General features: G+C 48.0%; 54 protein-coding genes, 7 tRNA genes and 1 other annotated feature (1 of these 62 cut by a window edge). Of the genes, 18 read left to right on the top strand and 43 right to left on the bottom strand.

The features are described 5' to 3' along the window. Window positions 1-583, top strand: partial view of a carbohydrate kinase family protein gene (locus AWM72_RS04920; protein ID WP_067974124.1) — the 3' portion only. Its footprint begins 356 nt before the window's first position; only the last 583 of its 939 coding nucleotides appear in the window; the start codon falls outside the window, past its left edge; the stop codon is at window positions 581-583. A gap of 12 nt (window positions 584-595) precedes the next feature. Then, the gene (locus AWM72_RS04915) at window positions 596-1,801 is read left to right on the top strand and encodes a NupC/NupG family nucleoside CNT transporter (RefSeq protein ID WP_067974120.1); all 1,206 of its coding nucleotides are present in this window, start codon (window positions 596-598) and stop codon (window positions 1,799-1,801) included. Between the two features lie 188 nt (window positions 1,802-1,989). Here the strand turns inward: AWM72_RS04915 and AWM72_RS04910 are convergent. From AWM72_RS04910 to AWM72_RS04870, 9 genes are all read right to left on the bottom strand, one after another. Beyond that, a tRNA-Pro gene (locus AWM72_RS04910) sits at window positions 1,990-2,063 on the bottom strand. Window positions 2,064-2,066: 3 nt separating this feature from the next. Continuing rightward, a tRNA-Arg gene (locus AWM72_RS04905) sits at window positions 2,067-2,140 on the bottom strand. A gap of 14 nt (window positions 2,141-2,154) precedes the next feature. After that, a tRNA-Leu gene (locus tag AWM72_RS04900) sits at window positions 2,155-2,240 on the bottom strand. Between the two features lie 33 nt (window positions 2,241-2,273). Beyond that, window positions 2,274-2,345 (bottom strand) — tRNA-Gly (locus AWM72_RS04895). A gap of 10 nt (window positions 2,346-2,355) precedes the next feature. After that, window positions 2,356-2,428, bottom strand: a tRNA-Thr gene (locus AWM72_RS04890). Between the two features lie 25 nt (window positions 2,429-2,453). After that, a tRNA-Lys gene (locus AWM72_RS04885) sits at window positions 2,454-2,526 on the bottom strand. A gap of 7 nt (window positions 2,527-2,533) precedes the next feature. After that, window positions 2,534-2,606 (bottom strand) — tRNA-Val (locus AWM72_RS04880). 171 nt (window positions 2,607-2,777) lie between these two features. Beyond that, on the bottom strand, window positions 2,778-3,548 hold the full coding sequence (locus AWM72_RS04875) for an ABC transporter permease (protein WP_067974117.1): 771 nt from the start codon (window positions 3,546-3,548) through the stop codon (window positions 2,778-2,780). Beyond that, a complete protein-coding gene (locus tag AWM72_RS04870; protein WP_067974114.1) occupies window positions 3,545-4,201 on the bottom strand; it encodes an ABC transporter ATP-binding protein in 657 nt (218 codons plus the stop codon). The genes AWM72_RS04875 and AWM72_RS04870 overlap by 4 nt, the downstream gene beginning before the upstream one ends. Before the next feature lie 115 nt (window positions 4,202-4,316). Here AWM72_RS04870 and AWM72_RS04865 point away from each other — a divergent pair, with 115 nt between their 5' ends. Further along, window positions 4,317-4,997: a prepilin peptidase gene (locus tag AWM72_RS04865; protein ID WP_067974111.1), complete on the top strand. Its 681-nt coding sequence runs from the start codon at window positions 4,317-4,319 to the stop codon at window positions 4,995-4,997. A 116-nt stretch (window positions 4,998-5,113) separates the two neighbouring features. On the opposite strand, the gene rpoC is transcribed toward AWM72_RS04865, so the two are convergent. From rpoC to adhP, 6 genes are all read right to left on the bottom strand, one after another. After that, complete coding sequence (gene rpoC / locus AWM72_RS04860) at window positions 5,114-8,782, bottom strand: DNA-directed RNA polymerase subunit beta' (protein ID WP_067974108.1); 3,669 nt, start codon at window positions 8,780-8,782, stop codon at window positions 5,114-5,116. 565 nt (window positions 8,783-9,347) lie between these two features. Continuing rightward, window positions 9,348-12,935 carry a DNA-directed RNA polymerase subunit beta gene (gene rpoB, locus AWM72_RS04855; protein WP_067974105.1) on the bottom strand — a complete coding sequence of 1,196 codons (3,588 nt, stop codon included), beginning with the start codon at window positions 12,933-12,935 and terminating at the stop codon, window positions 9,348-9,350. Between the two features lie 358 nt (window positions 12,936-13,293). Further along, entirely contained in the window at window positions 13,294-14,064 is a 771-nt protein-coding gene (locus AWM72_RS04850; RefSeq protein WP_067974102.1) for a nitroreductase family protein, read from the bottom strand. Window positions 14,065-14,076: 12 nt separating this feature from the next. Beyond that, window positions 14,077-14,679: a class I SAM-dependent methyltransferase gene (locus AWM72_RS04845; RefSeq protein WP_067974099.1), complete on the bottom strand. Its 603-nt coding sequence runs from the start codon at window positions 14,677-14,679 to the stop codon at window positions 14,077-14,079. Between the two features lie 196 nt (window positions 14,680-14,875). Further along, window positions 14,876-15,310: a hypothetical protein gene (locus AWM72_RS04840; protein WP_067974096.1), complete on the bottom strand. Its 435-nt coding sequence runs from the start codon at window positions 15,308-15,310 to the stop codon at window positions 14,876-14,878. Window positions 15,311-15,537: 227 nt separating this feature from the next. After that, the gene (gene adhP, locus AWM72_RS04835; RefSeq protein WP_067974093.1) at window positions 15,538-16,548 is read right to left on the bottom strand and encodes an alcohol dehydrogenase AdhP; all 1,011 of its coding nucleotides are present in this window, start codon (window positions 16,546-16,548) and stop codon (window positions 15,538-15,540) included. Window positions 16,549-16,780: 232 nt separating this feature from the next. On the opposite strand from adhP, the gene AWM72_RS04830 reads away from it, so the two are divergent. The 7 genes from AWM72_RS04830 to trpA all read left to right on the top strand — a co-directional run bounded on the left by AWM72_RS04830 (window position 16,781) and on the right by trpA (window position 23,857). Then, the gene (locus AWM72_RS04830) at window positions 16,781-18,376 is read left to right on the top strand and encodes an Nramp family divalent metal transporter (RefSeq protein WP_101603568.1); all 1,596 of its coding nucleotides are present in this window, start codon (window positions 16,781-16,783) and stop codon (window positions 18,374-18,376) included. Next, entirely contained in the window at window positions 18,369-18,806 is a 438-nt protein-coding gene (locus tag AWM72_RS04825) for a universal stress protein (RefSeq protein WP_067974088.1), read from the top strand. Before AWM72_RS04830 ends, AWM72_RS04825 begins: the two co-directional genes overlap by 8 nt. A 597-nt stretch (window positions 18,807-19,403) precedes the next feature. Further along, entirely contained in the window at window positions 19,404-20,432 is a 1,029-nt protein-coding gene (gene trpD, locus AWM72_RS04820) for an anthranilate phosphoribosyltransferase (RefSeq protein ID WP_067974084.1), read from the top strand. A gap of 10 nt (window positions 20,433-20,442) precedes the next feature. After that, window positions 20,443-21,240 (top strand): indole-3-glycerol phosphate synthase TrpC, encoded by a 798-nt coding sequence (trpC, locus tag AWM72_RS04815; protein ID WP_067974080.1) that lies wholly within the window; start codon window positions 20,443-20,445, stop codon window positions 21,238-21,240. Further along, a complete protein-coding gene (locus AWM72_RS04810; protein WP_067974073.1) occupies window positions 21,233-21,859 on the top strand; it encodes a phosphoribosylanthranilate isomerase in 627 nt (208 codons plus the stop codon). The genes trpC and AWM72_RS04810 overlap by 8 nt, the downstream gene beginning before the upstream one ends. 29 nt (window positions 21,860-21,888) lie before the next feature. Beyond that, the gene (gene trpB / locus AWM72_RS04805) at window positions 21,889-23,079 is read left to right on the top strand and encodes a tryptophan synthase subunit beta (protein WP_067974070.1); all 1,191 of its coding nucleotides are present in this window, start codon (window positions 21,889-21,891) and stop codon (window positions 23,077-23,079) included. After that, window positions 23,069-23,857 carry a tryptophan synthase subunit alpha gene (gene trpA / locus AWM72_RS04800; protein WP_067974066.1) on the top strand — a complete coding sequence of 263 codons (789 nt, stop codon included), beginning with the start codon at window positions 23,069-23,071 and terminating at the stop codon, window positions 23,855-23,857. The genes trpB and trpA overlap by 11 nt, the downstream gene beginning before the upstream one ends. A 631-nt stretch (window positions 23,858-24,488) precedes the next feature. Here the strand turns inward: trpA and rplL are convergent. The 18 genes from rplL to AWM72_RS04705 all read right to left on the bottom strand — a co-directional run bounded on the left by rplL (window position 24,489) and on the right by AWM72_RS04705 (window position 41,065). Next, a complete protein-coding gene (rplL, locus tag AWM72_RS04790) occupies window positions 24,489-24,860 on the bottom strand; it encodes a 50S ribosomal protein L7/L12 (protein WP_067974059.1) in 372 nt (123 codons plus the stop codon). 53 nt (window positions 24,861-24,913) lie between these two features. Further along, window positions 24,914-25,423 carry a 50S ribosomal protein L10 gene (gene rplJ, locus AWM72_RS04785; protein WP_067974057.1) on the bottom strand — a complete coding sequence of 170 codons (510 nt, stop codon included), beginning with the start codon at window positions 25,421-25,423 and terminating at the stop codon, window positions 24,914-24,916. 38 nt (window positions 25,424-25,461) lie between these two features. Further along, window positions 25,462-25,597 (bottom strand) — a sequence feature (ribosomal protein L10 leader region). Window positions 25,598-25,664: 67 nt separating this feature from the next. Then, window positions 25,665-26,357, bottom strand: coding sequence for a DUF554 domain-containing protein (locus AWM72_RS04780; RefSeq protein WP_067974054.1), 693 nt, complete (start codon window positions 26,355-26,357; stop codon window positions 25,665-25,667). Between the two features lie 436 nt (window positions 26,358-26,793). Next, complete coding sequence (locus AWM72_RS04775; RefSeq protein WP_067974051.1) at window positions 26,794-27,573, bottom strand: formate/nitrite transporter family protein; 780 nt, start codon at window positions 27,571-27,573, stop codon at window positions 26,794-26,796. Continuing rightward, a complete protein-coding gene (locus tag AWM72_RS04770; protein WP_067974046.1) occupies window positions 27,563-27,925 on the bottom strand; it encodes a CHY zinc finger protein in 363 nt (120 codons plus the stop codon). Before AWM72_RS04770 ends, AWM72_RS04775 begins: the two co-directional genes overlap by 11 nt. An 81-nt stretch (window positions 27,926-28,006) precedes the next feature. Further along, window positions 28,007-28,696, bottom strand: a complete 690-nt coding sequence (gene rplA / locus AWM72_RS04765; protein WP_067974043.1) for a 50S ribosomal protein L1 — start codon at window positions 28,694-28,696, stop codon at window positions 28,007-28,009. 99 nt (window positions 28,697-28,795) lie between these two features. Then, on the bottom strand, window positions 28,796-29,221 hold the full coding sequence (gene rplK, locus AWM72_RS04760; protein WP_067974040.1) for a 50S ribosomal protein L11: 426 nt from the start codon (window positions 29,219-29,221) through the stop codon (window positions 28,796-28,798). A 153-nt stretch (window positions 29,222-29,374) separates the two neighbouring features. Beyond that, window positions 29,375-32,224, bottom strand: coding sequence for a pneumococcal-type histidine triad protein (locus AWM72_RS09640; protein ID WP_067974036.1), 2,850 nt, complete (start codon window positions 32,222-32,224; stop codon window positions 29,375-29,377). A gap of 11 nt (window positions 32,225-32,235) precedes the next feature. Then, window positions 32,236-33,150, bottom strand: a complete 915-nt coding sequence (locus AWM72_RS04750; protein WP_067974033.1) for a metal ABC transporter solute-binding protein, Zn/Mn family — start codon at window positions 33,148-33,150, stop codon at window positions 32,236-32,238. Window positions 33,151-33,318: 168 nt separating this feature from the next. Then, the gene (locus AWM72_RS04745) at window positions 33,319-33,744 is read right to left on the bottom strand and encodes a YrhK family protein (RefSeq protein WP_230080810.1); all 426 of its coding nucleotides are present in this window, start codon (window positions 33,742-33,744) and stop codon (window positions 33,319-33,321) included. A 767-nt stretch (window positions 33,745-34,511) separates the two neighbouring features. Next, window positions 34,512-35,063 carry a transcription termination/antitermination protein NusG gene (gene nusG, locus AWM72_RS04740; protein WP_067974026.1) on the bottom strand — a complete coding sequence of 184 codons (552 nt, stop codon included), beginning with the start codon at window positions 35,061-35,063 and terminating at the stop codon, window positions 34,512-34,514. Between the two features lie 107 nt (window positions 35,064-35,170). Next, the gene (locus AWM72_RS04735) at window positions 35,171-35,386 is read right to left on the bottom strand and encodes a hypothetical protein (RefSeq protein ID WP_067974023.1); all 216 of its coding nucleotides are present in this window, start codon (window positions 35,384-35,386) and stop codon (window positions 35,171-35,173) included. A 13-nt stretch (window positions 35,387-35,399) separates the two neighbouring features. Next, a complete protein-coding gene (locus AWM72_RS04730; RefSeq protein WP_067974019.1) occupies window positions 35,400-36,122 on the bottom strand; it encodes a hypothetical protein in 723 nt (240 codons plus the stop codon). Further along, the gene (locus tag AWM72_RS04725) at window positions 36,122-36,742 is read right to left on the bottom strand and encodes a DUF1700 domain-containing protein (RefSeq protein ID WP_067974016.1); all 621 of its coding nucleotides are present in this window, start codon (window positions 36,740-36,742) and stop codon (window positions 36,122-36,124) included. Before AWM72_RS04725 ends, AWM72_RS04730 begins: the two co-directional genes overlap by 1 nt. Then, window positions 36,739-37,056: a PadR family transcriptional regulator gene (locus AWM72_RS04720; RefSeq protein ID WP_067974013.1), complete on the bottom strand. Its 318-nt coding sequence runs from the start codon at window positions 37,054-37,056 to the stop codon at window positions 36,739-36,741. Before AWM72_RS04720 ends, AWM72_RS04725 begins: the two co-directional genes overlap by 4 nt. 224 nt (window positions 37,057-37,280) lie before the next feature. Continuing rightward, window positions 37,281-38,171: a LysM peptidoglycan-binding domain-containing protein gene (locus tag AWM72_RS04715; RefSeq protein ID WP_067974008.1), complete on the bottom strand. Its 891-nt coding sequence runs from the start codon at window positions 38,169-38,171 to the stop codon at window positions 37,281-37,283. A 95-nt stretch (window positions 38,172-38,266) separates the two neighbouring features. Beyond that, the gene (locus tag AWM72_RS04710; RefSeq protein ID WP_067974004.1) at window positions 38,267-40,180 is read right to left on the bottom strand and encodes a LysM peptidoglycan-binding domain-containing protein; all 1,914 of its coding nucleotides are present in this window, start codon (window positions 40,178-40,180) and stop codon (window positions 38,267-38,269) included. A gap of 153 nt (window positions 40,181-40,333) precedes the next feature. Continuing rightward, entirely contained in the window at window positions 40,334-41,065 is a 732-nt protein-coding gene (locus tag AWM72_RS04705) for a LytR/AlgR family response regulator transcription factor (RefSeq protein ID WP_067974001.1), read from the bottom strand. Between the two features lie 1,255 nt (window positions 41,066-42,320). Here AWM72_RS04705 and AWM72_RS04695 point away from each other — a divergent pair. Next, on the top strand, window positions 42,321-42,521 hold the full coding sequence (locus tag AWM72_RS04695; RefSeq protein WP_067973994.1) for a hypothetical protein: 201 nt from the start codon (window positions 42,321-42,323) through the stop codon (window positions 42,519-42,521). A 566-nt stretch (window positions 42,522-43,087) separates the two neighbouring features. Here the strand turns inward: AWM72_RS04695 and secE are convergent. From secE to cysS, 7 genes are all read right to left on the bottom strand, one after another. Beyond that, the gene (gene secE / locus AWM72_RS04690; RefSeq protein WP_067973991.1) at window positions 43,088-43,261 is read right to left on the bottom strand and encodes a preprotein translocase subunit SecE; all 174 of its coding nucleotides are present in this window, start codon (window positions 43,259-43,261) and stop codon (window positions 43,088-43,090) included. Window positions 43,262-43,415: 154 nt separating this feature from the next. After that, on the bottom strand, window positions 43,416-43,568 hold the full coding sequence (rpmG, locus tag AWM72_RS09205) for a 50S ribosomal protein L33 (RefSeq protein WP_083272431.1): 153 nt from the start codon (window positions 43,566-43,568) through the stop codon (window positions 43,416-43,418). Between the two features lie 85 nt (window positions 43,569-43,653). Next, on the bottom strand, window positions 43,654-44,256 hold the full coding sequence (locus AWM72_RS04685; RefSeq protein WP_067973989.1) for an RNA polymerase sigma factor: 603 nt from the start codon (window positions 44,254-44,256) through the stop codon (window positions 43,654-43,656). Window positions 44,257-44,299: 43 nt separating this feature from the next. Continuing rightward, window positions 44,300-44,821 (bottom strand): NYN domain-containing protein, encoded by a 522-nt coding sequence (locus AWM72_RS04680; RefSeq protein ID WP_067973986.1) that lies wholly within the window; start codon window positions 44,819-44,821, stop codon window positions 44,300-44,302. A 19-nt stretch (window positions 44,822-44,840) separates the two neighbouring features. Next, window positions 44,841-45,593 (bottom strand): 23S rRNA (guanosine(2251)-2'-O)-methyltransferase RlmB, encoded by a 753-nt coding sequence (rlmB, locus tag AWM72_RS04675; RefSeq protein ID WP_067973983.1) that lies wholly within the window; start codon window positions 45,591-45,593, stop codon window positions 44,841-44,843. Next, complete coding sequence (locus tag AWM72_RS04670; RefSeq protein WP_067973980.1) at window positions 45,580-45,993, bottom strand: Mini-ribonuclease 3; 414 nt, start codon at window positions 45,991-45,993, stop codon at window positions 45,580-45,582. Before AWM72_RS04670 ends, rlmB begins: the two co-directional genes overlap by 14 nt. Next, a complete protein-coding gene (gene cysS / locus AWM72_RS04665) occupies window positions 45,994-47,412 on the bottom strand; it encodes a cysteine--tRNA ligase (RefSeq protein ID WP_067973973.1) in 1,419 nt (472 codons plus the stop codon). It abuts the gene before it with no gap. 659 nt (window positions 47,413-48,071) lie between these two features. Here cysS and AWM72_RS04655 point away from each other — a divergent pair. After that, the gene (locus tag AWM72_RS04655; protein ID WP_067973965.1) at window positions 48,072-48,296 is read left to right on the top strand and encodes a hypothetical protein; all 225 of its coding nucleotides are present in this window, start codon (window positions 48,072-48,074) and stop codon (window positions 48,294-48,296) included. 65 nt (window positions 48,297-48,361) lie between these two features. Here AWM72_RS04655 and AWM72_RS04650 read toward each other — a convergent pair whose 3' ends face one another. Both AWM72_RS04650 and AWM72_RS09490 read right to left on the bottom strand, forming a co-directional pair. Further along, complete coding sequence (locus tag AWM72_RS04650) at window positions 48,362-48,877, bottom strand: DNA/RNA non-specific endonuclease (protein ID WP_067973962.1); 516 nt, start codon at window positions 48,875-48,877, stop codon at window positions 48,362-48,364. Further along, a complete protein-coding gene (locus AWM72_RS09490) occupies window positions 48,856-49,497 on the bottom strand; it encodes a hypothetical protein (protein ID WP_067973959.1) in 642 nt (213 codons plus the stop codon). The genes AWM72_RS04650 and AWM72_RS09490 overlap by 22 nt, the downstream gene beginning before the upstream one ends. 172 nt (window positions 49,498-49,669) lie before the next feature. Between AWM72_RS09490 and AWM72_RS04640 the strand changes: the two genes are divergently transcribed. Then, window positions 49,670-51,013 (top strand): C1 family peptidase, encoded by a 1,344-nt coding sequence (locus AWM72_RS04640; protein WP_067973955.1) that lies wholly within the window; start codon window positions 49,670-49,672, stop codon window positions 51,011-51,013. A 262-nt stretch (window positions 51,014-51,275) separates the two neighbouring features. Here the strand turns inward: AWM72_RS04640 and AWM72_RS04635 are convergent, their stop codons facing one another. Further along, window positions 51,276-52,484 carry an AI-2E family transporter gene (locus AWM72_RS04635; protein WP_067973952.1) on the bottom strand — a complete coding sequence of 403 codons (1,209 nt, stop codon included), beginning with the start codon at window positions 52,482-52,484 and terminating at the stop codon, window positions 51,276-51,278. 350 nt (window positions 52,485-52,834) lie between these two features. Between AWM72_RS04635 and AWM72_RS04630 the strand changes: the two genes are divergently transcribed. From AWM72_RS04630 to AWM72_RS04610, 5 genes are all read left to right on the top strand, one after another. Beyond that, window positions 52,835-53,842, top strand: coding sequence for an isocitrate/isopropylmalate dehydrogenase family protein (locus tag AWM72_RS04630; RefSeq protein ID WP_067973949.1), 1,008 nt, complete (start codon window positions 52,835-52,837; stop codon window positions 53,840-53,842). A gap of 306 nt (window positions 53,843-54,148) precedes the next feature. Beyond that, entirely contained in the window at window positions 54,149-55,213 is a 1,065-nt protein-coding gene (locus AWM72_RS04625) for a TRAP transporter substrate-binding protein (protein WP_067973947.1), read from the top strand. Further along, complete coding sequence (locus AWM72_RS04620) at window positions 55,200-55,703, top strand: TRAP transporter small permease (RefSeq protein WP_067973945.1); 504 nt, start codon at window positions 55,200-55,202, stop codon at window positions 55,701-55,703. Before AWM72_RS04625 ends, AWM72_RS04620 begins: the two co-directional genes overlap by 14 nt. Next, window positions 55,703-57,007 (top strand): TRAP transporter large permease, encoded by a 1,305-nt coding sequence (locus AWM72_RS04615; RefSeq protein ID WP_067973942.1) that lies wholly within the window; start codon window positions 55,703-55,705, stop codon window positions 57,005-57,007. The genes AWM72_RS04620 and AWM72_RS04615 overlap by 1 nt, the downstream gene beginning before the upstream one ends. A 203-nt stretch (window positions 57,008-57,210) precedes the next feature. After that, the gene (locus AWM72_RS04610) at window positions 57,211-57,573 is read left to right on the top strand and encodes a PTS glucitol/sorbitol transporter subunit IIA (protein ID WP_067973938.1); all 363 of its coding nucleotides are present in this window, start codon (window positions 57,211-57,213) and stop codon (window positions 57,571-57,573) included. Window positions 57,574-57,671: the final 98 nt, after the last annotated feature.

Here is a 57,671-nt window from a genome sequence, read left to right as displayed (position 1 = left end):
TATCACACCGGACTTCTTGGCCGGCCGCTTGGACTTCTTAAACCAAGCCAAGATTTGTGTCATTGACGCCAATGTCTCCCGGGAGACGATTGAGTGGATTGTTGACCATGTCGAGGCGCCCCTCTATGTGGAACCTGTATCGGTTGCCAAGGCGGCACGTTTCGAAGCGGTATTAGACCGGATTGATACCATCAAACCCAACCAATATGAAGCAGAACTCTACACCGGCATCAAGATCTTGGACGAAAAAACTGCCCGTCAAGCCGCTGAGAAGCTTATTGATATGGGGGTTAAGAATGCCTTCATTTCCCTAGGCGCCAAGGGAATGGTCTGCGCCAACTCAGAAGAAACCCACTATGTCCCAGTGCTAGAATCCGACGTGGTTAGCGCGAACGGCGCAGGTGACTGTGCTATGGCAACCATTGTCTGGGCCAACTACCACTACGGCCATGAACTGGACATTAAAGAAGTGACCCAACTCGCCCAAGCTGCAGCGAATTTAGCAACCAGCACCATGCACTCGGTCTACGAAGACCTGTCAATATCAGCTGTTGTTAACCGCGCCCAAGATTATAAGCAATAGGAGGAATATACTGTGGGAATTATTCGGAATCTAATTGGGATCCTGGTCATCTTGGCCCTGGCTGCCCTCTTATCCTACGATCGTTCAAAAATCAAAAACAAAGTTAAAAACATTGTCCTGATGTTTGTCGCTATGTTGGTCCTCACCTTCATCTGCCTCAGGACCTCAGCAGGGATCACTGCTCTGGAAGGCATCTCCAACTTCTTCAGCTGGCTGATTGCCCAAGCCCAAGGCGGGATTAGCTTCGTCTTCGGTGGCATCGTCATCGAAGAAGGCGCCTCAGTCTTCTTCTTCAACGTTCTCTTGCCCCTGGTCTTCATTTCAGCACTGATTGGGATCTTGAACTATATCAAAGTTCTCCCCTTCATCATGAAATGGGTCGGAAAAGGGATCAACTTCATTACCGGTATGGGAGAAGTCGAAAGTCAATTCGCTATTTCAACAGCCGTGCTAGGTAACACCTCAGCTTTTATTTCGATTAAAGAAATTATCCAAAACATGGACCCTCGCTCCCTCTTCACCATCTGCTTGTCTGGGATGTCTGCAGTCGGAGCTTCAACCCTAGCTGCTTATATGCAAATGATTCCTGGCGAATATGTCGTTGTAGCAGTCTTCTTAAACATCTTCGCTGCTCTAGTGATCGCCAGCGTCATGAACCCTTACGAAGCGGAAGAAGTCGAAACCGGCGAAGAATTTGAACTGCTAGAAGAAAGTGCCGAAGACAAAGGCAACTTCTTTGACATGCTTGGCTCATACATCACCGACGGCTTCAACCTTGCTATTATTATCGCTGCCATGGTGATTGGTTTCGTGTCCTTGATCACCTTCCTGAACTCCATTGTTGAAGGGATCTTCGGCATCACCTTCACCGAAACCATGGGCTATGTCTTCTCACCCCTGGCTTTCATTATCGGGATTCCAAGCGAAGACATTGTCAAAGCGGGGAGTCTCATGGCGACCAAGCTGTTGACCAACGAATTCGTTGCCATGGGTGAATTCCAAAGCCTCCTGGGTGGGGCTAGTGCCAAGACCCAGGCTATGGTAGCCACCTACCTGGTATCCTTCTCCAACTTCGGTACCATGGGGATCACCCTCGGCGCCATCAAGGGCATTAGCGAGAAGCAATCCAAGGTCCTTTCCCAATCTTTAGTTAAGGTCCTCTTGGGTTCCATCCTCTCTTCCCTACTCGTAGCCAGCGTAGTCGGTCTCTTCTTCTAAAAGTAAAATAAAGCACAGTAAAAGCGATCGCTCCAAAGCCAGCTTATGGCTCTCGAGCGATCGCTTTTTGCATGGTTCGATTAAAATCAAAGCATAAGGAATGATCACCAATACTATTTATTATACGCCCCTTTTTATCACATGCCACACACAAAAAAGACCTTACAGAGCGTAAGGCCTTAATCGAGTCGGGAAAACAGGATTCGAACCTGCGACCCCTTGGTCCCAAACCAAGTGCTCTACCAAGCTGAGCTATTTCCCGGTATGCACCCAGCAGGATTCGAACCTGCAACCGCCTGATTCGTAGTCAGGTACTCTATCCAGTTGAGCCATGGGTGCGTATAAAATTATAATGCCGAGGACCGGAATCGAACCGGTACGGTGTGTAACCACCGCAGGATTTTAAGTCCTGTGCGTCTGCCAGTTCCGCCACCCCGGCCTATTAACAAGCAGATCCATAAAAAATCAAATAAGCGGAATACGAGATTCGAACTCGCGACCCCCACCTTGGCAAGGTGATGTTCTACCACTGAACTAATTCCGCGTGATATACATGCCGGCTAAAGGACTTGAACCCTCGACCCTCTGATTACAAATCAGATGCTCTACCAACTGAGCTAAGCCGGCATCAAATTCATATTCGAATTTGTTATGATCCGTGGGAGGCTCGAACTCCCGACCCTCTGATTAAAAGTCAGATGCTCTACCGACTGAGCTAACGAATCAAAGTTATGGAGGATGAGGGGTTCGAACCCCCGACATCCTGCTTGTAAGGCAGACGCTCTCCCAGCTGAGCTAATCCTCCATGTCGGTAAGTTGTTTTGTAACAACTATTATATAATATCACAAGTTTTGACTTTCGTCAATAGCTTTTTTGAGATTTTTAAGCTCTCATTCCAAAGAACTGTTCCCTCGTGACGACTTGATAAGTATAGCACAGTTCTTTGGCTTTAGGCAAGAGCTTTTTTTGATTTTTCTAAAATTTTTCCTTCAATTGGCCGAATTCCGTGAAGTAGTGGGGATAGGCCAAATAAGTACAGAGGATACTGGCCACTGCCCCGCAGGACAAAATCATGAAGTAAACCATAATCTGGTACATGATCGCCTGAAGAGGCATGGACCCAGCCATCATCATCCCGGTCATCATGCCCGGTAAGGTGACCAAACCCAGGGTCCGCATCCCATCGATGGTCGGTTGGAGAGCCCCCTTGATGGTATCATGGATGATCGACCAGGAGGCCTGCTTGGTCGAGGCGCCGAGAGCCAGCTTCTCAAAGACTTCCTGGCGGCGGGCATCGAAGAGAGTGTGCATATTATTAAAGCATAGCCCAACAATCTTCATGCCGTTACCCGCCAGCATGCCGGTAATCGGGATCATCTGCTGGGGCACAAATTGCAGGGTGCCAGATAGGACCAAAATTAGCACCGATAGTCCAATCCCTGAAAAGATCGCTATTAGGGAAATCTTAAAGGCATTGCTTAGACCTTGGGCACGCTTCTTGGCGTTCCAGGCTGAATTAAAGATCATGATCCCCATCGCTACCAGGGTCACCCAGAAGCTATCGATCTGGAAGACATAGGTCAGGATGTAGCCAACCACAACTAATTGGACAATCATACGCACAACTGCAACCAACATATCTTTGTTGAGGACCAGCTTCTCCTTATAAGAAATCGCTAGCGCTACCAAGACGAGGACGAAGGATAGAGCTAGAGAAGTGGGACTAATGACGAGTTCATGGGTCATGACTTACTTCCTCCTTCCTGCAAGTGACCATCCACTAAGTAGAGGGAACGGTCGGCCATGTCTTGGTCTTCTGGCCGGTGGGAAACCCAAAGCAGGGCCATGTCCCAGCGGTCAGCTTCGGTCAAAATAAGCTGCCAGACAGCCTGGGCAGAAGCTTCATCCAAAGAAGAGACAACCTCATCCAATAAGAGGATCTTGGGTGGGAAGACCAGGTGGCGGATCAAGGCCAGACGCTGGCGTTCGCCGCCTGACAGGGTCTCCACCCCTTGGTCATCGGTCAGGTCAGCTAAGCCTAGAGCCGCTTTAAGCATTGTTAAGCGGTCCTGGTCCAGGGCCTTCTGATGGACCTCGGCGACAAAATCAAAGTTATCCTGGACGCTTTTGCCAAAGAGGACGGGATTTTGGACACAATAAGAAACGTCTTGGCGGTAGCTTTGATAGTCATAGCTTTGGGCTGCTTTGCCCTGGTAAGTGACTTGACCGCTATCTTGTCTAAGCAATTGGGCGATAATCTTCAGGATGGTCGATTTGCCACTGCCTGAGGGGCCATTAATAGACAGAGACTCTCCCGCTTGGACTTGGAGATTAATCTTGTCTAGGATCTGCCGGCCATCCCTAGCATAAGAGATATCCGTCAACGTTAGCATAGCCATCAACCTTTCTGGGTATTTTCTCCATTATAACGAAAGATTCGGCCAAATAAAAATAATAAATCCGACGTGAATTTTGCCTTTTTTCGTTTATATATGAGTAAGGAGGTTATACATCATGTTCATACTCAGTCAAATCTATTTATTCTTTGCCTTAGCCTGCCTAGCATCCTTTCTCATGCTCTGGGCCTACCGCACCATCCACTCCGGTGCCATTATTTGGGGACGGTCCCAGTGCGACCATTGCCAGACCAGACTCCCTTATTGGACCCTCTGCCCCATCCTCGGCTATCTGCTCTGCCGGGGCAGGTGCCAAGTCTGCCGAGCCCCTGTCCCTCTCTACTACCCTCTCATTGAGCTTCTCTTCGCTTGTACGGCCTTCTACCTGATCTCTCAAGAGGCTTACAGCGATCTGGTTATTCTCGCTATCCTAACTCTTATGACAGCCACAGACCTCACTGCCCTGGTCGTCCCTAACCGCTTCCAGATCCTCCTCTTCCTAGCCTGCCTAGCACGCGAAGAGACCTGGCAATTAGAGCGCTGGCTCCAGGCCCTGGCCCTTTGTCTGGCCCTCTACGCCCTCAACCAGATCATCAAGGAAGGTCTTGGCGGAGCGGATATTAAGCTCTTCACCAGCCTCTGCCTAGCATACGGCCTATCCGCCAGTCTGGAAATCATCTTCCTCAGCTCAGCCCTAGCCCTGGCCTATTTCTTCCTCAGCCACCAAGCCAAGCACCACCCCCTTCCCTTCGTCCCCTTCATCAGCCTGGCTGTGGTTATCCTTCTACTTTTCCCATAGAAAAAAGGCTGGAAGACAAGCTCCAGCCTCTACGTGTTCCAAAAGTCAGACCTAATCGACTTTTGTCACACTCTCTATAAAATTTGATTAATTTTCAATTTTTTAAACGACATGTTCTATGGGTGTCCCACATAGTTTTCAGGCTCAACAGGGTGTTCAACAATCACTTGTTCCCCATCTTCATTGGTCACATATTCTTCCGTTGTTGGCACTTCGCCTAATTTCTTAGGTTCCATGTAACGGTAGCGGGCCATCCCTGTACCTGCTGGGATGATCTTACCGATAATAACATTCTCTTTCAGGCCGAGCAGGTTATCCCGCTTGCCGCGAATCGACGCATCGGTAAGGACCTTGGTGGTTTCCTGGAAGGAAGCAGCTGATAAGAAGCTATTGGTTTCCAGAGCCGCCTTGGTAATCCCAAGAAGGACAGGTTGGGCAGTCGCTGGAATAGATCCCGTCTTAATAGCTTCCGCATTTTCCTTGCTGAAGTCTTCGAGGTCCATCAACTTACCTGGTAAGAGGTCAGTTGCCCCTGGATCGAGGACACGTACTTTACGGAGCATTTGACGGAGCATCACTTCCACGTGCTTGTCGTTGATGTCTACCCCTTGCATCCGGTAAACCCGCTGAATTTCACTTAACATGTAAGTTTGAACAGTGAGTGCATCCGTGATGTGGAGCAATTCTTTCGGATCGATTGACCCTTCAGTCAAACGGTCCCCACGTTTGATGGTGTCGCCTACTTCAACGAGCATACGGGCTGTATAAGGCACAACGTATTCCCGTTCATCTGTAACCCCTTTGACGTTAACCGTCTTTTCACGGGTTGCTTCGTTTTGGTTAATGTCGGTAACAACACCTGTGACTTCTGTAATCACAGCGCGCCCTTTCGGATGGCGTGCTTCCACAATTTCTTGAACACGAGGGAGACCTTGGGTGATATCGTCACCGGCAACCCCGCCCGTGTGGAAGGTCCGCATGGTCAACTGGGTACCAGGCTCCCCGATCGATTGGGCAGCGATGGTTCCGACCGCTTCACCGACTTCAACTTCACCATTCGTTGCCAAGTCAGAGCCGTAGCAGTGCTTGCAGACACCGTATGGCGTGTTGCAGGTAAAGACAGAGCGGATGGTCACTTCTTCAACGCCAGCTTCTACAATCTTCTTAGCTACTTCTTCTGAAATCAATTGGTCATGATGAGCAAGGACTTCGCCTGTTTCAGGATGGCGGACTTCTTTTTGAAGGTAGCGGCCTGTCAGACGTTCTTCCAAGCTTTCAATCATTTCATTACCTTCACGGATAGCTGAAACCCGCAAACCACGGTCAGTGTGGCAATTGCTTTCCTTGATGATCACATCTTGGGCCACGTCAACCAGACGACGGGTCAAGTAACCAGAGTCGGCTGTCTTCAGCGCCGTATCGGTCATCCCTTTACGAGCACCGTGCGTGGAGATAAACATCTCTTGAACCGATAAACCTTCCCGGAAGTTGGAGGTTACAGGCAATTCGATAATCTTACCGTTAGGACCAGCCATCAGACCCCGCATCCCGGCCAACTGGGTAAAGTTAGAGATATTACCCCGGGCCCCAGAGTCCATCATGATGAAGAATGGGTTTTCTGCCGATAGGGAGTTCTTCAGGCGGTTTTCAATTTCATCTTTGACCTTGTTCCAAGTGCTAATGACTTGTTCATAGCGTTCATCATCAGTAATTAAACCGCGACGGTATTGCTTGGTGATGTTATCCACGCGTTTGTGGCCTTCATCTACCAGTTCATTCTTCGTATCCAAAACGGTAATGTCTGAGATACCTACCGTGATCCCTGACTTGGTTGAGAATTCGAAACCGAGATCCTTCAAGCGGTCAAGCATCATTTGGGTTTCCGTTACCTTGAATTGCTTGAAGACGCGAGCGATGATGCTTTCTAAGTAACCCTTCTTGAATGGAGGGACTAATTCTGCGCGTTGGATAGCTTCTTCTACGTCAGCACCAGCTTCTAAGAAGTACTTGTCTGGCAAGCTATCATTCAAGTTTTCTTGGGTTGGTTCGTTCAAGTAGTTGAAGCCATCTGGAATAATTTGGTTGAAGAAAAGTTTCCCGATCGTTGTCCGGATAAGCTTACCTTTTTGGTCTTCCGTCCAGTTCTTGCCTGGTAAGGAATCGGTATCAATGACTACCCGGGTGTGCAATTCCACATTGCCACTCTTATAAGCTGTCATCGCTTCATCAACTGAAGAAACGGCCATCCCTTCACCGATAGCCCCTGCGCTTTCCATAGTCAGGTAGTAGTTCCCTAGAACCATATCCTGAGATGGGGTAACAACTGGCTGGCCATCTTTAGGGTTCAAGATGTGGGTAGCAGCTAACATCAAGATCCGTGCTTCCGCTTGGGCTTCTTCGCCGAGTGGTAGGTGGACCGCCATTTGGTCCCCATCAAAGTCGGCATTATAAGCTTCACAAGCTAGCGGGTGGAGACGGATGGCTTTCCCTTCAACGAGGACAGGTTCAAAGGCCTGGATCCCCAAACGGTGAAGGGTAGGTGCCCGGTTAAGGAGAACAGGGTGTTCCTTGATAATTTCTTCAAGAACATCCCAAACCTTATCGTCTTGGTGCTCAATCATCCGCTTAGCATGCTTCACGTTAGCAGCAATTTCACGGCCCACTAATTCGCGCATTAAGAAAGGCTTGAAGAGTTCCAAGGCCATTTCCTTAGGCAGACCACATTGGTACATCTTGAGTGATGGACCGATGGCGATAACGGAACGACCAGAGTAGTCGACACGCTTACCGAGCAAGTTTTGACGGAAGCGGCCTTGTTTCCCTTTTAACATATGGGATAGGGACTTCAATGGACGGTTCCCGGCCCCTGTAACAGGACGGCCACGGCGGCCATTGTCAACCAAGGCATCGACAGCTTCTTGGAGCATCCGTTTTTCATTTTGAACAATGATGTTTGGCGCATTTAAGTCTAACAAGCGCTTCAAACGGTTATTCCGGTTGATCACCCGACGGTAAAGGTCGTTCAAGTCAGATGTCGCAAAACGACCCCCATCGAGTTGGACCATTGGGCGGAGTTCTGGTGGAATAACTGGAATAACATCCATAACCATCCACTCTGGATTATTACCGGACTTACGGAAGGCTTCTAGGATATCCAAACGACGGATTGCCCGGGTTCGTTTTTGACCGCGTGCACTGGTTAGGACTTCCTTCAATTCCGCGCATTCCTTCTCCAAGTTAACTTGGCCTAGGAGGGTCTTAATAGACTCTGCCCCCATACCAGCTTGGAAACGATTGCCGTATTCCGCCTTGTATTCACGGAATTCTTTCTCTGATAAGAGTTGCTTGTATTCAAGAGGGGTATCCCCGGCATCTGTCACCACATAAGAAGCAAAGTAAATTACTTCTTCGAGGGCACGTGGGCTCATGTCTAATAAGAGGCCCATCCGGCTAGGAATGCCTTTGAAATACCAAATATGGGTAACGGGTGTTGCCAATTCAATATGGCCCATCCGTTCCCGACGAACTTTAGAACGGGTAACTTCTACCCCACAACGGTCACAAACGACACCCGCATAGCGAATCCGTTTGTACTTCCCACATGAACATTCCCAGTCCTTGGAGGGACCAAAGATACGTTCACAGAAAAGACCGTCTTTTTCAGGTTTTAGCGTCCGATAGTTGATTGTTTCTGGTTTCTTCACTTCACCGTAAGACCAGGAACGAATTTTATCAGGGGATGCTAAACCGATCTTCATACTTTCAAATTTATTAACATCGACCAAGGGGCCAACCTCCCTTTATAATTGCCTCTCGCCTGCTGGGTTGCTCGCCAGCAAGCCTACCTTGTCATTAAAAACGAGAATCACAGTCGGGTTCGCAGTGGCAGTCTTGAAGTGACTTCACCCAATCGGAACGATCGGCTACAGCCGCTCTTATCCGCTTGGGCTCCAGTCATTAAAGCCTGGACGCAACTGCTCTCACCCTTTTTAGTCGGGTTCGACTTGGCAGTCTTGGAATGATTTCACAAGTAAGAAACGAGCGAATGCTTCGCTCTTTTTCTTACTTGCTCCAATCATCCAAGCCTAACCGCCAAGTCTCGCACCCTTTTAGTCGGGTTCGGTCTGGCAGCTTTCGTGTCACTTCACAAGTCCCCGCCGCAGTCTTTCAGACTGCTCTGGTGACTTGCTCCAGTGAACGAAAGCTAAACGCCAGCCCTCACACCCTTCCTAGTCGGGTTCGCAAGAGCAGACTTGAAGTGATTTCAGCTCAGCGAAACGTCTGACTAGCGTCAGCCTTTTTCGCTGAGCCTCCAATCATTCAAGTCTAAACGCTCTTGCTCACACCCTTTTACTCTGCTTCTTTTGCTGTGATTTCTTTGTTGTCTGATTTGTCTTCTTTGTCGTCAGTCTTGTCTTCGTTTGTTTCTGCGTTTTCTTTTTTGTCTTCTTTGTGGTTGAAATTGTTGGTGTCTTCGTCCATATCACGTAGGTCGATTTCTTTGTCGTCGGCGTCGAGGACTTGGATGTCTAGGCCGAGTGACTGTAATTCTTTGACCAGTACGCGGAAGGATTCGGGAACACCTGGACGTGGGATAGGTTCACCCTTGACGATGGCTTCGTAGGTTTGTACCCGGCCAGTGACGTCATCTGACTTGTAGGTCAAGATTTCTTGGAGGGTGTAGGCTGCCCCGTAGGCTTCCAGTGCCCAAACTTCCATTTCACCGAAACGTTGTCCCCCGAATTGTGCCTTACCACCCAGTGGTTGTTGGGTAACTAAGGAGTATGGCCCAATTGACCGAGCGTGGAGTTTGTCGTCGACCATGTGGGAAAGTTTCAGGTAGTACATCACACCAACAGAAACCCGGTTATCGAAGGGTTCACCGGTCCGTCCATCGTAGAGGACAGTCTTAGCGTCTGAGGCCATGCCAGCTTCTTCAACTGCTGACCAAATGTCTTCATCCACTGCCCCATCGAATACTGGAGTAGCGATCTTAATACCCATGTTGCGGGCAGCCATTCCGAGATGGAGTTCCAATACTTGTCCGATATTCATCCGTGAAGGTACCCCAAGTGGGTTCAGCATGATATCAACAGGTGTCCCGTCTGGCATATATGGCATGTCTTCCATTGGGAGAACGAGGGAAACAACCCCTTTGTTCCCGTGGCGACCAGCCATCTTATCGCCGACTTGGATTTTACGTTTTTGGACAATATAAACCCGAACCAGCATGCTGACGCCTGGTTTGAGTTCATCCCCGTTTTCACGCAGGAAGATCTTCACATCATTAACGATACCGCCACCACCGTGAGGGACACGGAGTGAGGTGTCACGTACTTCACGGGCTTTTTCACCGAAGATAGCGTGGAGCAAGTGTTCTTCTGGAGAAAGTTCGGTTACTCCCTTAGGCGTTACCTTACCTACTAGGATATCTCCGTCCTTAACTTCCGCACCGACATAAACAATGCCGCGGTCATCAAGATTCTTCAGAGCATCTTCCCCAACATTAGGGATTTCACGTGTGATTTCTTCTGGCCCGAGTTTGGTATCGCGGGCTTCAGATTCTAATTCATCGATATGGATAGAAGTATACACATCATCCTTAACCAAACGTTCAGAAAGGATAACCGCATCTTCGTAGTTGTAACCATCCCAAGTCATGAAGGCGATCAGTGGGTTTTGGCCCAATGCCAATTCCCCATTCTGCATGGATGGCCCATCAGCTAGGATGTCCCCAGCTTCCACTTCTTCACCAGTCCGAACCAGTGGTTTTTGGTTGTAGCAGGTGGACCCATTTGACCGGTGGTACTTGATTAAGCCGTACTTATCGAGGGCACCATTTTCACGACGGACACGAACTTCGCGGGCGTCAACAAATTCAACTGTCCCTGACTCTTTAGCAATAACAGCTGTCCCTGAGTCGTGGGCTGCCTTGTATTCCATACCCGTCCCGATAAGTGGGGAGTTTGGTTGGAGAAGCGGCACCGCTTGACGCTGCATGTTAGCCCCCATTAAGGCACGGTTGGAGTCGTCGTTTTCCAAGAAGGGGATACATGCGGTTGCGACAGCGACTACCTGCTTAGGTGACACGTCCATGTAGTCCACTTGTTCAGGGCTTACTTCGATATTCTCTTCCACATAACGAGCCATCACCTTGTCTGAAGCAAAGGACCCATCTTCGTTTAATTCCGAGTTCCCTTGGGCAATGATGTAATTATCTTCTTCATCGGCAGTTAGGTAATCGATCTTGTCGGTTACTTTGTGGGTATCCCAGCTCACCCGACGGTAAGGGGTTTCGATAAAGCCGTACTCATTGATCTTGGCATAAGTCGCCAGCGAGTTGATCAGCCCGATATTCGGACCTTCAGGCGTTTCGATTGGACACATCCGACCGTAGTGGGAATAGTGCACATCCCGAACTTCATAGCCTGCCCGGTCACGGGTCAAACCGCCTGGCCCCAAAGCAGAGAGACGACGCTTATGGGTCAACTCAGATAGGGGGTTGTTTTGGTCCATGAACTGTGACAGCTGGGAGGAACCGAAGAATTCCTTAATCGCAGCAACCACGGGACGGATATTAACTAATTGTTGTGGGGTCACCGTATCGACATCTTGGGTAGACATCCGTTCCCGAACCACTCTTTCCATCCGTGAAAGACCAATTCGGAATTGGTTCTGTAAGAGTTCACCCACTGAGCGGATCCGGCGGTTACCCAAGTGGTCGATATCATCGGTCTTGCCCAAACCTTCATAAAGGTTCAAGAAGTAGCTGATTGAAGCCATAATATCAGCAACGGTCAAGGCCTTCACATCGTCGGCTGGATTAGCGTTCCCAATCACATTGATCACGCGGTCTGGATCATTTGGCGCATAAACCTTCACCACTTGTAGGCGGACAGGCTCTGGCACAACCGCTTGGTCATTAGGGTAAATTTCAACCGTATTGGCACCTTGGTCTAGGGCCTTGCCTAGGTCTTCCATCAGGTCACGGCTAACTTCTGTATCCTTAGCGAGTAGAATTTCCCCGGTTTCAGGATCCACGATGTTTTCTGCAAGCACTTGGCCAGCTAAGCGGTGTTTTAAGTCCAGTTTCTTATTGATCTTGTAGCGACCAACTGGTGCCAAGTCATAGCGGTGTGGGTCAAAGAAGCGTGAAACCAGCAAGTTTCTTGAGGATTCTGCCGTCTTCGGTTCACCTGGACGCAGGCGTTCGTAAATATCCTTTAAGGCCTCTTCTGTCCGGGTATCGGATTCATTCTTATGGAGGTCTTTTTCAATGGTATCTTCGAGGGTCTTGCTAGAGCCGAAGATTTCGCGGATCTGGTCATCTTGGGAGAAGCCAAGTGCACGAACGAGGACAGATAGTTGGATCTTCCGGGTCCGGTCAATCCGTACATAAGAAATGCCCTTAGCGTCTGTTTCCGTTTCTAACCAGGCCCCACGGTTAGGAATAACCGTTGTCCCGAAAGAGTGGCGGCCGTTCTTGTCTACCTTCTCATTGAAGTAAACCCCTGGTGAACGAACCAACTGCGAAACGATTACCCGCTCGGACCCGTTAACAATGAAGGTCCCAGCTTCAGTCATCAATGGGAAGTCCCCGAAGAAGACTTCTTGGTCCTTGATTTCACCTGATTCCTTGTTGATCAGACGTAGTTTCGCATACATTGGCGCCGCATAGTTGGCATCTTGAGCGCGTGATTCTGAGACATCATACTTAGGCTCTTGGAATTTGTAATCCACGAATTCCAAAGCTAACTTCCCTGCATGGTCTTCAATCGGTGAGATATCCTTGAACATGGATACAATCCCATCTTCTAAGAACCATTTATAAGAATCTGTTTGAATTTCAATTAAATCTGGTAGTTCGAGCACTTCGTTGATGCGCGAATAACTCCGGCGAACGCTGTGCTTCCCAAACTTGACATCATGTCCCGACATGTATTGCCACCTCTCTATAAAATAAGCCAGTAAAAGTTTTAAGATTTTATTAAGAATCATAAAAATTGGCCCGGTTTACCCGTTTTTTAGACAAAAAAATAACAAAAGAATCGACACTTTTTTGCCTTATCTTTTGTTTTAGACCAAATACGCGGGAAATCGGACAATATTTCGACTCCTGCAGATTCCAATAACTATATCATATGTATGATAGCAGATCTTTACCTACTTGTCAAAATTTTTATAAAAAATATTTCAATAATAAAAACAGCGATCCCTCGCAAACTGTCTTAGACAAGCGCTAGAATCGCTGAGCGTACAATCGGCATTCAAAAAAATTGCTTGCTGACGTCAGTATCTATTCTTCCCGAGCCCTGCTAATATTAAAACCTTGCTTGCGCAGGTCATCGATCAAGGCTTCACGTCGGGGCCGGCGATTTTCCATCTTGTCGCCCACCTGTTTAAAGAAACTGTCGACCCGCCGATTGGCATCGCGCAGGTCATAATAAGTCGTCATCTCTTGGTCGTAATCTTCCAAGAGGCTTTCCGCGTCCTCAGGCAAGTGGTAAGTATCCTCAAAGAAACGCAGAGACTTAGGCATCCTAGGCTTCAATTGAGGGCTTTGGTTAGGTTCCCCAAAGGCCAGGCCTAGGACTGGAGCGGTTAGGGCTGGCAAATCTAAAATATCAATCATTTGTCCCATATTATTCTGGATGCTACCGAGGAAAACAGCTCCCATGCCCAAGGATTCCACCGCATTATTCACATTTTGGGCCATCAGTACCGCATCACTATAGCCTTGGAGGAAGCGTTCCAACTGATGGGCAGCTAGGTTCTCCCGGCCTTCCCGCTCCGCAATCTGTTGGTTGCGGTAGGTATCCACCAGGAAGATCCAGAGTTCAGGGGCCCGGGCAATATATTCTTGCTTGCCCACTTCAGCAATGGCCTGGCGCTTGTCCGGGTCCTTCACCCGAATAATTGAAGCCATCTGCATCCCTTCGCTAGTCGCTGTCCGCATGGCCACTTCCGCCAATTGGTCAACAATCTCTTCAGGCACCGCTTGATCCTTAAACTCGCGAATCGTCCGGTGGTCCAACTGCTTATCTAGCCATTCATTTGCTGCACACATTACCGTCACTCCTTACTTCTGACTCGAAAGAATCCAATACCCTTTCTTGCGTTCAATTTCTTCCACTTGGCCAAAGACTTCTTCCATCTTCTTCCGGGCGCTAGGAGCTCCTTGCTTCTTCTGGATCACTACCAACAAAAGCCCTCCCGGCAAGAGCTGGTCATAGGCCCCTTCTAGGAACTGGTGGACGACTTGCTTGCCGGCCCGGATAGGGGGATTCGTGAAGATCGCCGCAAAGCGCTCATCTGTGATCTGGTCATAAGCTGACGACCGGCTGATGGCAACATTGGAGACCCCATTCAGGGCCGTATTCTCCTGGGCTAGGTCCAGGGCCCGTTCACTCACATCCACCATACGAATGGTGCGTTCAGGGTGAAGACGGCCGAGCACCGTTCCCACAGGGCCATAGCCACAACCTAGGTCGAGGAAGGGACCCTCTGGAAAGTCTAAATGGGCAGTAGTCTCTAAGAGCAAGCGTGAACCAAAATCTAAGCGGTCTCGCGAAAAGACTCCACTATCCGTGGTAAAACGAAAGCTCTCCCCCAAAAGCTCCGTCTCATAGGTCTTGAGATCATGAGCCAAGTCACGATTGTCATCAAAATATTGGTGTGCCATAAGCCAACTCCTTCATTTTTTTCAATTTCATCTTACTAATTATAAGTATAAATAGCAAGAAAAACCTGCTCGCACCAGCTAGAATATTCAGAGAAATAGCTGGATACAATAAAAGAGCCAGCAGCCCGGCTCTCTCATCACAAGTGTTCGACAAGCAAAAAAGCTGGTGCGAAAATGCAGCCAGCTCTTATTTTTATTAATAAATATCAGAAACGTTCTTCTCTTCGTCAATCACAATGTAAAGGTGACCATCTTCCCCAACCTTAGAAGACATATATTTGTTTTCTAAGCCGTCTTCATCAACTGGTTCAAATGGGAAATAAATCTCACTTTCTTGACCGTTTGACCAAGTCAAGGTTACCCATTCAAGTCCACGGTTACGTGTAATGGTTTCGAACATACCTGTTTCAAGTCCGCCTTGGTCAATGGATTCGGATTGGAAGGTATCCGCATCAGGTAAGATTTCCACTTTAAGACTTTCTGCTGGATTGATTTCAAGGATTTCGCCACCGTTGATTCGACCTAAACTATTCGAAACGCGTTTGATCCATAAGTCTCCGATGTGTTCAGCTGAAACTTCCCACTCACTACCGTTGCGGAAATGAAACTTAAATACTTCTGCCTTTCTCATATTTATACCACCTTTTTCAATTTTTGTGATTATATTCACTACAACTAGTATAAATGAAATTTTCAAAAAAATCGACCTTTTAGGCTTCCTTTTTCAAAAATATCCCAGAAAAGCTTTTGTTTTAGACAAAGCGATGTAAATGCTTACGTCAGCACATGCAATTTCTCCCATGAAAAAAGCGCACCTTTCAAAGCCATAGAAAGGATGCGCTTGCTTAAGCATACAAGTTAACCTTTAAGATCAATGACCATCCGGCCGCGAATTTGCCCTTTTTCCATTTCGTCAAAGATGTCGTTGATGTCTTCCATGGGGCGCATGTGAACTTGAGGAACAACCTTGCCTTCTGCGCCGAATTGGAAGGCTTCAGCTAGGTCTTCCCGGGTACCAACTAGGGACCCAACGACCCGGATACCATCCAAGACTAAACGAGGAATGGAGAGGTCCATGGTGTCGACTGGTAAGCCAACTGCCACAACCGTTCCCCCAGCGCGGACCGCATTGACTGCCGAATCAAAGGCAGCCTTGTTGACCGCTGTCACAACTGCGCCATGAGCGCCGCCAGTTTTTTCTTGGACGATCTTAGCAACATCATCTGTTTCTGGATTCAAGCAGATATCCGCCCCAAATTGCTCGGCAAAATCTAATTGGCCCGGATTAATATCAACCGCTACGACCTTCATATTGAAGACATTCTTGGCATATTGGAGAGCTAGGTTGCCCAGGCCGCCCAAACCAAAGAGGACCAGCCACTGACCCGCACGAACTTGGGATTCTTTGAGGGCCTTATAGGTCGTCACCCCGGCACAGGTAATCGAGGAGGCTTCCGCTGAGCCTAAGCCTTCTGGCACTTTAACCGCATAGTCGGCCGTGACGATACATTCTTGGGCCATGCCCCCATCAGCTGTATAGCCAGCATTCTTCACCTGGCGACAGAGGGTTTCCCGACCGGAGATGCAGTATTCACAGTGCCCGCAGCCTTCGAAGAACCAAGCCACGCTCGCCCGGTCGCCTACTTTTAAGGAAGTGACTCCTGGGCCAACTTCCTTCACGACGCCGATCCCTTCATGGCCTAGGACGACACCCGAAACATCGCCAAAATCAGCGTTCTTCACATGCAAGTCAGTATGGCAAACCCCGCAACACTCCATGTCGAGCAAGGCTTCCCCATATTCTAGGGGCCTGAGCTCTTTATCAACAACTTTAGCTTTATGGTCTTCGGTTGCAACAATTGCTTTCATAATTCTCTCCTCCTTTTCCTTTCGAAATGATTATAAAACATTATTGTGAATATTTGAACATGCCTTCAATAGACCTATCGCTAAAAAATTCCCCATTTGCTAACAATTGCATGATTCGCGATTTTTTTGCATTTAATTTGGTTAACCTAAAAATAACTTCTTGCACAGCTTAAAGATGAGCGTATGATATATATGAACGTAAAATCATTTAGTCTAGAAAGTGGTGTTCGCTTTGTCAAAAGAAAGTCCCAACCATCATTTATTCGAGCATGCCAATGGCCCTTCCCTAGAAGAGATCAATGGCAGTATCAGCGTCCCCCAAGGCAAGGGCTTCTGGCGCACCCTACTTGCCTATTCCGGCCCCGGTGCCCTAGTCGCTGTGGGTTATATGGACCCAGGCAACTGGTCGACTTCCATTACCGGCGGGCAAAACTTCGGCTACTTGCTCATGTCGGTCATCCTCATGTCCAGCCTGATCGCTATGCTCCTCCAGTACATGGCAGCCAAACTCGGCATCGTTACCCAGATGGATCTGGCCCAAGCCATCCGCGCTCGAACCTCCCGTCCTTTAGGTTTCATTCTCTGGATCATCACGGAACTTGCGATTATGGCAACCGATGTGGCAGAAGTCATCGGGGCAGCCATCGCCCTCTACCTGCTCTTCCATATTCCCATGTTCCTAGCTGTCCTGATCACGGTTTTCGACGTCCTCCTGCTCTTACTCCTCAGCAAGGTGGGCTTCCGCAAGATCGAGGCCTTGGTCGTCTGCTTAATCTTTGTGATCTTATTTATCTTCGTCTACCAAGTCGCCCTCTCTAAACCTGACTGGGCCGCACTCTTGGAAGGCTTTATCCCAACTGGTAAAAGTTTCGCCAGGGAACCTGAAATTGGCGGCCAGACGCCCTTAACCGGAGCCCTTGGAATCATCGGGGCCACCGTCATGCCCCATAACCTCTACCTCCACTCTGCCGTCTCCCAAACCCGGCAGATTGACCACCAAAAGCCCCAAGCCATCCAATCGGCGATCCGTTTCACCACTTGGGACTCCAATATCCAATTAACCTTGGCTTTCTTTGTCAATGCCTTACTCCTCATCATGGGGGTTGCAGTCTTTAAGACTGGCACGGTCACTGATCCCTCCTTCTTCGGACTCTACCAGGCCCTCTCCCAACCGGACGCTATGGCAACGGGACCCCTGGCGGCTGTTGCTCGGACGGGCCTCCTCTCTACCCTCTTTGCCCTGGCCCTCTTAGCTTCTGGACAGAATTCAACCATCACCGGAACCCTCACCGGCCAAGTTATCATGGAAGGCTTTATCCATATGCGGATGCCAATCTGGGCCCGTCGTTTAATCACCCGCTTGCTCTCTGTGATTCCGGTCATTATCTGTGTCTGGGTGACCCAAGGCCAGTCCACGGTTGAAGAGCACACTGCCTTGAATAATCTCATGAATAATTCCCAAGTCTTCTTAGCCTTCGCCCTCCCCTTCTCCATCGTCCCCTTGCTCATGATGACCAACAATAAGCTGGAGATGAAGGGACGCTTTAAAAACTCCCTAATTATCAGCGGGCTAGGCTGGCTGTCCGTTGTGAGCTTGACCTATCTCAACTTAATCGGCCTGCCCCAACAATTCGAAGCCTTCCTAGGTGACCAAGCCAGCGCCACAGCCATCTCCTGGTCCCACCAAGTCGCTTACCTCGTCATTATCCTTGTCCTCGCCTTGCTTGCCTGGACCATTATCGGCATCCACCAAGGAGAAAAACGCCTCCAGGCCAAACACCAAAGTTTATTGCATGGAACTCATGAAAGGATGACCAGTCATGAATAAGATGACCTTTGACCGTATCCTCGTCGCAGTAGACGGGTCCAAGGAAGCCCAAAAAGCCTTCCACTATGCCATCAACCTAGCCCAGGACAAAGGCTGCCCCCTCTGTATTGCTTCAGTCTTCGAAGCCAGTCAGCTCAATGTTTATGAAGCCCTCGACCCCAAGGAAGTCCAGGGCAAACGTCAGGCCTTTTTGGACCAGGTTGCTGGCTACCGGGCCCAGGCAGAAGCAGCAGGCCTCCCAGAGGTCCAGTGCTTAGTTGCTGAGGGCGGCGACCCCGCTAAGGTCATTATCAAAGACCTCCTCCAAGCCAGCCAAGCCGACTTGCTCATCATCGGCAGCCATGGCGATGCCCAACTCAGCGATTACTTTGGCAGCCATGCGACTTATTTGGTCAAGCACGCCCCTATCCCTGTCCTGGTCTACCGCTAGGCCGGGCCTGTGAAGGGAGTATGACAGAAGCTCCAATATCTTTTTAACCAACGAACTTTTTCAAAAACCTGTTCCAAAAGTCAGCCCTGACCTCCACTTCACAAACTATGTCCGATTGTTTGCCAACAATCTCCCATAGTTCGCTCCAGTGATTCAGGGCTAAACGACTTTTGTCACACTCTCTCTTTTTCCGATCAAGGGTGATTTTTTCACTTTTTCCCTTGACTTTGGTCAAATGACCCGTTATTATATTAACAAATCCTAATAAAGATTAAATTTCTATGAGAGTAGTACTTCTTTTTAACGGACAGGGAGTCGTTATTGATTGAGAACGCGGCATTAAGAGAAGGAATGGACTCATTAAAGGAACTTACAACGCCTCGGCTATTAGTAAGTTACGGAAGCTTGAACCGTTAGCTCCAAGCACGTATGTTAGTACGTGAGCAAAGTGGGTATTTTTGCGTAGGCAAAATGCCAATTTGGGTGGTACCGCAGGAAACTGATTCTTCAGACTCTTGTCCCTTGTAAGGGACAGGAGTCTTTTTATTTAGCTTAATTTAATTTATTTATACTTTTTAAAAATAGGAGGAAACAACCATGACAACAGCAACAAAAGTGAAAACAGCCATTAAAGAAGTCGTTGCCGGCAATAACCTCGATTATCAATTATCCGAAGATATCATGAAAGCCATCATGGGTGGTGAGGTAAGTGACGTGGAAATCGCAACCTTACTGACCGCGCTCCGGCTCAAGGGCGAATCGATCGATGAAATTTCTGCCTTTGCTGATGTCATGCGGGCTTTCGCAACCCAGGTCGAACACCCGACAGATTCCCTAGACATTGTGGGCACTGGGGGAGACGGCGCCAATACCTTCAATATCTCAACCACCTCATCCTTCGTCATTGCCGCAGCAGGCATCCCTGTGACCAAGCACGGCAACCGCAGCGCCTCCAGTAAGTCAGGAAGCGCCGACTGTATGGAACAATTAGGCATCCAGCTGGACCTTTCCGCCGATGAAGCTGAGGAGGTCTTAGAAAAGACAGGCATGACCTTCCTCTTTAGCCAAAAATACCACCCCGCCATGCGCTATGTGGCAGAACTTCGCCGGCAAATGGGGATCCGCACCGTCTTCAATATCCTCGGCCCACTGGCTAATCCGGCCAACTGCAACTATCAAATGTTGGGCGTCTACGATTCCGCTCTGATCGAACCCCTGATTCAAGTCTTAAAGAAACTCGGCCTTAAACGGGCCATGGTCTTCTCCGGTGATGACGGCCTGGATGAAATCACCCTCACTACGACCAGCCACGTGGCCACCCTGCGCGATGGCGAGATCAACTACTTCGTCTTCAACCCCAAGGACTACGGCTTTGACTACTGCCAGCTAGAAGACTTGGTCAGTGGCGAACCTGCTGAAAATGCGCAAATCACCCGCGAAATTCTCCAAGGCACGCGCCAAGATGCCAAGTCCGATACCGTGCTTCTCAATGCCGGACTGGCCATTGCCCTCGTTAAAGACGGCTATAGCCTAGGGGATGGTATTGAAGAAGCCCGCCAGCTCATCCAAACTGGAGCTGCTGCTAAGAAATTAGAAGAAGTTATCCAAGCCAGCCAAACCGTTTAAGGAGGTTCCTATGATACTCGACGACATTGTCCAAAAGCGCAAAATCCGTTACCAGGAGCGAATGAGCCAAAAGCCCCTCGCCGAATTAGAAGCCGCTTGCCAGGCTATCGACCTCAGCCAGGAAGCACCCTTTCCCTTCTATAATACTCTCAGCCAACAGGACCGCTTCCACTTTATCTGTGAATGCAAGAAGGCTAGCCCTTCAAAAGGCCTGATCCAAGCGGACTACCAGCCTGCTGACATTGCCCAGGCCTACCAAGCGGCCGGGGCCTCAGCCATCTCCATCTTGACCGAACCCGACTTCTTCCAAGGGTCCGACCAAGATTTCCGGGCGGTCCGCCAAGCCACTAGCCTGCCCCTCCTGCGCAAGGACTTTATCTTCACTGCCTATCAGATCTACGAGGCCAAACTCTTGGGTGCCAATGCCGTCCTCCTGATCGTCTCTATCCTGAATGACGAGGACCTGGCCCACTTCCAAAAACTGGCCCATGACTTGAATCTAGATGCCCTGGTCGAATGCCACGACCTAGAAGAAATCGAGCGGGCCAAGGCCATCGGGGCACGAATTATCGGGGTCAACAACCGCGATTTGAAGACCTTCACCGTAGACCTGGACAATACCCAGCGCCTCCGCCAACACGTTCCTGAAGACATTGTTTTTGTCGCCGAAAGTGGCGTTTCCCAGCGTGACCAAGTGGCCCGCTTAGAAGCCGGCAAGGTGAACGCCCTACTTATTGGCGAAAGCTTGATGCGGGCTGAAAACAAGGGCCAGGTTCTCTCCCAACTGCGAGGTGACTATCATGACTAAGCTCAAATTCTGCGGCCTCAAAAATTTAGACGATGTGGCCATCTGTAATGAGCTCAAACCGGACTATGTCGGCTTCATCCTAGCCGAAAGCAAGCGTCGGATTGACCAAGACACCGCCCAAGAGCTCCGCCAGGCCCTGGACCCAGATATCCCCTGCGTCGGCGTCTTCGTTAATGAAGAACCAGAAACCATCCAAGCCTATGTCGATGCCGGTATTATCCAAGTCGTCCAGCTCCACGGTGACGAAGACCGAGCCTATATCGACAAGCTGCGCCAGCTGTGCCAGGCGCCCATTATCAAAGCCCTGGCCATTAAGGATAAGGATTCCTTCCAAGTCGACCTACCTTGCGACGCCTATCTCTATGATGCCTACAACAAGCACGTCCGTGGCGGCAGCGGCCAGGCCTTCAACTGGGACCTGATCAGCGCCCGCCCAGACAAGCACCGGGCCAAGACCTTCTTCCTCGCGGGTGGACTCAATGCCAGCAATCTAGCAGAAGCCATCCGAACGACCCAGCCTGAGGTCGTCGATATCTCCTCAGGTATTGAAGGCGCAGACGGCCACAAGGACTACGACAAGGCCAAAGCTGTTTGTCAGATTGTCCGCTCTATCCCATAAGACTAGCCATAAATGAAAGGAATTATACGATGACAAAAGAGAGTTATTTTGGTAAACACGGGGGCTATTTTGTCCCAGAAACCCTCATGAACGCCTGTCTAGAGCTTGAAGAAGCCTTCGACCACTTCATCCACGACCAGGACTTCCTCGACAACTACCAGCGCCTGCTCAAAGAATATGCCGGCCGCCCTTCCCTCCTCTACTATGCCGACCGCCTGACTAAGGACCTAGGCGGGGCCAAAGTTTACTTGAAGCGCGAAGACCTCAACCACACCGGCGCCCACAAAATCAACAACGCCCTCGGTCAAGCCCTGCTCGCTAAAGCCATGGGCAAGACCCGCTTGATCGCTGAAACAGGGGCCGGTCAGCACGGGGTAGCCACTGCAACAGCCGCCGCCCTCCTCGATATGGAATGTGTGGTCTATATGGGTAAAGAAGATACCGAACGTCAGGCCCTCAACGTCTACCGGATGGAACTGCTGGGCAGTCAAGTGATTGCCGTTGAAAGCGGGACCCAGACCCTGAAGGATGCCGTCAATGAGGCACTCAAGGACTGGAGTGCCAACTTCGAAAACTCCCACTATTGTATCGGTTCAACCATGGGCCCCCACCCCTTCCCAACCATCGTCCGCGAATTCCAACGCGTGATCAGTCGGGAAGCCCGCCAACAATTCCTCGACCAAACCGGGAAGTTACCCGATATGGTCTTCGCCTGTGTCGGCGGTGGGTCCAACGCCATCGGTTCCTTCTACGAATTTCTCAATGACGAAGAGGTCCAACTCTACGGTGTCGAAGCAGCCGGTAAGGGCATCCACACCGAACGAACCGCAGCGACCATTGCAACCGGCAAGGAAGGCATCTTCCACGGCATGAAATCCTACTTCTGCCAGGATGAAGACGGACAAATTGCCCCCGTCTATTCCATCTCTGCCGGCCTCGACTACCCAGGCATTGGCCCTGAACACGCCCACTTCCACGATACCGGCCGGGTGAACTATGTCCCTGCCACCGATGACGAAGCAGTCGCTGCCTTCGAATACCTCTCCCGGCTCGAGGGGATTATCCCTGCCATCGAGAGTGCCCATGCGATCGCCTATGCCCTCAAAGTTATCCCAACACTGGACAAAGACCAGAGTGTAATGATCACCCTTTCCGGCCGCGGTGACAAAGACGTGGCCGCCATCGCCCGCTATAAAGGAGTAGAAATCTATGACGACTAAGCCAAGTACCCAACGCATCCAAGCCGCCTTCCAGACCAAGGCCTTCATCCCCTTCATTACCTGTGGCGACCCTGATCTGGCCACTACCGAAGCTGTAGTTGACAGCCTCATCACTGCTGGCGCTAATCTCGTAGAATTAGGGATTCCTTTCTCCGACCCCGTCGCTGAGGGCGAGACCATCCAAGCCGCAGACGAACGCGCCCTGTCTAAGGAAGTCAAACTCGACCAAATCTTCGACCTCGTGCGCCGCATCCGCCAAAAGCATGACACCCCGCTCGTCTTCATGACCTATGCCAACCCCATCTTCGCTTACGGCACCGACCGCTTCATGGAAAAAGCAGCTGACGCAGGCATCGACGGTGTCATCATTCCCGACGCCCCCTATGAAGAAAAAGGCCTTTTCCAGGCTGCCTGTGACCAGCACGGGATTACCCTAATCTCCATGGTCGCTCCCTCCAGTAAGGAACGGATCCAAACCATCGCTAGCGAAGCAGAAGGCTTCCTCTACCTCGTCTCCAGCCTGGGTGTAACAGGCGTCCGCCAAAATATCCAAACCGATATCCCAAGTATCGTCAAGAGCATCCGCCAAGCCACCGACATCCCCGTCGCAGTCGGCTTCGGCATTGCCACCCCTGACCAGGCCCGGGAAATGTCCCAGGCATCAGACGGCGCCATCATCGGCTCTGCCATTGTCAAACTCATCGCCAAACACGGCACAAACAGCGCCCCAGTCGTCGAAGCCTATGCCAAGGAAATCGTCCAAGCCATCCAAGCTTAATTAAAAATAGAATAAAAAACACTGCACCAAGCTGATAGCGACCAGAAAATGGGCGTCCTAAACTGCTTAATGCAGTGTTTTTTACTTTTGATTTGCTGGACAAGATTTATAAAGGGCTAGCAATACACAGTCGGAGGTCTCGATTGTGTGCTAAGTCTTATCAACCCACACTCAACGGTCACCATTGAGTGTTAATTTTTGCCAATCCACACTTGAGGGCTTCAAATGTGGATTATTTCTTACCAAGCCACACTCGAAGGCTACGATTGTGTGCTAACCCTTGCCAACACACACCCGACCCCAACAATTGTGGATTGGCTGCTCTTGTTCATACTCTATCTAGTCGGGCTCGCAAAGGCAGAAATAGCTCCTCTTCACCAAAATCCGCCGAAGACTTTCAGTCTTCTCTGGCTTTTGGCTCCAGAGCTCTATTTCTCCCGCCAGCCCTCGCACCCGGTAGTCAGGCTCGCAAGAGCAGACTTGAAGTGATTTCAGCTCATCGAAACGTCTGACCAAAGTCAGCCTTTTTCGATGAGCCTCCAATCATTCAAGTCTAAACGCTCTTTCTCGCACCCTTAATAAAAAAGACCAGGCTTTTGGCCTGGTCTCTTCATTATTAATCCGAAGTAGATTATTTAAGTTCTGCTGAACCGCCAGCTTCTTCGATAGCTGCTTTAAGGGCTTCTGCTTCTTCTTTAGGAAGACCTTCTTTAATAACAGCTGGAGCGCCGTCAACTAATTCTTTAGCTTCTTTCAAGCCAAGACCAGTTGCTTCACGAACTGCTTTGATAACTTTGATCTTAGCAGCGCCTGCATCTGTTAATTCAACGTCGAAGTCAGTTTTTTCTTCAGCAGCGCCTGCGTCAGCACCAGCACCTGCAGCAGCTACAGGAGCAGCAGCAGAAACGCCGAATTCTTCTTCAATAGCAGATACTAAGTCTGCTAATTCTAAGATTGATGATTCTTTTAAATCAGCAATGATTTGTTCAATGTTTAAAGCCATTTTTTATTCCTCCGTTTTTTAAATGATTTGTTTGGATCTAGGCAGCCAAATAATTAAGCTGCGCCTTCTTCTTCTGCTTTTTGGTCTTGTACAGCTTTGACTGCATATGCCACGTTGCGGACAGGTGCTTGCAATACAGATAAGAGCATTGAAAGTAAACCTTCGCGACCTGGTAGGGAAGCAATCTTGCTGATTTCTTCTTTAGTTAAGGTTTTGCCTTCGATGACGCCGCCTTTTAATTCTAAAGCTTCTGCTTCTTTAGAGAAGTTCTTCAAGATACGTGCAGGTGCAACTGCGTCTTCTTCACCAAATGCTACGGCAGTAGGGCCTTGGAAGACTTCTTCGTGGTATTCAACACCTAAAGTGTCTAAGGCACGACGCATCATCGTATTTTTGATAACTTTGAATGATACATTTTCTGCACGTAATTGGCTACGCAATTCAGTTGCTTCTTGAACAGTTAAACCTAAGTAGTCAACAACGATGATTGATTTTGCATTTTTAATACGGTCAACCAATACGTTAACTTCTTCTTGTTTCTTAGCAATTGCTTGTTCGCTCAATTATTTCACCTCCATAAGATTAATCAGAGTTTCTATTGCCGAGCAATAAAAAAACTCCATGTCACTGAAGACATAGAGAACTATCTAACACCTGATGCGGTGAATCTCGATCTCCCTCGGTTAGAAATTAAGGCTTGGGCCACTAACTGTCTTCGGTAAGTATTGAATTATTTTCAACTATTGCATAATAGCATGCCTAAATTAAAAAAGCAAGGCTTATTTCGAGATTTTTCAGCTAAATTTAGAAGAGATTGTAAAGAGGCAATAGGATAATAGGCATAAAAATTGCTGGGATCTGATTGGTCACCCGGATGTCGGTGATTTCTAGCATATTCAAACCCAGGCCAACCAGGATAATGGAGCCGGCCCCAGACATCTCTGCCACCACAGCTGGCGTCAGGTAAGGCGCAATCCAGGCAGCTAGGGTCACCAGACCACCTTCATAGACCAAGACAGAGAGCGCCGCAAAAGCAGCCCCAATCCCGTAAGTTGACCCGAAAATAAGCGAACTCACCGCAACAATTACCGACTTAGTATAGAGCAAGCTGTGGTCACCGTTCAGGCCAGATTGGAGGGCCCCAAGCACGGTCATCGCCCCCACACAGATGACCAAGCTGGCCGTCACGAAACCCTCCGCAAAGAGCGACGCCTCTTCCCCACTAGCTACCTTGTTTTGGATTGCCTTACTCCCTCGGTCTAGGGCTCCTTCAATATTAATAAATTCACCAATAATGGTCCCTAATAAGAGACTCATTAATAAGACAATTAAATTCTTAGAATCACTGGCCCCAGAAATTCCCAGATAGAGCACGACAACCCCGATCATCTGCATGCAAGCCTTCCGCACCCGCTCCGGCAGGCGCTCACCAATGAAATGCCCAACCACGGCAAAAACGACCAGCACCAGGGCCTCAACAATTACACCTTTATACATAATAACCTCCAAATATTCAATAGACCTATTCTACGCTGTTTCCAGATGAAGGTAAACCCGAACGCTTAATTCTCATTGTATTCTTAAATTTGAAGAAGAAAGTTAATAGCCGATCAAGTTGTTAATCAAGAATCCATTTGAGAATTCTTGATCGGCAACTTGCAAATGATCCTGAGATTTGAAAGTTGCCGACGTCCTACTTGCAAACGGTCCTGAGATTCGAAAGTTGCTGACGTCCTACTTGCAAACGGCCCCCATATTCGAAAGTTCCAACTGCCCGACTCTCAAATAAGGCTGCGATTTGAAACTTGCCACTCCCCAACTCGCAAACAAAGCCAAGATTTGAAAGTTACCAGCCCACCTACTCACTAATACAAACAGCTCTAAACCTCCAACAAAAAAGCCTCCTCTACTGAAGGAGACTTTTTGCTTTTGATTAATCGGTATAGATATCTTGCCCCTTGTTAAGGAAGCCATAGCCGATCCCCATCACGACACCCCCACCGACGAAGTTACCTAACCAGGCCACTAGCCACTGCAGGAGCACATGGCTTAGGGTAAAACCTTCGATCGCAGAAGGCAGGGTGAAAGCTGCCAGGGAATAAGTGACGAAGTTGGCAATGACGTGCTCAAAGCCGTAGAAGGCAAAGATAAAGATAATCCCTAGAATATAAGGAATTTTGGTGCTGTTATCTTTCATGAACATGATGCCGATAACGGTGATATTAACTAACATATTGGCTACAATCCCATCCAGGAAGACGAGGCCATAAGACTTATCAATCTTGCCTTGGACGGCTGAAATTAAATAATGGCTGGCATCGATATCATTAAAGCCTAAAGTCTGACTCAGCACCCAAGCAATTGCCACACAGCCAATTAAGTTAAATAAGGTACATAGAGCTAAGACCTTAGCAGCATCCGCTGGCTTCACCACTTTGCGGTACAAGCCATTGGCGAAATACATCATATTAGAAGTCGTTAACTCCCCGTTCAGGAAGATAATCATCACCAAGCACCATGGGAAAAGTAAGGCATAGGCAAAGCGCCCCAGGTCAGGATGAACCGCGCTAATTTGTTCTGCCGTCATAAAAGCTACGCCACAGCCAATTCCCAAGTAAATGCCGGCAAAAATAGCCCGGAGACCATATTGCCAAACTGATGTATTTGCCAGGGCGACTTTCTTATTAATCGCCGCGGTAATCTTATCGTTCATTAAATCTAACTCCTCCATTATGGTTTTTCTCTTTTTCTGAGGCAAAGTATAGCCCAGCATGGCGCTGGCAAGCGGGATTGAAAGCTGCCTGGCATCGGGGACAGTGGCCCAAAGCTCGGTAAGTTTCTTGGTCAAAGCTGGTCCGACACACGCCGCACAGCAGAGCGCCCTTCTGATCCTTTTGAATAAGCGTGAAATCATGGTCAGCCAAGGCGGCATGGCACTGGTAGCAGGCATAGTAAGCCTGGCAGGTCGCACAATACAAGGCCAGCACATCGACAGGCAGATGGTAGTGCCGGCACCGCCCTTCACGGTCCAGGTCCAACCCTCGAATCTCTCTCGCTTCTTGCATCCTTTACCTACTTTCATTATGACACAAAAAAAGCGCTAAGCAAGTTAATCCCTACTTAGCGCTCCCATTAATCACTATTGATTATAATGATGATGGATCAACTTTGATACCAGGACCCATAGTAGATGTTACAGAAAGGTTCTTCACATAAGTCCCTTTAGCTGCAGCAGGTTTTTCACGTAGGATGGTTTCATGGATGGCACGGAAGTTTTCAATTAAGTCTTCAGTGTTGAATGAAACTTTACCAATTAAAGCGTGAACGTTACCTGCACTATCTGCACGGTATTCGATTTGACCTGATTTGATGTCGTTAACAGCTTTAGCAACATCTTGTGTTACGGTACCTGTTTTAGGGTTAGGCATTAAACCTTTAGGCCCTAAGACACGACCCAAGCGGCCGATTTTACCCATCATGTCTGGTGTTGCGACAACAACGTCGAAGTCTAACCAGCCATCGTTGATTTTTTCGATGTATTCATCGTCACCAACATAGTCTGCGCCGGCTTCTTCCGCGATGCGGGCATTTTCACCTTGGGCAAAGACTAAAACGGTTTGTGTTTGACCAGTACCCTTAGGCAATACCATTGCCCCACGGATTTGTTGGTCGTTCTTCTTAGTGTCGATACCTAAACGGTAAGCCACTTCGATTGAACCGTCAAATTTGGTGTAGTCAACTTCTTTTAATAATTCAATTGCTTCTTCAGCAGTGTATTTTTTGTTTTTGTCAACTTTTTCATAAGCTGCGATTTGATTTTTTGATTTTTTAGCCATTATCTTTCCTCCTATGTGGTTTTAACGGATATTCCTCCCACGCACAACACCTAGATGTTGTGGCGTTTGATTATTGATTCTGTTCGTTCAGCGGGTCGACTAGTCTTCGACAGTGATCCCCATTGAACGTGCAGTACCCTCAACCATACGCATAGCAGCTTCAACATCAGCAGCATTTAAGTCTGGTGTCTTGGTTTCTGCAATTTCACGTACTTGATCGCGAGTGACACTTGCTACTTTATTCTTGTTAGGTTCACCAGAACCTTTTTCCACGCCAGCGGCTTTCTTAAGTAAGACAGCTGCAGGTGGTGTCTTAGTAATAAAGTCAAATGAGCGATCTTCGTAAACAGTGATCACAACAGGGATTACATAGCCTGCTTGATCCGCAGTACGTGCATTGAACTCTTTACAGAAGCCCATGATATTAATACCAGCTTGCCCTAAAGCAGGACCTACTGGAGGAGCTGGACTTGCTTGACCAGCTTCAATTTGTAATTTAACAACAGTTTCTACATTCTTAGCCACGAAACATTCCTCCTTGTTCTGTTCGCGAGTGGTTTAATGGAGTTGTAGTTAGATTTCTCCTCCCACTTATTGTGTTTGCACACAATACCATATTAAACCATAGTTCAATCCAAAAAGCAAGGGCGAATTTTAATTTTCGAAATTTGCTAGGACCTAGGCTGGATCAGCCGCCAATTCTGGCTGACTTGGACGATCCTGGCCCGTCGCTAGCGGCTCCTCTTCACCTTCTGCCTCGCTAGCAGCTGGAAGACGGACTTCCTCTTTAGATGCTTGAGAAGGCGTTGAACTTGCGGTGGTCTCACTTTCCGCTGACGCCTTACTTTCCACTGCTTCCTTATCTTGGGGCGCTACATTTTCTTTTAGCTCAGCAGCTTTTTTATCTGCTTGCCGTTGGTTGAGGACAGCTTCAACGGCTGCCACTTGGTCAGCGTCCAATTCAGTCGCCTTCTTCGAACGACCAGAAGCCGGATTGTACTTGGTCATATAGACATTTTGCCCCTGAACGCTGAAGATATAGCCCTTGCCGAAGCGGGATTGGACATCCTCTGCCTTAAAGGAATAGCCAGCTAGGGGAGCCGCTTCGAGGCTCTCATCGGAAGCCGCTGCTTCACTCGTCTCATCTTCTTTAACCGTTTCTTCTACTTTAAGTCCTTGCTCTTTCATCCAGGCTTCCACCTGACGGAGTTCGTCTTGTTCTAATTCCCCGAATTCAAAGACATGGTAGTGGTCGCCGTGCTTGGCAATCACGCTGTCCTTAGTCACTTCACTAATAGAAGCTTTGGAGAAAGTATAGCCATCATCGGTCGTATAAGGCTTGCCATCCAGCCCCTTGCCAAAAGCCTGGTAGTCTTTGCCATTGAAGCGGACCTTGTGCCCTTTGTCTTCGACTTTCGCCGCTTCTTGCTGGCCTTCCACATCCGCACCCCAGCCATCTTTCTCAGCGGGCCGGTATTCGGGATTGGCGATCAGGAAGCGCACGGTCTTGATGGCCCGGTCGACCTTGTCTTGGTCATTGTCAAACCAGACATTCAAGAAGGCACGGTCGGCATAGTGGTAGTGGTCGTGGTGTGGAATCCGGAAGCGGCCCGGTTCAATTTCCTTGTCCGCATATTGGAGGTTACCCTTGAATTCGCTGAACGGTAGGCACCAGTCGGGCAGAGCTTTGCCTCTTTGTTTTTCTTTGTCTTTCGCAGCTGATGGGTCTTTAGCGCTATGACTATCTTTCTTTTCGCTCGTCTTCTTAACTGCTTCCTCTTTGGCCTGGTCTGCTTGATCAGCTCGACCTGAGGCTAGGTAGCGGTCAGCAGCTAGGCGTTCCAAGTCCGAGAGCTGCTGGGTCGGAATAATATGGTAGTGGTCGCCATGGGGCATCACATAACCAAAAGCATTCTTCTTAGTGACCTTGGCCGGATCGAAGACCAAGCCGTCGCTCTCCACATGGCGTTGACTCTGAGGCAGCGCATAGAGCTTACGGAGAAGTTGGCTGAGGCTTAGGTCCTCAAGTTTTTGCTCAGAAGCGTGAGTTTTTGTATTTTCTTTCTGATGGCTTTGACTTTGAACTTTCTTAGCCGGAACTTGAGGCTTAGCTTTCCCACTTGGTCGCTGGTCTGCTTTGCTTGCCACTTTAGCTGGCGTCGATGGTTGCGCCTGACTTTGGCCTTGCCAGTAGCGCTTGGCAGCAGCTAGTTCTTTCGCCGATAAGTCAGCCTTAGGGATGGCGTGGAAGTGACTGCCGTGGGGAACCACATAGACATCCCCTTCATCCGCAATAATATCCGTCGCCTTAAAGACATAGCCATCGTCCGTTGTATAAGGCCGGTCCTTGTGGGAACTTGGCTCTTGCTTGATGAGGCCCTTGCCTGGGGCTTCCTGCTTCTTAGGGGCTACCGGTTTAGATTCCTGGGTCTGGCTCGGTCTAGCCTGGCCAGGGGCATTGGACTGGTTCAAGTAAGCATCCGCGGCCCGCCGCTCTAATTCCGAAAGTTGGTGAGCTGGAATGATATGGTAGTGGTCACCATGGGGCATCACGTAGCCAAAAGCATTCTTCTGGGTCACCTTGGCAGGATCAAAAACCAAGCCGTCCGCTTCGACATGGCGCTGGCTCTTAGGCTGGGCGTAGACCTGCTTTAGAAGGCCCTGCAAGTTGTCCTGGTAGCCGCCTTGATGAGAGCTAGGTGCATTCGGATAACTTTGTTTGATAGTCTGCAGGGGCAGCTGGTTGCCACTATTAAAAGCTGGGGCCATGGACCCGCCTCTGCCACCGCTTGCCCGACCGCCACCGGATAAATAGGCGACTGCCGCTGCCCGTTCCGCTGGGGAGAGGTCGGCCTTGGGAACATAGTGGAAGTGGTCGCCATGGGCACAGATGTAGGCATCCCCTGCATCGCTCACAATCGAGCCCACCGTGAAGACATAGCCATCATCTGTCGTATAGCGTCCCTGGGCTTTGGCTTGGGAGATCGCCTGCTTAGCGGACTGACTCATTGGCTCTGCCCCGCCTGCTTCCTTCACATGGTGCAACTTCTTCTGCTCAGCAATCTCTTCCTTGGTCCGAACATTGACCGCTTTCTTAGGATCCTTGAGGTAGAGGTAATACTTGCCATCGACCTTGATGATATAACCATCCTTGACCTCGTTAATGATATCTTTTTGCTCCAAGCGATAGTTAGGATCCTTCATGACCAAGTCTTCGCTAATAATCGCGTCGAAGGGGACCTTGCCGTTGTAATAGTGGTAGTGGTCGCCGTGGGAAGTGACATAGCCATCGTCGGTAATCTTAACGACAATCTGTTCCGCGTCAATGCCTTCTTCAGCAGACACTTGGTCAGGGGTCTTGTCCTGGTGGTCATTGGTCTTGGCACCTTGGCCATCGACATAGGCAATCTTAGAATCCTTGGCTTCCGTTTGATTGCCCTGGCTATAGCCCCAATAATAAGCGCCCCCGAGGAGGAGGGCAGAGGTCGTAGCGCCGAGGATAACTTGTTTGAGTGTTTTTTTCTCCATTAATAATCTCCTTATTCTAATTCTTCTAAGAGGATCTTGAGATCTGCTTCCAGGTTTTCCAAGAAGGTCAGATCATTTTGAGGGTCAGCTTCTAGGGGGCGTAGGGTCTTAATCTCAGCCCCCGTCTCTTCCGCGAGAACTTGGGCCAGCTTAGGCGAGGCCTTCTCTTCCGTAAAAATCGTCTCCACCTGGTAGCGGTCGATAAATTCTTTGATTTCAGCTAATTGTTGGGGGCTGGGTTCCGCATCGGGAGAAATCCCTGCAATCCCTAATTGCTTAAGGCCAAAGCGCTGGGCCAAATAAGAAAAGGCCGTATGCTGGGTAACAAAGGTCTTTTGCTTAGCCGCCTTGAACTTGGGCTGATATTTTTCAACCAGGGCTTCCGCCTGGGCTTGAAACTTATCCGCATTGGCCTGGTAGGTCGCTCGATTAGCGGGGTCCCTCTCCGATAGGGCCTTGGCGATATTTTGAGCCTCTTGGCCAGCCAGGATAGGATCTAGCCAGGAATGGGGATCGTAGAGCTTCGCCTGGTCCATCCCTTCTTCAAGGGGCATGTCTTCAAGGCCCGGTACCTTCTGCAGGTCTAAGCCGGCTGAAGCTTCCACCACATCCTTACCTTGAATATTCTTGGCCCAACCCTCCAAGGTCGGTGAATGGTAGATAAAAAGATCCGCCCCCTCAATCGCCGCCAGGTCGCTAGCTGAAGGTTCAAAAGAGTGGATGCCTGCTCCCGACTGGATCATGCGGACATCGTTGAGGTCTCCGCTCACCTCCTTAGTCAGGGCATAGATGGGATAAAAACTCGTCACGACCCGCATCCCCTGGCCTGACTTCGCATCTGCACCCTTCTGACAGCCGCTGAGGGCCAATAAGATGAGGGTCACGAGGCCGACCAGTAAAGCGGCCCCTTTTCCTTTTTGAAACATTGAATAAATCCTCCTTTAAATCGTAACGATTACGATATAAAATATACCGGGAAGAATCCGACTTGTCAAGACAAATCGTAAATATTACGATTTAATATTTAAAAGAAAAAGCAGCTATTAACTTTTTTTCGCTAATAGCTGCTTTATCCTCCAAAGCCCCAACCTGCATTAGTCCTGGTGCTTGTCGTCTGCTTCGTAATATTCATGGTTGTAGGCGTCGCCTAGGTAGTCGCCATCTTGTTGGTCACCTTTTTGACTGTATTTAATTTGGAATAATTTCTTCTTATCGAGATTGGCCTCATCCCGGCGGCGCTTGCTGGGGTCCTGGTTGTAGATATGGATATTATGGATAAGTTTAATGATCGGGCGCATAACGAAGGAGAACCCGCCGATCAGATAGAGGGTGTTCCCGTAGATTGCCGGTGCTCCGACGAAATTGCAAATACTCCCAATGAAATACAAGCTCCCCGTAAAGATATCGTTGAGCAGTGAAATAATAGTATAAACGTTCTGGAAATATAGACGCAGAGGACCTAACTTAACCACAATATCCTCTTCCGTCTGCGGCTCCATCTCATAAGACTTCCGCTTCATATTAGCCACTTAACCACCTCCCTTCCCTCCTTTATAGCATTTGCCCCTCGCAAAAGCAAAAAAAGGGGCTCCTTGACCCTTCAAGCAAGGGAAAAGAATAAATAAAAATCAATCCTAAGCTCTAGTTTAATGCTCCCTTAGAGTAAATAAAAAAATTTACTTTGAGGGGGTATTTTTTATGTCTTCTAATATTGCACATTATGTCTACTTTTAAGAAGAAAAGTGCATTTATATCAGTATTTTAGAGATTTCGCTTAAGAGTTTGATGACTCAAGCAAGTATTGAAAATGATAATATTAAGCGTGGCAAAGTCGATACAGGCTCAAGGCTTCCCAAGTAATTTAAAAGGTCTGTTCATTATCAATTCCAGTCCTATAGCTAAGTGCTGTGCATGAATATGAGCAGGAGTGAAGCTTTGATTGTGGTCGTTAGCCATGAACAAGCAAGCGATGTGAATTACGGATAGTAGGCGATTAGCCGTACTAGCCGTTTGAAGGCTCGCTAGGCGAGAGACCTTGGCTCGAGCTGGTGCTGCTATAGCCGTTGGAGCGTAAGGGACTTACGGATATAGTACAAAACGGCGTCAGCCGTTCTTGACCCTCTAAAATTGAACGACCACACTCAAAGCGTAACGGATGCTCATAGATGCAATTTAGCTTAAAAAAAAAGCCATGAACAAATTGAACATGGCTTATATATTTACTCTAAGGGAGCATATTCCTCGCTATAGCTGTTTTAATATCTAACAAGTTTTCTTACTGTCATCCTTACAATTTATCCACTTGGTCAAAGTCAACTTCTGCTACGGTTTCACGGCCGAACATTTCAACGACAACCTTGAGCTTCTCTTGGTCTTCTTCAATAGCTTCAATCCGACCTTCCAAGCCATCAAAGGCACCGTCGATAACGCGGACCATTTCGCCCACTTCGAAGTGGATGTCCCGTTTAACCACTTCACCCTGGGAGCGGAGGAGGCGGTGGACTTCATCATCTAAGAGAGGGGTTGGTTTGGACCCTTGACCGTGCGAGCCTAGGAAGCCGGTAACGTTCGGCGTGTTCCGAACCACGAACCAGGCCTCGTCTGACATAATCATTTCAACGAAGACATAGCCTGGGAAGATCTTATCCTTAACAACCTTCTGCTTACCAGTCTTGGTTTCTTCCACATGTTCGGTTTCTGGCACCACGGCGCGGAAGATGTAGTCTTCCATCCCCATCGAGGTGATCCGCATTTCCAAGTCTTCCCTTACCTTATTTTCATAGCCTGAATAAGTATGGAGGACATACCATTGCTTGGCACTTTCAACTGTTTCTACCATTATGACGCGCTCCTTTTTCTAAATTTTATCTGAATAAAAAACCTCCCCCCCAGGAGAAGGTTTTTTAAGGTTTTTTGACGAAATTTTCCTCCTTTATTGTACCATAGCTAAGGCGCTAATTCAAAAGAATTTGACAGACTGGATAGGTAAACCTGTATCTGGAAGCGCGGTCCCAGCTGTCCCCGGTCACCCCGCTCAATCTTTATGTAAGAAGACCGGTTGGGGCTAGGGAGCACAGGCAAGACGCGGATGGACTGGCAGGCATAAAAGATCAAACCCAACGCTAACACTCCCAAGATAACTGGTCGAACGCCTTTCTTCATGACAGCCACCCCCTTAGTTCGTCGTCGTGACATCTATGGCCGAGTAGTTCACCCGGAGCTGAACGTCCTGGTCGCCCTTGCCCAACTTATAGGAGATCTGGCCTTGGTCGCCCGCAGGTAAGAAGTTCATCGTGCCCCCATTTAAACTAAAGCCTAACTGACCTTCCAAGACCGCAAAAGCGAGGTCATTCTGGTCAAAGTCCATGTCGCCATGGACATAGCCAGCCTTTATTTGCATGGGATAGGAATGCTCGCCCCTTAAGTCAAGCTCTGCCTCATCGGCTTCCAGGGCTAGGTTTGCCAAGCTGACCTGGCTATCCAAGGCCAGATAGGGTGCATGCAGTTTAACCGTCGTCTCGGAAAAGTTAGGGCCATAGAGGGTCACCTCTAAGGGATAGCTCCGCTCTTCAGGATGCGCTTGGATGGTCAGCTTACCGTCCTCATACTGGACCACATCGCTCCCCGCTTCCGGCAGGTCTTTGACTTGGACCCGGTAGTCCGCTGCTTCTTGGACATGGATTCTCGCATCCGTGGAATCCTTGACTTCAAGGCTTTTGACCCCATCAGCTAAATCTTCATCATAGATGGTTTGACGGTGGTCGACTATTTCTTCTTGGTAGAAGCGGTCGATCTCAGCGGCCACTTGGTCATAGTCACTGATAAAGAAAGACAGGGTCCCAATCGCTAAAGCGAGGATGCCAGTCAAGGCAATTCCCCATAAGATTCTCTTCTTCATTAGTAAGCACCTCTCTTACGACGCCATTGGAAGGCATACCAGGCGTTCATCAGCCCCCGGATGCCCCAGCGAATGGCTGCATACAAGGAATAGATCAATAGTAGGGTCAAACAAATCAAGAAAATCGCCAGACAGATCTTGGTCAGCAGGCTTAGGTCATTGACTAAACCAATATTAACGACCCCATTATTGAAGAGGTCCGGGCGAAAGACACTGACCAGGACCGAGCCCCCGAGCACAGCCACCGTCAGAATGACCCCCAGCCAGACGCTCACGACACTGGCAACAATCGAGACAATCACTGACAGTAAGGCCAGGATAAAAGGCAGGGCGATAAGGAATAGGACGAGCTTCCAGAACCAGTGCACGGTTCGTGGCTTCTGACTTTCATTGACCGCCAGAGCCCCCTCATCATCGATAAAGACCCGTTCATTATCCAGGTAGTCAATCGCAATCTCTCGCGGTGAGCCCAATTCCTGACTGATCTCTTCCTCCGTCTTCCCCTGGGCCAGGCCCATCGCATAGTGTTCCATGTAATCTTGGCGGATATCGGCAATCACAGAATCCGGCAGCCGCCTCAAGTAATAGGTCAACAGGTCCAAAAATTCTTCTTGTCTCATTCTGATTCCCCTCCTAAAAAGGCAGTCACCTTAGCGGCAAAGGTCTCCCATTCCAAGCGCTGGGCTTGGAGGGCCTGGGCGCCTTCAGCCGTCAATTCATAATACTTCCGCGCGGGCCCCGACTCCGATTCCTGCATGTAGGTGGTCAGGAGCCCTTCCTTCTTCAAACGTCGGAGCAAGGGATAGACTGTTCCTTCACTCATCTGGATATGCTTCGAGATCTCCTGGACTAATTCATAACCATAACAATCTCGCTGGGCCAGCTGGTGGAGAACCATCATCTCCAAAACCCCCTTCTTTAACTGACTATTCATCTCCACACCTCACTATCTTGTATTACACACTAGCTCCAACTAAAGTATAGCACGCTAGCTTGTAATGCACAATAGATAGAGGAGAAATTGGCCAATATTTTTTACACAAAAAAAAAGCCAGCAAAACCTGATGAGGCAGTTTTTGCTGGCTGAATAAGACATGATCATTATTTTTGCTCGGCTAATCTCCAGTAAGGATAGCTTAGATCAACCTAGTCTTAAAATTAATTACTTCCAGGCAATTGTTTTTCCACCTGATTAGTAGCCTTATTGTACTGGTAAACCGAATTTAAAGTCATTCGTTCCGCATGGTTGTCAAAAATCTTAACTTCTACCGTATTCTCATCAACACGGTCCCCAGTATAGGTGTAATTAGGCGCTGTAAATTTGCCGCCATTTTGTGCTTGAATCTTATTGAAGGCAACAGAAATGAGTTCTTCTGTGTTGTCACTATTTGTCGTCCAAGACAATTCATCGACTTTGACCATTAAGGTATCATTGGGATGAAGCATCATACCACTTGCCAAATTATTCCATTGCATCAAATTATTCATGGTTACTCCAAAACGTCTAGAAATACTCCAGAGTGAATCTCCTGGTCTCACACTGTAAGCTGACATATGCGTTGGGACCATCTTAGGCTCAGGAATATAAGATCCTGATGTTGGATTCGATGAAGCATTATTACTTTGTGTCGCTTTGATCAGCAACTGGTCCCCAGGATGGAGCATATAGATGCGCCCTAGGTTATTCCATTGTTTTAAATCGTTAACCGTCACTCCAAATTTCTTAGCAATCTTATAAAGATAGTCCCCTTGTTGGACAGTATAGGTTGAATTTGGTTGACTGATGCTAGAAGTCTCGACTCTTAGGACATCCCCAGGGTGAAGCATGTAACCCGCTTTTAAGTTATTCCATTGCATTAATTCATCTACAGAGACACCAAACTTTTTACCAATTTTATAAAGATAGTCCCCTTGTTGTAATTCATAATTAATATAATTTGTTGTCATTTCTTGAGCTTTAACGGTATGGTCTAACAACAGATTACCAGCCAGTAGTATAGAAGCTAAAGATAAACCAATTGTCGCTTTTTTTACTAAGCTCTTTTTCATTATACATCCTCCTCTATATCAGATATAGTCTATAGACATACTATCACTTCGAACCCTTAAATTAAAGCAAAGTTATTTTAGTAATTTTACTTAAATTACTTAATAATCAATTGATCGCCTGGATGAAGCATATAGTTAGCTCCTAAATTATTCCATGATTTTACTTGATCAATACTTACTCCAAATCTTTGACTAATTCCCCATAGTGAATCTCCAGCTTTTACTGTATATGTTTTAGTGCTGCTTGGACGAGTTATTGAGTCTGCATTGCCTCCTGTAGATGCACTTACCAGTAGTTGGTCTCCAGGATGTAACATATAATTAGCACCTAAATTATTCCATGATTTTAGTTGGTCAACACTTACTCCAAATCTTTGACTAATTCCCCACAGAGAATCTCCAGCTTTTACTGTATATGTTTTCCCATTAGTTGGTGTTGGTTCAGGTGCTGGAGTCGCAGTTCCTCCTGTAGATGCACTTACTAATAATTGATCACCTGGATGAAGCATATAATTGGATCCCAAATTATTCCACTCTTTTAATTGGTCAACACTTACTCCAAATTTCTGACTAATTCCCCACAGAGAATCCCCGGCTTTTACAGTATAGGTCTTCTCTTTAGTTGGTGTTGGCTTAGGCGTTGGAGTTGTATCCTCTCCTGTAGATGCACTCACTATTAATTGATCACCTGGATGCAACATATAATTAGTTCCTAAATTATTCCATGACTTCAATTGATCAACACTTACTCCAAATTTTTGACCAATCCCCCATAACGAGTCACCAGCTTTCACCGTATAAGTATTTCCATTACTTGGTTCGGGTTCAGGCGTTACTGGAGTTGTAGTTCCTCCTGTATAGCCACTAATAGCTTCCTGATCCCAGGCAAATAAATTATAGCTTTGAATAACCCCAATTAAACTATTAGCATATCTAGAATCTGTTGCGTAACCAACATTTTGTAAAATATTAGCTACTTTAACATAATCTTTTTCACCTAATAAACTTCTATATCTAGAGTTTTCTGCTAAGAACTTACCATGATCTTCAATACTATCAGCCCAACTATTATACTTTCTAAACTTAGCATTGATATAAATATCACCATTTGGAGTTTCTTCTCTAGTTGGCATTAAGATGTATGGTTCATTACCTGTTGCTTTAATACCAAATAAATTTTTACCTTTTGTCGCTAGATCAGAACCTCCCCACCCACTTTCAATAATGCCTTGGGCTGCTACAATAGAGGGTAATACACCATATTTTCTCCAACTTTCAATTGCACCTGATTTTAAAGAATTCAAAAAGTTAATTTGAGCGGTAGTCAGACCTCTTGTACTAATACTAGCTCCGCCTGTATTGCTCATTAACATAACCGGTGCGTAGTATCTTTCAAACTGATTAAAATCTAACTCTAAATCTTCTTTTGAAGTTTGTTCACTTGCTTGACCATTTTCGTTTAAAGTCTCGTCATCAAGAGTATCAGTGTCAATTTGTTTTTCGGCAACTTGTTTATTTGAATATATATTTTCAAGTTCAGATGGAAGATCATTTATTTCAAGTTCTTCTTGATAATTTCCATGATCTTCTCCTGAAACCATAGAATCCGATTCTACTCCATTATTTGTAAGCTCTTCCTCTACTTCCTTAGACTGCATTTTTTCCTGTGAATTTGCATTTTCTTCTTTTTGGAAATCTTTATTCTTTTTATCTGAATTCAATACCTTGGACTCTACATGATTACCAGTGCTTGTATCACTCAAACTATCCAAGTTAGATTCCTCACGAATATCTGTAATATTATTTTCTAATCCTAAAGATTCATCTGTGTTTTGAATATCTACTCTTTCTTTATCTGTATTTTCCAATTCATTAACAGTAACTAAATTTTCTTCTGGTGTAATTTCTGCACCCTGAACATAAGTAAGCATACCTGCTATAAGAGCACAAATAGCAACAGAAGCAGTACCGACACTAAGCTTTCGAATTGAATATTTAATTTTCTTCATAATAGCCTCCAATATATATAATTTTTATCACAATTGTTATTCTATAATAAATTTTTAGTTTGTTGTGGAGACTAGTACAATTCAGTGCTTTAGAGGTAATAAGCGTAGCCTAAAAATAATATAAACATAATTTTCGTTTGATATTCGGTAAAACTATTTCAATAAAGTCAATAAATCATTTAACTTCCGACTAGAAACCGGACATGTTTCTCCATTATTTAACACGATAATTTTCCTTTTCTTATCAATTTCCTTAATTTGATTGATATTCACAATAAATGATTGATGGCACCTAAAAAATAAGGTGTTTGCTTGTTCAATAGTTTTTAATTGATCATAATATTCAATGTTCCCACCTTGATAGTGCAAAATAACTCGATGTACTTTTGAGGAACTTTCAAAATATATAATTTTATTAATATCAAATACTTTAACCTTATTTTTTATAGAAATTGAATACGTCCCTATTTTATCATTTAAATTGCTATACTTTTGATACACTGCATCTAAAGCATTTCTGATTCGCTCCTCTACATTCAAATTCGATCCATATACTATAAAATCTAAAGGCTCAATTGCATATTGAAAAGTCATAGACATCATCTCGCTGCGTCTACTAATAAATACGATAGAGGCTAAGGGATTGGATTTTTTTATTTTTGACGCAACTTCAATTCCATTATGCTGACTACAGGAATGAATATCTAGGAAAAATAAAGTTAACTTATTTTTATTTTCTGTTTGATGGCACAAAAGTTTAGAATAATTATCTGTTGCTAAACTGACTTGCATGTCATAATTATTGATCATTATATAATTTAATATACAATCCTTGAATTGTTTGAGCTCGGGTGAATCACTCATACAAATGTAAATATCTATCATTCTACTAATGCCCCCTTTAATTAACCTACGTCCCGATCATAAGTTATCACGGACATATATATTTACATCATAATCTCGGAATTGTCAAATTAGGGCAAGCAATTTTAATATGTAAGACTTGAGTTCTAATTCTGATTTTTGAAAAATTACCGTAACACAAGTGACTTTTTTATTCTTCTAGAATAATTTTACTATCTAAGTTCTTTTGTAGTTTTTTATCGAGGTGTAGAGCCTTATCTCTTGAAAGATATTGTTTTTTTGTTAATTTAAAGATAAATCTGTAGTTAGTAGTTGAAAAAAATTAAGATGAGGTGAAATGAGATGAAAGATAATAAGATGGTTCAAAACATTTTAATTTTTATCGTAGGATTAATTATAGGCTTATTGTTAAGAAGTTTCTTTAATATTTCAAATAAGCAATAATAACACCTCTATATAAAGCTATAGCTAAAAATTAGAAAGTTTAATTGTCTCTATAACTAAATTAATTAATCAAACAATTATTTTGTACCATGTGTATTTTTTAATGCACATGGTTTTTATCTGCTTACTACAGATTACAATAACTGTAAGTTTAACAATAGCAAGCTCTTAACAGCTTCCTGGTCTTCTAACGAGAAGGTCATTTCATTGCGATGGAATTTGTGGCTAAAGACGACCACCAAGCCATCCCCTTGCCTAGTCAGTTGACAATTGACCACTTCTGTATATGCTTGCTCTTTTGCTGTGAGCCCAGCAAAGCCAACAAGTTTAACTCGGTGGTAATAAGCATGGTCACCCAAACCTGTCGTCTGCGGTGCTAGACAGAAGATTATTCCGAGGCCAATAAATAGGCCTAGCTGACTAAGAGATAGACTGATCGATAGGCCGAAAATCAAAAAGCAAAGGCCGATTATATAGTAAGTAAGCTTTACAGGTCGGCTATATGTTTCTTTGATCCTAGTCCTTTTGATGGTCCTAAATTGATGGTATAGGACAAAAACTTCCAATAAATAAAATGCCAATAGACCATAAATGCTCATCAGAACTTTCACCTCTATTCGAAAATCATTTCATCAAAATACGTTTAAGATATAATTGCTAACAGCTATCAATTGAAGACCTTTTACTCATATGCTAGGATAAATGTGTAATTCACAGCACTATATAAAAATTAGTTAGGAGTAATATTACTTTTTAAACGTTCAGTATGGATCTAGAATCTTAAACTTTCGCATGCACTTATAAATGTATCGTCAACTTGAAAGGGATAATTATGAAAAAGAAACAAATTTCTAGAACTATGGGAATTGTCATGCCAATGATTTTATTAGTTACTTTAGGCTTTAAAGACACGCTAGGTGTTTTAGGCTCAACGCTTTTAGGTGGATTTTTAGGTTTTATTTCACATAAAGCTTGGACGAAAGATATCCAAGAAGCTAAAGAACAAGCAAAGAACAATTCTGATAAGATTTAAAATAATATTATTAAGTACACAAAGACTTTTTAGCATCGAACGCTTAAGAGCACACTATATTGGTAAACAATATAGTGTGCTCTTTATAATGTGCTCTTTTCTTTACAAATTCATTCTAATAAAAACACCAGCCTACCGCTTAACGGTGTGCTGGTGTTCAATGTCTATTGGGAACGCCATTATAAATAGCTGGTCTTGCACTCACCCTGGTTAGTCGGGTTCGAGGATGCAGAAAGGGCTCCTCTTCGCAAAAGACTGTCGAAGGCTTTCAGCCTTCTCTAGTCTTTTACTCCAGAGGTCCCTTTCTACCGCATCCTCTCACACCCTGTATAGTCGGGTTCGGTCTGGCAGCTTTCGTGTCACTTCACAAGTCTCCGACGCAGTCGGGTTTAGGCTAGCAGAAATAGTTCCTCTTCACCAAAATCCGCCGAAGACCTTCAGTCTTCTCTGGTTTTTGGCTCCAGAGCCCTATTTCTACCGCTAGCCTTCACACCCTTTAGTCTTTCAGACTGCTTTGGTGACTTGCTCCAGTGAACGAAAGCTAACCGCCAGCCCTCACACCCTTATTACAATTGAATGAACCAACCGAAGAGCATGGTGACTAGTTCATCGACAACGCCGAGGTAGATGGCGGCGATGAGGATGGTGATTAAGACGATTCCTGTGTCGCGCATGAGTTGTTTGCCAGACGGCCATTCAACCATACGCATTTCATGAAAGACTCCTTTGATAAAACTCATCTTCTGCTTCCTCTCTTATCTTACTTGTTAACTGGGACAAAAGCTCCAGTTATTCTTTGATAAATAATTATTTTTCTAAACCTGCTCCAAAAGTCAGCTCTGGCGTTTATTCCACTGGTCCAGAGCTGGCCGACTTTTGTCACACTCTCTTGTCTTACTTGGTTTGTTGGTGCAAAGTATGGCCCTTGCAGTGGCGGCAGAATTTTTTGACTTCGAGTCGTTCTGTCCGGTTGGCTGGATTGCTCTTCACTGTATAGTTACGGGAGCCACACTTTGAGCATGCGAGTATAATTTTTTTGGTTGCCATACTGCTGCCCCATTTCTATCTTATTTCATATACTTGGTTATAGTAACGATTTTTGGAGCTTTTGTCAAACTTGATTGGTCAGTGGTCAAGGCTTATTTTCCTTAATGAGCTGGACCAATTTGGACTTGGCCCGGTAGAAGGCCGTACGGCTAGACTTCGTCCCGATGCCGAGCTGCTTACCGATGTTTTGCCAGTCCAGGCCTTCCAAGTAAGCTGCTAGGACGGCCCGCTCCATGGGGGACAAGGCACTCTCAAAACAATCGAGATAATAATGAAAGGCATAAGCAGCTTGGGGATCGTGGTCGATATGGGCATAGGCGGCCAATTGGTCTTCCAGTTGAGCGACGGGGCAGTTAATGGACACCGAGGGATCGGGCATCCGCCGCTTCTCTGTTTGGTAGTGGCGGTAGATATTACAAATTAAATACTGCAGGCAGTTGGCATAGAAGGTGTAGAAGCTCGCTTGTCCGGCTTCGCCCGCCTGGTAGCGGTTGACGCATTCAAAGAGCTGGCTTCCCGCTTCCTGGAGAAAGTCATCATAGTCCATATAGCCGCGCACCCGGGGATAGAAGTAACCCATCAAGGGGCGGTAGAGCCAGTAGAGTTCGCTGAAGGCTTCTTCCTGGCCCTGGCTAGCAGCCTGGCAAAGTTTATGGTCATTAGCAGCACGGTTCTTCCAAGTGGTCATGGTATCCTCCCTAGTATTAGGCAGGATTACTTATCAGAAGAAATTATTTGGAGAGGTCCTCTAAGAGAGACTTCAAGTCGCGCATCTGTTGGTAGGACCAGGGCACCATCCGCCGGTAGGCGTTGGGATCATAGTTCTCATCGCCCTGGCTAATGTCGAGCTGGGTCTTTTGGATGTCGTGCCAGAGTTCGTTGGCGGACTTGCGCAGGGCTCCCTTCTGGAAGACCATCCGCTGCTCCGCCAAGTCACTGGTCGCAACGGTCACATTGCGCAAGACTCCCACCATCTCATCCATCATGGCCTCAATATAGGCATCGGCCGTCTCCTTCTCAGCGGTATAGACCACATGAAGCTTGTACTGGTCATAGGTCTGGGAGAGGCCGGGAACGAACATGGCATCGAAGACAACCCAGGTCTCGTAGTTATGGTAGGCGGCATAGTTAGACAAGAGTTCCAGTAAGAGGTCCCGGGCCTCCTCGATCTGATCTTGGTCCTTGAGCCGTTTGAGTGGAGGCCAGGAGCCAATCATATTATAACCATCGACAATTAATCGGTTTCGCTTCATACTGACCTCCTCTATCAGGTTAAGAACGTTTGGCGTAGACTTGGTACATTAAGAGGGCAGCAGCCACACTAGCATTCAGGCTCTGAACATGGCCGCGCATAGGGATGGCAAGCGTGCCGTCCAAGTGTTTCTTGAGGCCAGGCGAAATACCCTTGCCTTCGTTACCAATCACCAGGGCTAAAGGCAGGGTGGCATCCATCTGCCAATAGTTCTGCCCCTTCATGTCGGTCCCGAAGACCCAGACGCCCGCCTCCTTCAACTGGCGGACACACTGGGAGAGATTGGTCACCCGGGCAACGGGCACATGCTCAATCGCCCCGGTAGAGGTCTTAGCCACCGTCTGGGTCAGACCCACTGCCCGGCGCTCTGGAATAATCAGGCCGTGGCAGCCGACCGCATCCGCTGTCCGCAAGATCGAGCCCAAATTGTGGGGATCTTCAATCCCATCTAACATTAAGAAGAAAGGGTCTTCTTCCCGGTCGCGGGCCCGCTGGAAGAGGTCTTCCAGGCTGGCATATTGGTAGGCAGCTACTGCCACTACTAGGCCTTGGTGGTTGCCCCCATCACTCAGCTGGTCCAGCTTGGCCTTGGGCACCTCCTGGAAGGTCACCCCTTCCTTCTTACAGGCGCGGACAATCTGCTGGCGGCGTTTGTCTTGGAGGCCTTTTTGGATAAAGACCTTGTTGACGTCCCGGTCCGAGTGTTCCAAGACCTCCATGCCGCTATGGAAGCCTATCACAAAATCTTGGTCGGAACTTTTACTTTCTTTCATGGTCAATTCGCTCCTCTATAATCGCCAGACATTCCTGGCTCAAGTCTTCAAAACGTCCCTGGGGCTGGATCAGGTACAAGTAACCCATCAAGGCTTCAAAACCCGTCGCCACCCGGTAGTCCTGCTTGCTGGCATTCTTGGCTGACGTATGGGGGGAGGCATTCCGTCCCCGCTTATAAATGCGGATCTCTTCCTCAGTCAAGCGGTCACCTTCAAGTAGGACCTCCATGGCCTGGGCTTGGCCGCGTGCACTCACATAGGCAGTAGCCTCTCGGTGGAGGTCTTTAGGCCGGGTGAGCCCGCGTTCCAGTAAGGTCTGACGGACACAGATTTCCCAAGCGGCATCCCCCATATAGGCCAGGGGCAAGCCACTCAGTTGTTTGATCGCTTGGTCCTTCATCTACTCACTTCTTCTCCAGCGGGTGCCTTGAGGGGTATCGTCTAGGATGATCCCTTCTGCCTTTAACTGGTCGCGGATGGCATCACTGCGGGCATAATCCTTGTTAGCCCGGGCCTGGTCACGTTCCTCAATCAGGGCCTGGATATCATCATCCAAGAGTTCCTTGTCTTCAGTGAAGGTCACCCCGAAGATCCCTAAGAATTCGAGATAGAGGTCGCGGTAGGCTTCAAGCACTACTTTAGATACTTGGTCTGCTTCTAAGTAACGGTTGATCTCCCGCATCAATTGATAGATTACCGTCAAGCCATTCGGCGCATTAATGTCATCATCCATGGCCTCGATAAAGTCCACCTGGAACTGGTCGCGCTTGACCAAGGCCACATCATCATCAGCCAGCTGGTCAACCGCATCCTTTAGGCGGTAGTTGATATTCTGATAAGCAATCCGGAGATGTTCTAAATTCTTCCGTGCATCGTCAAGACTTGACTCGCTGAATTTAAGGGGACTGCGGTAGTGGGCGCTGGATAGGAAGAAGCGGATGACTTGTGGATCCACCTTCTCAATTAAATCGTGCGCCAAGACGAAGTTCCCTAGGGATTTACTCATCTTCTCACCATCATCACCAATCGTCACAAAACCATTATGCATCCAATAATGGGCAAAAGGCTGGCCCGTCTTAGCTTCCGACTGGGCAATTTCATTCTCGTGGTGGGGGAAGATCAAGTCATGGCCCCCGCCGTGGATGTCAATGGTATCGGCCAAATACTTGGTTGCCATGACCGAGCATTCGATATGCCAGCCTGGACGGCCTTGGCCCCAAGGCGATTCCCAAGAAGGTTCGCCTGGCTTAGCCGCCTTCCACAGGGCAAAGTCCACACTGTCTTCCTTCTTGGCCTGGGAATCGATCCCTACCCGTTCGCTGGCCCCCTCGCGCAAGTCATCAATGGACTGGTCAGACAGGCAGCCATAGTGGTCGAAACGGCGGGCCCGATAGTAGACATCGCCATCGAGCTCATAGGCAAAGCCCTTAGCGATCAGGTCTTCCACGAAGGCAATAATATCGTCCATGGTCTCCACCACCCGGGTATTGCGGGTCGCCCGCATCACATTGAGGGCATCGGTGTCGGCATAGTAGGCTTCAATGTACTTATCCGCCACTTCCTTGGCACTAATGCCTTCTTCATTGGCCCGGTTGATGATCTTGTCGTCAACATCTGTAAAGTTGGACACAAAGTTAACGTCATAGCCGCGGTATAAGAAATAACGGCGGATGGTATCAAAGGCAACGACACTGCGGGCATTCCCAATATGAATATAATTGTAGACAGTTGGTCCACACACATACATGGAAATCTTGCCCTCTTCAATGGCTTTAAATTCTTCTTTTTGATTGGTTAAGGTGTTGTAAATCTTCAACATGCACTTACCACCCTTCTCTGGATTACAAGTAGTATTCAATGTTCTTAACTTCTATTCTATCATCTTTATGACAAGTTCAAAAGCAAACATCTTACTTCTTGTAAGAAAGGCTACAATAAGTCCGGCCAACGGATCATCCAAGCTAGCGCGCCTCCGAGAGCTCATTGCGCCTTCAGTATAAGAAATCTCTTTCTTGTCTTCAAATGCTCTTGGCGAGCCTCTGTAAAGATTGGTCAGCTTATCGCCCCTTTCAAGCTTCGCCAAAGCATCGGGATTGGCTTAAACTTCGAAGTCAAGCCCTTTATCGAGAGGCTTGACCTTTCTTTTTCGATACGTAAATCTTTCCACCATAAAAGCTAGCAAAAAAAGCAAGTTGCTCGCTTCTCGCCCTTGTAAAGGAAAGAATACTTAAAAGATCGCAAAAAAGACAGAAAACCAGCAATAATGCCCTAAATAGCTGGCCCTTCTTCACCCAAGATTTACAAATCGACCACTTGAAAATTAAAAACATGTCCCTTTCCCCTCCCCTTCATAAAAAAACTGTGATAGACTAAGCGTGAACCCGACAAACAAAGAAAAATTAGGAGTTAAAGATATGAAGAATCGATTGAAACTAGGCCTCTGCCTCCTCTCTCGTCAGCCTGGTCGCCTGTAATAAGGTGAGCCGCGAAGAAGAAGCCGAAGAACCTGCCGCTAGCCAAGAGAGCCAGGAAGTCAAATCAGGTCAAACCCAACCCATTGTTGAAGATAATGCTGACGGCGCTTCAAGCTCAAAGCCAGACTCTGAAGCCTCCTCTAACAGTCAGCCAGAAGCAGCTAATCAAGAAGGGACCAGCCAAGAAGTTCCTATCGATAGCCAGAAGCCTACTATAAACAATCAGTAATCCCCACAAAAAATCCAGGTGCCGGTCTGTTTGCACCTGGATTTTTTGAATGGATAATGATCTTTTTATTCTTGAGGAAGCTTAGGAAGCTCATCTTCTTCTAGGGGCCCTTCCTGGCCGCGACTGGCACCGGTCCGGTAGTCGATAGCGACCTGGGGTTGGCGGTTGGGCACAAAGACATTGAATTTAATGCCTTCTCCGTTGTCTTCAATGGAGAAGGCCTCCATATAGACGCCGGACGCCAACATATTCTCCCCTTCAAAGACTGGGGTCACCCGGTAGCGGACATGGTTGCCCGTTTCTTCAATATAATTGGCCACATAGTTCTCAAAGGGAAGCATGCCTTCCACATTGAAGTAGCGGGTGCCGGTCATCAGGTTGCGGATATTGGCATTCTCTCCAGTCAACTGGTAGCCAATCAAGTGGCTGCGATTGTAAAGCCAGCCCCCATCCACACTGGGGTACTTAGCCTGCTTCCAACCAGTCGGACGAATTGATGAGATATCTCCCCGGTCCTCGTCCGGCATGAGCTCCTGGCCCAGGACCGCATTGGCCGCCGTTACTCGACCGTAAGCATCCAACTGTCCATAGTCCTCATAGGCCTGGGTGGAGGAGATGTCTGCGTTGCTGAAGTGAGGGATGTTGCTGTTGACGGCCACATAGGCTTGGTCAGCCGGAACCTGGGGCACCACACCCCCTGCTTCGGGCTCCGGATCATGGGGGCTGGCGGCGCCGTCCGATCCTTACCCGGCAGGTCTTCGCTCCCCTCCTCTGTTTGGGCAGGAAGCTCGGGGTAGTGGAGTTTGTCATCCCCCGACTGGGAAGCAGAAGATGCCTGGCTGCCGCTCTCTGACGAAGCCGAGCGCTGGGCTTGAGAATAGGAAGTTTGGCCCGCATCGCCCGGCAGTTTCTGAGGCGCCGGACTAGCCGACACTACCAAGAGGATCACCGTTGACACTACCGCCAGGATAACGGCCAAGTTCCGCCAGCGCTTATTCCGTCTAATATTCAAGGCCGAGAAGATAGCGCTCAAGACTGCAAAAGTCGCGAGGGCTGCCTTGAGGTCATTGGTCGCAATCAGGCCCAAGACCCCATTCAATGCCGTAAAGGCCGTAATCCGTCGCTTGGTCAAACTTCGCTGCCAATAATAAAACATAAAGCCTAGACTCAGTAATAATATCAAAGAAAAAATAACTTGCATCCCGCTACCCCCATCCGAAAAAAGTCTGCTTCTATTCTAGCAAAAATGAGGCGAACTTGCATTCGCTATTTTTCAAAATTGCCCAGGAGTATTTTAGGTTACCCTAATTGTCAACTGGATCAGTCTTTGTTAGAATAATACTGTAATCTAGCTTAATAAAGGAGCGATTCGAATGATTAACCAAGAACTTAGACAAGCTTTTAAAGAAAAATATGAAAAAGACCCGACCAACCGGGCCAGCCAACATGCCATCCACCAGGTCGGGATCCAAGAGGCCAGCTTGAACGCAGACGTCCGCCGCCAACATCCCTTCGCCTTCTCTGAAGAAACCAAGCGTGGGAAAATCACTGACCAAAAATCGAGCGGCCGCTGCTGGATGTTCTCTGCCCTCAACACGGCCCGCGTCCATGTGATGGAAAAACTCAACCTGGAAAGTTTCGAATTCTCACAAAACTACACCCTCTTCTGGGACAAGCTTGAGAAAGCCAATTACTTCCTCAATAGCATCATCGAGACAGCTGACCGCGACCTCAATGACCGGCTCATCTGGCACCTCCTCCAAGCCCCACAAGAAGATGGCGGCCAATGGGAAATGTTCGCCGGCATCCTTAATAAATACGGGAGTGTGCCGAAAGAAGTTATGCCAGAAAGCTTCCACTCCTCAAACACCCGCTTACTCAACGAAACGCTCAATAACAAGCTTCGGGAATTCGCCTATGAACTCCGCCAAGCCGCCCAAGCTGGCCAAGCTGGCCAAAGCCAGGACGACTTAGCGAAGAAACGCGACCAACAGCTCTACTTTGTCTACCAATTACTCGTCAAAGCATTGGGGCCCGTTCCTGAAGTCTTCGACTACAGCTACCGCGACAAGGACGGCAACTACCACAAGCTCCAAGACTTGACTCCACAAAGCTTCTTCCAAGACTACGGCGGCATCGAAACGGAAGATATGGTCAGCTTGATCAACGCCCCAACCCAAGACAAACCCTATGGCAAGACCTTTACCGTAGACTATCTGGGTACTATCGCCGAAGAAAAACCGATTAAGTACCTCAATGCGCCGATCGACGTGCTCAAGGAAGCAGCCATTGCAGCCATCAAGGATGGGGTTCCTGTCTGGTTTGGTTGCGATGTGGGCAAGTCCAGCTACAACAAGTGGGGGATCATGGACACCGATCTCTTCGACTATGAAGCCACTCTCGGCGACAGCCTAAATCTCAGCAAGGAAGCCCGCCTCGACTACGGCGTCAGCGTCCTCACCCATGCCATGGTGCTGGTCGGTGTCGACCTAGACGCGGACGGCCAAGCCATCAACTGGAAGGTTGAAAACAGCTGGGGCAAGAAGGTCGGTGACGACGGTATCTTCAGCATGTCCGACAAGTGGTTCGATGAATACAACTATCAAATCACCCTCCCTAGCCGCTACCTGCCAAGCGACTGGCAAGGCAAGTACGACCAAGAGCCGATCCACCTCGCCCCATGGGATCCAATGGGCTCATTAGCTAAGCACCAATAAAATTAAGGCTGTAAATGCTAAGATCGCTAAACGTCCATTTTGCTTTTGCATTTGATCTTTATATGCTTACAGTTTAATACCCAAAAGCCTCCCCTCGGGCCAGCTTGGTCCGAGGGGAGGCTTGTTTTAATACATTTTAATTCTTTGTTTGCTTAGCTACACCTTCGCTTAACAAGAAAAAACCTTTTGAATAATTTTTACTTAGTCATAAATAAAACCGCTCTCCAGGAAGAAGAGCGGTTAAGCTTTATCAGAATACGATTTAGTCCTCTAGCTGGTCCAGGTAATCAGACTGGTAGAGGGATTCGAGGAAGGGGATCTTGGCTTTTTCCTGGCTAGCTCCCATGCCCTGTAAGCGGTCGCGGTAGCGCATGTCTTTTTGGACCATGAGATAGAACATGGAGGCCAGCGGAACGCCCAGGATCATGCCGAGGGCGCCAGCTACACCCCCGCCGATGGTGACGGCAACTAGGACCCAGAGGCCAGGTAAGCCGATGGAATTGCCGACAACGAATGGATAGATCAGGTTCCCCTCCAATTGTTGGATCACCACGATAAAGATCAAGAAGATGACCATCTGCGAGAAGGAATTAGTGAGGAGAAGCAAAGCGCCGATCCCTGCGGACACATAGGCCCCCAGGATAGGGATAAAGGCTAGAACCGCGGTTAAAGCCCCAATCATCCCAGCGTAGGGCAATTGAAGGACCCACATCCCAGCTGCCACCAAGGAGCCCAGGATCGCTGCTTCAACAGTTTCCCCCGCAATAAAGTTGGAGAAACTGTGGTGGGCCAAGCCGACCACATTCAAGATAAAGTTACTGTGGCGGGGAGTGCAATAGTTAGTCACCAGGTGGCGGAACTGCTTGCCTAATTTCTCCTTAGAAGAGAGCAGGTAGACCGAGAACATGAGACCCAAAACCCAGTTCATCACGGCTGAAGCTGAAGTTGCGGCCATGGCAAGCAGGGACTGGAGGGTGGACTGGGCAAAGCTTGTTGCCGCCTGGCCTACACGTTGGGTAATATTTTGAATATCGAAATCGATCCGGTTGATCATGGTCAGCACCTGCGGGAAACGGTCCGCCAGGTCAAAGAAGAAGCGCTCCACATCGCGGATTAGGGCAGGGACCGCATAGATAAAGGTGGTCACCGCATTGACCGCTTGGGGCACTACCAACATGAGAACAGAAATCACAACTAGGATGATGGTCAGGAAGGCCAAGAACATCGCTAGGCCGCGGCGGAGGCCATCCAACCAGGCTTTTTCCGTATTGGGAAAGAGCCACTTCTCATATTTACTCATCAAGATGTTGACCACATAGGCAATGGCACAACCCAAGATGAGGGGGTAGGCCACCCCACGCAAGGTAGCAAAGATCGACAGAGTACTCTGCCAGTTGACAATAATTAAAACGAGCAAGGCCGTCAAAAGTAAGAGCTTGAGAGCCATCCGCTCGATTGCTTTGATTTTCATTTCATATCCTCCAAAATAGTTGGGTTCTCAGTTGCAGACTTGAAGTGCTTTCGCAAGTTGGAAACGTGCAAGCATCCAAAGTTAATCACTCTTGCTTACACCCTTTAGTCGGGTTCGACTTGGCAGGCTTGGAGTGATTTCACAAGTCAGAAACGAGCGAATACTTCGCTCTTATTCTGACTTGCTCCAATCATCCAAGCCTAAACGCCAAGTCTCACACCCTTTATACACGACTGCATTGTCTTTATTTTATCACCTCCCTGTCTAGCTAGCAAGTCAGGATACTGGTCGCAATTGGGCATTTTTTCTGGCATAATGGGGGTAAAATATAGACAAAGGAGCGATTCCAAATGACTCGAGTAACCTTGATTCCTGGTGACGGCATCGGCCCTGAGATTGCCGACTATACCGTCCAAGTCCTAGAGGCAGCCGGAGCGGATATTCAGTGGGATGTCCAAGAAGCTGGGCAAGCCGTCTATGAGGCGACGGGTGAGCTGATTCCTGACCCTGTCTACCAAAGCATCGAAGCCAATGGTTTAGCCCTCAAAGGCCCCATGACGACACCAATTGGGACGGGCTTCCGCAGTGCCAACGTAGCCTTGCGCAAGAAGTACGACCTCTACGCCAACCTCCGTCCTGTCCGCTCACTGGGCCAAGTTCCCGCCCTCTTCGACGACCTGGACCTGGTCCTCTTCCGGGAAAATACTGAAGACCTCTACGCCGGCGTTGAAGAGAAGATTTCGGACGATGTCATGCATAGCATCAAGATCATCACGCGCCAAGCTTCCGAACGGATCATCCGCCAGGCCTTCGACTATGCCCAAGACCACCATCGCCGCCATGTCACAGTGGTCACCAAGGCTAATATCATGAAGCTCAGCAATGGCCTCTTCCTGGACACCGCCCGCCAAGTCGCCCAGGACTACCCAGAGATTCCGCTCAAAGAAGTCCTGGTCGATAACATGGCCATGCAATTAGTGATCAACCCCAAGCAGTTCGATGTCATCGTCACGGAAAACCTCTACGGCGACATCCTCTCCGACCTCATGGCAGGCCTGATCGGTGGCCTGGGCCTGGTCCCCGGCGCTAATATCGGCGATAACTTGGCAATCTTCGAAGCCGTCCACGGCTCAGCCCCTGACATCGCCGGCCAAGGCAAGGCCAACCCTACCGCCATGATTTTGAGCGCCTGCCTCCTCCTCGACCACATCGGCCAAACAGACTGCGCCCAAAAAATCCGCCAGAGCCTAGACCGAGTCCTCAGCCAGAAAGAAAAGCTCACTGCTGACCTCGGCGGCCCCGCCAGCGGATCCGAATACTGCCAAGCCCTTTGCCAGGATTTAAAAAACAATAAATAAAACATCAGTGATCTTCCCCCCTTAGATTAGCTATGCAAAAAGTACAGTTAGTTTAAGGGGATTTTTTTACACCTTTCTATTTCATATAAAAACATAAAATACAGTTAGATATGACCAGGAGTGGATGCTCTCCCCAAGTCATCTAAGCTAGAATCCAGTTCATATCTATTAATCCCAGTTTTCATAATCTGAGAAATTATTAATGAAAACGATTAACAACTCAGCTTAACTTTATTGTATAATAGTGTGTAAGCGTCATCATCTTTCGGGATGGTGACCATATTTTATGAAGGAGTGTGATTACACATGAAAAAGCGGCGTTTATTCAGTCAATTTGCTATTATTTTGAGCCTTTTAAGCGTCCTTGTCATGGTTGTTTTACCTGTGCAAGTACAGGCCGAACAGAAGCAGCGGATTATCCGCATTGCCCATAACCAGTCGTCCAACCACCCCACCCATATCGGGATGGAAGCATTCGAGAAGTACATTGAACAGGAGCTAGGGGACAAGTATGATGTCCAAATCTACCCTAGTGAGCTCTTGGGGACCCAAACCAATATGGTCCAGCTCACCCAGACCGGTGCTATTGAGATTACGGTGGCTTCCAACTCTATCTTGGAAACCTTCAACCAACAGTTCCAGATCTTCAACCTACCCTATCTCTTTGAAACTCCAGAAATTTACCATGCCGTGATGAATGATCCTGAAATCGTCGGTCCGATCTTCAATGGGACGGAAGAATCAGGTTTCATCACCAAGGCTTGGTTAGACGCTGGTACCCGGAACTTCTATGTAACCAAGGGACCAATCGAGAAACCTTCTGACCTCTCTGGGCTCAAGATCCGGGTCCAACAATCCCCTACCAATGTCCGCATGATGGAACTCCTCGGCGGCTCTGCGACACCAATGGGCTTCGGGGATGTCTACACCGCTATCCAGTCGGGCGTGATCGACGGAGCTGAAAACAACGAACTTGCTCTGACTGAGAACGGCCACGGGGACATTGTGAAGAATTATTCCTATACCCTCCACCAAATGATCCCCGACGAAGTGATCGTCAACAGCCGCTTCCTCGATGAACTGCCAGCTGAAGACAAGAAAATCTTCGACAAGGGCTTCCAAATTATGCAGGATACCCAACACCAAGCTTGGCAAGAAAAAGTAGAAGAAGCCCGGGAAAAAGCTGAAAAAGACATGGGCGTTAAGTTCAACTATCCCGATACAGCGCCTTTCCGTGAAGCGGTCATGCCTCTCCACAAAGAAGTCCTCGAGGCCAACCCTTCCCTAGAGAAAATCTACAAACAAATCGAAGAAAAGGCTAAGACCGTCAAGGCTGAAGATAAGGAGGCGCAGGCAGATGCAAAAAATTAGACATATTCTAGACCAGATCATGCGTGTCTTCAATGCCGTCACCTTGGGCTTGATGACCCTCTTAACAGTCTGGCAAGTATTCACCCGCTACCTCCTCCATGCCCCCTCGACCTGGTCAGAAGAACTAGCTTCTTATATGTTCGCCTGGGTGACCATGTTCGGGGCTGCCTATGTCTTCGGCAAGCGGGAGCATATGAACATTCCTGTGGTCTTGGAACGCTTTTCACCTAAGACCCAAAAGACCCTCAACCTTCTCAGTGAAGGGCTCATCTTCGTCTTTGCGGTGGTCGTTTTGATCTATGGGGGGATTGAAATCACTTCCCTCACCATGGGACAAATGTCTTCCTCCCTTTCGGTGCCGATGGGTTACTTCTATGCGGTTATCCCGCTGAGTGGGCTCTTTATTGCCATCTACAGCATTTTAAACATTTATGATATCTATCAAAAACCCGTCGCTTTAGACCAGTCAACGAAGGAGGCAGACAACTAATGGCTATTCAATCTTTAATTATTATGATCGCCCTCTTGGCCATCCTCTTGGTCTTAGGGATTCCGATTGCGATTGCGATTGGGATTTCAGCGATTGGCGCGATCCTACCAACGATGTCCTTGGAAACAACAGTGATCACCGCTGCCCAGCGGATCTTCTCCGGGACTTCAACCTTTACCCTAGTCGCCATTCCCTTCTTCGTCCTAGCAGGGAATATCATGAACCAAGGCGGGATCGCCAAGCGCCTGGTGAACTTCGTGGAAGCCATCGTAGGTAAGATTCCTGGCTCGCTCCTACTCACCAACGTGGGGGCCAATGCCCTCTTCGGCGCCATCTCAGGTTCAGCCGCAGCAGCCGCGGCAGCAGTCGGCGGCATGGTTCAAGACGGCGAGCGCGAACAGGGTTACGACATGGACCTAGCCGCTGCTACCAACGGGGCCTCTGCACCGAGCGGACTCTTAATTCCCCCATCCAATGCCTTAATTACCTATTCCCTAGTTTCTGGTGGGACCTCAGTCGCTGCCCTCTTCATGGCCGGCTACCTGCCTGGCTTGATCTGGACTTTAGCCTGTATGGTCGTCGCCTTCATCATGGCCCGCAAAAAAGGCTACCTGGGTGACCAACGTCCCTTCGACTGGAAACGCCTGGGCAAGGCCACCCTGGATGCCCTCCTGCCCCTCTCCCTTATCGTGGTTGTTATCGGCGGGATCATCGCCGGCGTCTTCACCGCAACAGAAGGCTCTGCCATTGCGGTTATCTACGCCCTCTTTATCTCCGTTGTGGTTTACCGGTCCATTAGCTTGAAAGACCTCTACAAAATTCTGGTTGATAGTGCCGAAACCAGCGGTATGGTTGTTTTCCTGATTGGGGTTTCAAATATTCTCAGCTGGGTCATGGCCTTCACCGGCATTCCCCAAGCCATTGCAGGTGCCCTACCCAGCACCACCGAGAACCCACTGGCGATCATGTTGATCATCAACATTATTCTCTTAATTTCAGGGACCTTCATGGACGTGACCCCAGCTATCCTGATCTTCACGCCCATCTTCTTACCAATCGCAACTTCCTTTGGTATGTCTCCTGTCCACTTCGGGATTATCATGGTCTACAACCTCTGTATCGGGAACATCACCCCACCGGTCGGCAACACCCTCTTCGTCGCCATCCGCGTCGGCAAGTCGACCCTGGCAGACGTTATGCCCTACATGCTCAGCTACTATGGAGCAATCCTCACCGGCTTACTCCTCGTCACCTACGTCCCAGCCATCTCGCTCTGGTTACCAGAATTGGCCGGGCTCCTATAGAATGCTTAATCAAGAGGCTAGGACAAAAGGTCCAGCCTCTTTTTTAAATGACGACCCTCTTTCTAAAAATAATTCCGGATCATAGACTCATTTTTTTAAATGTTCTTTCCAAATGTATGCGTTGTCATTGCAATAAGACTAAGTTATACTTGAAGGGAAAGAGATTTTTTAACCCCCGTATTTAAGCAAAGGAGAGAACCTATATGCCAACACAATTCAAAGCCAAAATCGCCAATGTCGGCCAAGCCGTTGACCGCTTCCTCGGAGAAAAACTCCTCCTCGTATTCTCCAACGCCGACGTCATGTCCGAAGTCAAAAACTACAGCGTCCTCATCACGGACATCGACTTCCCCGGCCATATCGAAACCGGCCAGTGCCTATGCATCTCCGGTCAATGCTTCGAAATCACCGCAGTCGGCGACATCGCTGAGAAAAACCTCCGCACCATCAACCACGTCACCTTCAAAGCCAACGGTGCCACAGAAGCCGACATCCCAGGCACCATCTACATCGAAGACAAACCCTTCCCCGAAATCAAACAAAACACCTGGATCGAAATTAAATAAGGGTGTGAAGGCTAGCGGGAGAAATAGACCTCTGGAGCAAAGAGACAGAGAAGGCTGCAAGTCTTCGGCGGATCTTTGTGAAGAGGAGCTATTTCTGC

The sequence above is a fragment of the Aerococcus sanguinicola genome, from assembly GCF_001543145.1.
In the GTDB taxonomy this organism is placed as follows: Bacteria; Bacillota; Bacilli; order Lactobacillales; family Aerococcaceae; genus Aerococcus; species Aerococcus sanguinicola.
This window is presented reverse-complemented; position numbering and strand designations above follow the sequence as displayed.

Bases quoted from the DNA above. Each gene is read 5' to 3' on its own strand.
- AWM72_RS04730 (WP_067974019.1), bottom strand. From the start codon at position 36,122: ATGAAGAAGAGAATCTTATGGGGAATTGCCTTGACTGGCATCCTCGCT.
- AWM72_RS04735 (WP_067974023.1), bottom strand. From the start codon at position 35,386: ATGAAGAAAGGCGTTCGACCAGTTATCTTGGGAGTGTTAGCGTTGGGT.
- AWM72_RS09640 (WP_067974036.1), bottom strand. From the start codon at position 32,224: ATGGAGAAAAAAACACTCAAACAAGTTATCCTCGGCGCTACGACCTCT.
- AWM72_RS04615 (WP_067973942.1), top strand. From the start codon at position 55,703: ATGGCTATTCAATCTTTAATTATTATGATCGCCCTCTTGGCCATCCTC.
- AWM72_RS04725 (WP_067974016.1), bottom strand. From the start codon at position 36,742: ATGAGACAAGAAGAATTTTTGGACCTGTTGACCTATTACTTGAGGCGG.
- AWM72_RS04705 (WP_067974001.1), bottom strand. From the start codon at position 41,065: ATGATAGATATTTACATTTGTATGAGTGATTCACCCGAGCTCAAACAA.
- rplL (WP_067974059.1), bottom strand. From the start codon at position 24,860: ATGGCTTTAAACATTGAACAAATCATTGCTGATTTAAAAGAATCATCA.
- AWM72_RS04745 (WP_230080810.1), bottom strand. From the start codon at position 33,744: ATGAAGCGGAAGTCTTATGAGATGGAGCCGCAGACGGAAGAGGATATT.
- AWM72_RS04780 (WP_067974054.1), bottom strand. From the start codon at position 26,357: ATGTATAAAGGTGTAATTGTTGAGGCCCTGGTGCTGGTCGTTTTTGCC.
- trpA (WP_067974066.1), top strand. From the start codon at position 23,069: ATGACGACTAAGCCAAGTACCCAACGCATCCAAGCCGCCTTCCAGACC.
- AWM72_RS04680 (WP_067973986.1), bottom strand. From the start codon at position 44,821: ATGAAGCGAAACCGATTAATTGTCGATGGTTATAATATGATTGGCTCC.
- AWM72_RS04625 (WP_067973947.1), top strand. From the start codon at position 54,149: ATGAAAAAGCGGCGTTTATTCAGTCAATTTGCTATTATTTTGAGCCTT.
- AWM72_RS04750 (WP_067974033.1), bottom strand. From the start codon at position 33,150: ATGTTTCAAAAAGGAAAAGGGGCCGCTTTACTGGTCGGCCTCGTGACC.
- AWM72_RS04875 (WP_067974117.1), bottom strand. From the start codon at position 3,548: ATGACCCATGAACTCGTCATTAGTCCCACTTCTCTAGCTCTATCCTTC.
- AWM72_RS04770 (WP_067974046.1), bottom strand. From the start codon at position 27,925: ATGCAAGAAGCGAGAGAGATTCGAGGGTTGGACCTGGACCGTGAAGGG.
- nusG (WP_067974026.1), bottom strand. From the start codon at position 35,063: ATGGTAGAAACAGTTGAAAGTGCCAAGCAATGGTATGTCCTCCATACT.
- AWM72_RS04630 (WP_067973949.1), top strand. From the start codon at position 52,835: ATGACTCGAGTAACCTTGATTCCTGGTGACGGCATCGGCCCTGAGATT.
- AWM72_RS04670 (WP_067973980.1), bottom strand. From the start codon at position 45,993: ATGAAGGACCAAGCGATCAAACAACTGAGTGGCTTGCCCCTGGCCTAT.
- trpD (WP_067974084.1), top strand. From the start codon at position 19,404: ATGACAACAGCAACAAAAGTGAAAACAGCCATTAAAGAAGTCGTTGCC.
- AWM72_RS04720 (WP_067974013.1), bottom strand. From the start codon at position 37,056: ATGAATAGTCAGTTAAAGAAGGGGGTTTTGGAGATGATGGTTCTCCAC.
- AWM72_RS04840 (WP_067974096.1), bottom strand. From the start codon at position 15,310: ATGAGAAAGGCAGAAGTATTTAAGTTTCATTTCCGCAACGGTAGTGAG.
- AWM72_RS04695 (WP_067973994.1), top strand. From the start codon at position 42,321: ATGAAAAAGAAACAAATTTCTAGAACTATGGGAATTGTCATGCCAATG.
- secE (WP_067973991.1), bottom strand. From the start codon at position 43,261: ATGAGTTTTATCAAAGGAGTCTTTCATGAAATGCGTATGGTTGAATGG.
- AWM72_RS04640 (WP_067973955.1), top strand. From the start codon at position 49,670: ATGATTAACCAAGAACTTAGACAAGCTTTTAAAGAAAAATATGAAAAA.
- AWM72_RS04810 (WP_067974073.1), top strand. From the start codon at position 21,233: ATGACTAAGCTCAAATTCTGCGGCCTCAAAAATTTAGACGATGTGGCC.
- trpC (WP_067974080.1), top strand. From the start codon at position 20,443: ATGATACTCGACGACATTGTCCAAAAGCGCAAAATCCGTTACCAGGAG.
- AWM72_RS04685 (WP_067973989.1), bottom strand. From the start codon at position 44,256: ATGACCACTTGGAAGAACCGTGCTGCTAATGACCATAAACTTTGCCAG.
- AWM72_RS04775 (WP_067974051.1), bottom strand. From the start codon at position 27,573: ATGAACGATAAGATTACCGCGGCGATTAATAAGAAAGTCGCCCTGGCA.
- AWM72_RS04865 (WP_067974111.1), top strand. From the start codon at position 4,317: ATGTTCATACTCAGTCAAATCTATTTATTCTTTGCCTTAGCCTGCCTA.
- AWM72_RS04715 (WP_067974008.1), bottom strand. From the start codon at position 38,171: ATGAAAAAGAGCTTAGTAAAAAAAGCGACAATTGGTTTATCTTTAGCT.
- rpoB (WP_067974105.1), bottom strand. From the start codon at position 12,935: ATGTCGGGACATGATGTCAAGTTTGGGAAGCACAGCGTTCGCCGGAGT.
- AWM72_RS04870 (WP_067974114.1), bottom strand. From the start codon at position 4,201: ATGGCTATGCTAACGTTGACGGATATCTCTTATGCTAGGGATGGCCGG.
- AWM72_RS09490 (WP_067973959.1), bottom strand. From the start codon at position 49,497: ATGCAAGTTATTTTTTCTTTGATATTATTACTGAGTCTAGGCTTTATG.
- AWM72_RS04620 (WP_067973945.1), top strand. From the start codon at position 55,200: ATGCAAAAAATTAGACATATTCTAGACCAGATCATGCGTGTCTTCAAT.
- AWM72_RS04825 (WP_067974088.1), top strand. From the start codon at position 18,369: ATGAATAAGATGACCTTTGACCGTATCCTCGTCGCAGTAGACGGGTCC.
- AWM72_RS04850 (WP_067974102.1), bottom strand. From the start codon at position 14,064: ATGTGTGCAGCAAATGAATGGCTAGATAAGCAGTTGGACCACCGGACG.
- cysS (WP_067973973.1), bottom strand. From the start codon at position 47,412: ATGTTGAAGATTTACAACACCTTAACCAATCAAAAAGAAGAATTTAAA.
- AWM72_RS04635 (WP_067973952.1), bottom strand. From the start codon at position 52,484: ATGAAAATCAAAGCAATCGAGCGGATGGCTCTCAAGCTCTTACTTTTG.
- trpB (WP_067974070.1), top strand. From the start codon at position 21,889: ATGACAAAAGAGAGTTATTTTGGTAAACACGGGGGCTATTTTGTCCCA.
- adhP (WP_067974093.1), bottom strand. From the start codon at position 16,548: ATGAAAGCAATTGTTGCAACCGAAGACCATAAAGCTAAAGTTGTTGAT.
- AWM72_RS04845 (WP_067974099.1), bottom strand. From the start codon at position 14,679: ATGGCACACCAATATTTTGATGACAATCGTGACTTGGCTCATGATCTC.
- rplA (WP_067974043.1), bottom strand. From the start codon at position 28,696: ATGGCTAAAAAATCAAAAAATCAAATCGCAGCTTATGAAAAAGTTGAC.
- rpmG (WP_083272431.1), bottom strand. From the start codon at position 43,568: ATGGCAACCAAAAAAATTATACTCGCATGCTCAAAGTGTGGCTCCCGT.
- rlmB (WP_067973983.1), bottom strand. From the start codon at position 45,593: ATGAAAGAAAGTAAAAGTTCCGACCAAGATTTTGTGATAGGCTTCCAT.
- AWM72_RS04710 (WP_067974004.1), bottom strand. From the start codon at position 40,180: ATGAAGAAAATTAAATATTCAATTCGAAAGCTTAGTGTCGGTACTGCT.
- AWM72_RS04610 (WP_067973938.1), top strand. From the start codon at position 57,211: ATGCCAACACAATTCAAAGCCAAAATCGCCAATGTCGGCCAAGCCGTT.